This is a genomic window from Nocardioides luteus (assembly GCF_014648595.1).
Taxonomy (GTDB): Bacteria; Actinomycetota; Actinomycetes; order Propionibacteriales; family Nocardioidaceae; genus Nocardioides; species Nocardioides luteus.
In genome coordinates, this window is the sequence record NZ_BMRK01000012.1 from 98,361 (window position 1) to 154,209 (window position 55,849).

The 55,849-nt window shown below is 70.0% G+C and carries 53 protein-coding genes, 3 tRNA genes and 1 riboswitch (1 of these 57 running past the window's edge); of the genes, 19 read left to right on the forward strand and 37 right to left on the reverse strand.

Features of this window, described 5'->3' with window-relative positions:
* Positions 1-254 precede the first annotated feature (254 nt).
* Genes IEY81_RS15630 through IEY81_RS15645 form a run of 4 tightly spaced genes read left to right on the forward strand, consistent with a single transcriptional unit; the run spans position 255 to position 4,152 of the window.
* A complete protein-coding gene (locus IEY81_RS15630; protein ID WP_189119404.1) occupies positions 255-1,559 on the forward strand; it encodes a formimidoylglutamate deiminase in 1,305 nt (434 codons plus the stop codon).
* Positions 1,556-2,713 (forward strand): imidazolonepropionase, encoded by a 1,158-nt coding sequence (gene hutI, locus IEY81_RS15635; RefSeq protein ID WP_189119405.1) that lies wholly within the window; start codon positions 1,556-1,558, stop codon positions 2,711-2,713. The genes IEY81_RS15630 and hutI overlap by 4 nt, the downstream gene beginning before the upstream one ends.
* Before the next feature lie 9 nt (positions 2,714-2,722).
* Positions 2,723-3,637 (forward strand): fructosamine kinase family protein, encoded by a 915-nt coding sequence (locus IEY81_RS15640; protein ID WP_229787903.1) that lies wholly within the window; start codon positions 2,723-2,725, stop codon positions 3,635-3,637.
* Positions 3,634-4,152 (forward strand): arsinothricin resistance N-acetyltransferase ArsN1 family B, encoded by a 519-nt coding sequence (locus IEY81_RS15645; protein ID WP_189119406.1) that lies wholly within the window; start codon positions 3,634-3,636, stop codon positions 4,150-4,152. Before IEY81_RS15640 ends, IEY81_RS15645 begins: the two co-directional genes overlap by 4 nt.
* A gap of 21 nt (positions 4,153-4,173) precedes the next feature.
* On the opposite strand, the gene IEY81_RS15650 is transcribed toward IEY81_RS15645, so the two are convergent.
* The 6 genes from IEY81_RS15650 to IEY81_RS15675 all read right to left on the reverse strand — a co-directional run bounded on the left by IEY81_RS15650 (position 4,174) and on the right by IEY81_RS15675 (position 8,049).
* A tRNA-Glu gene (locus IEY81_RS15650) sits at positions 4,174-4,246 on the reverse strand.
* A 166-nt stretch (positions 4,247-4,412) separates the two neighbouring features.
* Positions 4,413-4,485 (reverse strand) — tRNA-Glu (locus tag IEY81_RS15655).
* 63 nt (positions 4,486-4,548) lie between these two features.
* Positions 4,549-4,620, reverse strand: a tRNA-Gln gene (locus IEY81_RS15660).
* A 134-nt stretch (positions 4,621-4,754) separates the two neighbouring features.
* Positions 4,755-5,693 carry a CPBP family intramembrane glutamic endopeptidase gene (locus IEY81_RS15665; protein ID WP_189119407.1) on the reverse strand — a complete coding sequence of 313 codons (939 nt, stop codon included), beginning with the start codon at positions 5,691-5,693 and terminating at the stop codon, positions 4,755-4,757.
* Between the two features lie 5 nt (positions 5,694-5,698).
* Entirely contained in the window at positions 5,699-7,186 is a 1,488-nt protein-coding gene (gene gltX / locus IEY81_RS15670; RefSeq protein WP_189119467.1) for a glutamate--tRNA ligase, read from the reverse strand.
* Between the two features lie 50 nt (positions 7,187-7,236).
* Positions 7,237-8,049 carry a fumarylacetoacetate hydrolase family protein gene (locus IEY81_RS15675; protein WP_189119408.1) on the reverse strand — a complete coding sequence of 271 codons (813 nt, stop codon included), beginning with the start codon at positions 8,047-8,049 and terminating at the stop codon, positions 7,237-7,239.
* A 137-nt stretch (positions 8,050-8,186) separates the two neighbouring features.
* Here IEY81_RS15675 and IEY81_RS15680 point away from each other — a divergent pair, with 137 nt between their 5' ends.
* The 3 genes from IEY81_RS15680 to IEY81_RS15690 are packed head-to-tail and all read left to right on the forward strand — an operon-like array spanning position 8,187 to position 10,862.
* Complete coding sequence (locus IEY81_RS15680; protein WP_229787911.1) at positions 8,187-9,095, forward strand: 3-methyladenine DNA glycosylase; 909 nt, start codon at positions 8,187-8,189, stop codon at positions 9,093-9,095.
* A 30-nt stretch (positions 9,096-9,125) separates the two neighbouring features.
* Positions 9,126-10,214: an alpha/beta fold hydrolase gene (locus IEY81_RS15685; RefSeq protein ID WP_189119409.1), complete on the forward strand. Its 1,089-nt coding sequence runs from the start codon at positions 9,126-9,128 to the stop codon at positions 10,212-10,214.
* A 39-nt stretch (positions 10,215-10,253) separates the two neighbouring features.
* Positions 10,254-10,862: a pentapeptide repeat-containing protein gene (locus IEY81_RS15690; protein WP_229787904.1), complete on the forward strand. Its 609-nt coding sequence runs from the start codon at positions 10,254-10,256 to the stop codon at positions 10,860-10,862.
* A 24-nt stretch (positions 10,863-10,886) separates the two neighbouring features.
* Here IEY81_RS15690 and IEY81_RS15695 read toward each other — a convergent pair whose 3' ends face one another.
* On the reverse strand, positions 10,887-11,456 hold the full coding sequence (locus IEY81_RS15695; RefSeq protein WP_189119411.1) for a TetR/AcrR family transcriptional regulator C-terminal domain-containing protein: 570 nt from the start codon (positions 11,454-11,456) through the stop codon (positions 10,887-10,889).
* 111 nt (positions 11,457-11,567) lie between these two features.
* Between IEY81_RS15695 and IEY81_RS15700 the strand changes: the two genes are divergently transcribed.
* The 3 genes from IEY81_RS15700 (at position 11,568) to IEY81_RS15710 (ending at position 13,595) form a co-directional block, all read left to right on the forward strand.
* Entirely contained in the window at positions 11,568-12,182 is a 615-nt protein-coding gene (locus IEY81_RS15700) for a biotin transporter BioY (RefSeq protein ID WP_189119412.1), read from the forward strand.
* Positions 12,179-12,868 carry an energy-coupling factor ABC transporter ATP-binding protein gene (locus IEY81_RS15705; RefSeq protein ID WP_189119413.1) on the forward strand — a complete coding sequence of 230 codons (690 nt, stop codon included), beginning with the start codon at positions 12,179-12,181 and terminating at the stop codon, positions 12,866-12,868. The genes IEY81_RS15700 and IEY81_RS15705 overlap by 4 nt, the downstream gene beginning before the upstream one ends.
* A gap of 124 nt (positions 12,869-12,992) precedes the next feature.
* Positions 12,993-13,595, forward strand: coding sequence for an energy-coupling factor transporter transmembrane component T family protein (locus IEY81_RS15710; protein ID WP_189119414.1), 603 nt, complete (start codon positions 12,993-12,995; stop codon positions 13,593-13,595).
* A 384-nt stretch (positions 13,596-13,979) separates the two neighbouring features.
* On the opposite strand, the gene IEY81_RS15715 is transcribed toward IEY81_RS15710, so the two are convergent.
* The 8 genes from IEY81_RS15715 to IEY81_RS15755 form a co-directional block, all read right to left on the reverse strand.
* Positions 13,980-15,389 (reverse strand): amidase, encoded by a 1,410-nt coding sequence (locus IEY81_RS15715; protein ID WP_189119415.1) that lies wholly within the window; start codon positions 15,387-15,389, stop codon positions 13,980-13,982.
* A gap of 9 nt (positions 15,390-15,398) precedes the next feature.
* The gene (locus IEY81_RS24250; RefSeq protein ID WP_229787905.1) at positions 15,399-16,349 is read right to left on the reverse strand and encodes a GNAT family N-acetyltransferase; all 951 of its coding nucleotides are present in this window, start codon (positions 16,347-16,349) and stop codon (positions 15,399-15,401) included.
* Between the two features lie 105 nt (positions 16,350-16,454).
* Positions 16,455-16,991: an NAD(P)H-dependent oxidoreductase gene (locus IEY81_RS15730; protein WP_189119416.1), complete on the reverse strand. Its 537-nt coding sequence runs from the start codon at positions 16,989-16,991 to the stop codon at positions 16,455-16,457.
* 63 nt (positions 16,992-17,054) lie between these two features.
* On the reverse strand, positions 17,055-18,680 hold the full coding sequence (gene cimA / locus IEY81_RS15735; protein ID WP_189119417.1) for a citramalate synthase: 1,626 nt from the start codon (positions 18,678-18,680) through the stop codon (positions 17,055-17,057).
* Between the two features lie 162 nt (positions 18,681-18,842).
* The gene (locus IEY81_RS15740; RefSeq protein WP_189119418.1) at positions 18,843-20,348 is read right to left on the reverse strand and encodes a serine/threonine-protein kinase; all 1,506 of its coding nucleotides are present in this window, start codon (positions 20,346-20,348) and stop codon (positions 18,843-18,845) included.
* A 63-nt stretch (positions 20,349-20,411) separates the two neighbouring features.
* Entirely contained in the window at positions 20,412-21,491 is a 1,080-nt protein-coding gene (locus IEY81_RS15745; protein ID WP_189119419.1) for a branched-chain amino acid aminotransferase, read from the reverse strand.
* A gap of 104 nt (positions 21,492-21,595) precedes the next feature.
* A complete protein-coding gene (locus IEY81_RS15750) occupies positions 21,596-22,651 on the reverse strand; it encodes a 3-isopropylmalate dehydrogenase (protein ID WP_189119420.1) in 1,056 nt (351 codons plus the stop codon).
* Between the two features lie 9 nt (positions 22,652-22,660).
* On the reverse strand, positions 22,661-22,831 hold the full coding sequence (locus tag IEY81_RS15755; protein ID WP_189119421.1) for a hypothetical protein: 171 nt from the start codon (positions 22,829-22,831) through the stop codon (positions 22,661-22,663).
* Positions 22,832-23,099: 268 nt separating this feature from the next.
* Between IEY81_RS15755 and IEY81_RS15760 the strand changes: the two genes are divergently transcribed.
* Entirely contained in the window at positions 23,100-23,669 is a 570-nt protein-coding gene (locus IEY81_RS15760; protein ID WP_189119422.1) for an O-methyltransferase, read from the forward strand.
* Positions 23,670-23,681: 12 nt separating this feature from the next.
* Here IEY81_RS15760 and IEY81_RS15765 read toward each other — a convergent pair whose 3' ends face one another.
* Positions 23,682-24,377 carry a DsbA family oxidoreductase gene (locus IEY81_RS15765; protein ID WP_189119423.1) on the reverse strand — a complete coding sequence of 232 codons (696 nt, stop codon included), beginning with the start codon at positions 24,375-24,377 and terminating at the stop codon, positions 23,682-23,684.
* A 160-nt stretch (positions 24,378-24,537) separates the two neighbouring features.
* On the opposite strand from IEY81_RS15765, the gene IEY81_RS15770 reads away from it, so the two are divergent.
* Complete coding sequence (locus tag IEY81_RS15770; RefSeq protein ID WP_189119424.1) at positions 24,538-25,455, forward strand: ABC transporter ATP-binding protein; 918 nt, start codon at positions 24,538-24,540, stop codon at positions 25,453-25,455.
* On the forward strand, positions 25,452-26,285 hold the full coding sequence (locus IEY81_RS15775) for an ABC-2 transporter permease (protein WP_189119425.1): 834 nt from the start codon (positions 25,452-25,454) through the stop codon (positions 26,283-26,285). The genes IEY81_RS15770 and IEY81_RS15775 overlap by 4 nt, the downstream gene beginning before the upstream one ends.
* 279 nt (positions 26,286-26,564) lie before the next feature.
* Here IEY81_RS15775 and ilvC read toward each other — a convergent pair whose 3' ends face one another.
* The 4 genes from ilvC to IEY81_RS15795 all read right to left on the reverse strand — a co-directional run bounded on the left by ilvC (position 26,565) and on the right by IEY81_RS15795 (position 32,421).
* On the reverse strand, positions 26,565-27,590 hold the full coding sequence (ilvC, locus tag IEY81_RS15780) for a ketol-acid reductoisomerase (protein ID WP_189119426.1): 1,026 nt from the start codon (positions 27,588-27,590) through the stop codon (positions 26,565-26,567).
* A gap of 82 nt (positions 27,591-27,672) precedes the next feature.
* Complete coding sequence (gene ilvN, locus IEY81_RS15785) at positions 27,673-28,236, reverse strand: acetolactate synthase small subunit (protein WP_189119427.1); 564 nt, start codon at positions 28,234-28,236, stop codon at positions 27,673-27,675.
* Complete coding sequence (locus IEY81_RS15790; protein WP_189119428.1) at positions 28,236-29,987, reverse strand: acetolactate synthase large subunit; 1,752 nt, start codon at positions 29,985-29,987, stop codon at positions 28,236-28,238. Before IEY81_RS15790 ends, ilvN begins: the two co-directional genes overlap by 1 nt.
* Positions 29,988-30,255: 268 nt before the next feature.
* Positions 30,256-32,421 (reverse strand): prolyl oligopeptidase family serine peptidase, encoded by a 2,166-nt coding sequence (locus tag IEY81_RS15795; RefSeq protein WP_189119429.1) that lies wholly within the window; start codon positions 32,419-32,421, stop codon positions 30,256-30,258.
* 54 nt (positions 32,422-32,475) lie between these two features.
* Between IEY81_RS15795 and IEY81_RS15800 the strand changes: the two genes are divergently transcribed.
* Positions 32,476-33,813: an ABC1 kinase family protein gene (locus tag IEY81_RS15800; RefSeq protein WP_189119430.1), complete on the forward strand. Its 1,338-nt coding sequence runs from the start codon at positions 32,476-32,478 to the stop codon at positions 33,811-33,813.
* 3 nt (positions 33,814-33,816) lie between these two features.
* On the opposite strand, the gene IEY81_RS15805 is transcribed toward IEY81_RS15800, so the two are convergent.
* The 7 genes from IEY81_RS15805 to IEY81_RS15835 form a co-directional block, all read right to left on the reverse strand.
* Positions 33,817-34,230 (reverse strand): VOC family protein, encoded by a 414-nt coding sequence (locus IEY81_RS15805; RefSeq protein WP_189119431.1) that lies wholly within the window; start codon positions 34,228-34,230, stop codon positions 33,817-33,819.
* Positions 34,231-34,262: 32 nt separating this feature from the next.
* Positions 34,263-34,580 (reverse strand): SHOCT domain-containing protein, encoded by a 318-nt coding sequence (locus IEY81_RS15810; protein WP_189119432.1) that lies wholly within the window; start codon positions 34,578-34,580, stop codon positions 34,263-34,265.
* Between the two features lie 71 nt (positions 34,581-34,651).
* Positions 34,652-35,371 carry a GNAT family N-acetyltransferase gene (locus tag IEY81_RS15815; protein WP_229787907.1) on the reverse strand — a complete coding sequence of 240 codons (720 nt, stop codon included), beginning with the start codon at positions 35,369-35,371 and terminating at the stop codon, positions 34,652-34,654.
* 34 nt (positions 35,372-35,405) lie between these two features.
* The gene (locus IEY81_RS15820) at positions 35,406-36,614 is read right to left on the reverse strand and encodes an MFS transporter (RefSeq protein ID WP_229787908.1); all 1,209 of its coding nucleotides are present in this window, start codon (positions 36,612-36,614) and stop codon (positions 35,406-35,408) included.
* Positions 36,615-36,749: 135 nt separating this feature from the next.
* Positions 36,750-37,313 (reverse strand): pyridoxamine 5'-phosphate oxidase family protein, encoded by a 564-nt coding sequence (locus IEY81_RS15825; protein WP_189119435.1) that lies wholly within the window; start codon positions 37,311-37,313, stop codon positions 36,750-36,752.
* A gap of 4 nt (positions 37,314-37,317) precedes the next feature.
* Positions 37,318-39,165 carry a dihydroxy-acid dehydratase gene (gene ilvD, locus IEY81_RS15830; RefSeq protein WP_189119436.1) on the reverse strand — a complete coding sequence of 616 codons (1,848 nt, stop codon included), beginning with the start codon at positions 39,163-39,165 and terminating at the stop codon, positions 37,318-37,320.
* A gap of 108 nt (positions 39,166-39,273) precedes the next feature.
* Positions 39,274-40,341: a WD40/YVTN/BNR-like repeat-containing protein gene (locus IEY81_RS15835; RefSeq protein WP_189119437.1), complete on the reverse strand. Its 1,068-nt coding sequence runs from the start codon at positions 40,339-40,341 to the stop codon at positions 39,274-39,276.
* A gap of 138 nt (positions 40,342-40,479) precedes the next feature.
* Between IEY81_RS15835 and IEY81_RS15840 the strand changes: the two genes are divergently transcribed.
* The 4 genes from IEY81_RS15840 (at position 40,480) to IEY81_RS15855 (ending at position 45,256) form a co-directional block, all read left to right on the forward strand.
* On the forward strand, positions 40,480-41,250 hold the full coding sequence (locus IEY81_RS15840) for an HAD family hydrolase (RefSeq protein ID WP_189119438.1): 771 nt from the start codon (positions 40,480-40,482) through the stop codon (positions 41,248-41,250).
* Positions 41,247-43,892 carry a glycoside hydrolase family 65 protein gene (locus IEY81_RS15845; RefSeq protein WP_189119439.1) on the forward strand — a complete coding sequence of 882 codons (2,646 nt, stop codon included), beginning with the start codon at positions 41,247-41,249 and terminating at the stop codon, positions 43,890-43,892. Before IEY81_RS15840 ends, IEY81_RS15845 begins: the two co-directional genes overlap by 4 nt.
* 29 nt (positions 43,893-43,921) lie before the next feature.
* Entirely contained in the window at positions 43,922-44,821 is a 900-nt protein-coding gene (locus tag IEY81_RS15850) for an EamA family transporter (protein ID WP_229787909.1), read from the forward strand.
* A gap of 168 nt (positions 44,822-44,989) precedes the next feature.
* On the forward strand, positions 44,990-45,256 hold the full coding sequence (locus tag IEY81_RS15855; RefSeq protein WP_189119440.1) for a hypothetical protein: 267 nt from the start codon (positions 44,990-44,992) through the stop codon (positions 45,254-45,256).
* 8 nt (positions 45,257-45,264) lie between these two features.
* Here IEY81_RS15855 and IEY81_RS15860 read toward each other — a convergent pair whose 3' ends face one another.
* The 5 genes from IEY81_RS15860 to IEY81_RS15880 are packed head-to-tail and all read right to left on the reverse strand — an operon-like array spanning position 45,265 to position 50,501.
* Positions 45,265-46,044: an ECF transporter S component gene (locus IEY81_RS15860; RefSeq protein WP_229787910.1), complete on the reverse strand. Its 780-nt coding sequence runs from the start codon at positions 46,042-46,044 to the stop codon at positions 45,265-45,267.
* A complete protein-coding gene (locus tag IEY81_RS15865; RefSeq protein WP_189119442.1) occupies positions 46,044-47,633 on the reverse strand; it encodes an ABC transporter ATP-binding protein in 1,590 nt (529 codons plus the stop codon). Before IEY81_RS15865 ends, IEY81_RS15860 begins: the two co-directional genes overlap by 1 nt.
* Entirely contained in the window at positions 47,630-48,778 is a 1,149-nt protein-coding gene (locus IEY81_RS15870; protein WP_189119443.1) for a CbiQ family ECF transporter T component, read from the reverse strand. Before IEY81_RS15870 ends, IEY81_RS15865 begins: the two co-directional genes overlap by 4 nt.
* Positions 48,775-49,434 (reverse strand): hypothetical protein, encoded by a 660-nt coding sequence (locus tag IEY81_RS15875; RefSeq protein WP_189119444.1) that lies wholly within the window; start codon positions 49,432-49,434, stop codon positions 48,775-48,777. Before IEY81_RS15875 ends, IEY81_RS15870 begins: the two co-directional genes overlap by 4 nt.
* Positions 49,428-50,501, reverse strand: a complete 1,074-nt coding sequence (locus IEY81_RS15880; RefSeq protein ID WP_189119445.1) for a prenyltransferase/squalene oxidase repeat-containing protein — start codon at positions 50,499-50,501, stop codon at positions 49,428-49,430. Before IEY81_RS15880 ends, IEY81_RS15875 begins: the two co-directional genes overlap by 7 nt.
* A 65-nt stretch (positions 50,502-50,566) precedes the next feature.
* Positions 50,567-50,688, reverse strand: a riboswitch (cobalamin riboswitch).
* Between the two features lie 66 nt (positions 50,689-50,754).
* Here IEY81_RS15880 and IEY81_RS15885 point away from each other — a divergent pair.
* On the forward strand, positions 50,755-51,405 hold the full coding sequence (locus IEY81_RS15885) for a glycoside hydrolase family 19 protein (RefSeq protein ID WP_189119446.1): 651 nt from the start codon (positions 50,755-50,757) through the stop codon (positions 51,403-51,405).
* A 1-nt stretch (position 51,406) separates the two neighbouring features.
* On the opposite strand, the gene IEY81_RS15890 is transcribed toward IEY81_RS15885, so the two are convergent.
* The 5 genes from IEY81_RS15890 to ligA all read right to left on the reverse strand — a co-directional run.
* Positions 51,407-52,168, reverse strand: coding sequence for an NYN domain-containing protein (locus IEY81_RS15890; RefSeq protein WP_189119447.1), 762 nt, complete (start codon positions 52,166-52,168; stop codon positions 51,407-51,409).
* Positions 52,168-53,664, reverse strand: coding sequence for an Asp-tRNA(Asn)/Glu-tRNA(Gln) amidotransferase subunit GatB (gatB, locus tag IEY81_RS15895; protein ID WP_189119448.1), 1,497 nt, complete (start codon positions 53,662-53,664; stop codon positions 52,168-52,170). The genes IEY81_RS15890 and gatB overlap by 1 nt, the downstream gene beginning before the upstream one ends.
* A complete protein-coding gene (gene gatA, locus IEY81_RS15900; protein ID WP_189119449.1) occupies positions 53,661-55,175 on the reverse strand; it encodes an Asp-tRNA(Asn)/Glu-tRNA(Gln) amidotransferase subunit GatA in 1,515 nt (504 codons plus the stop codon). Before gatA ends, gatB begins: the two co-directional genes overlap by 4 nt.
* Positions 55,172-55,471 carry an Asp-tRNA(Asn)/Glu-tRNA(Gln) amidotransferase subunit GatC gene (gene gatC, locus IEY81_RS15905; protein ID WP_189119450.1) on the reverse strand — a complete coding sequence of 100 codons (300 nt, stop codon included), beginning with the start codon at positions 55,469-55,471 and terminating at the stop codon, positions 55,172-55,174. The genes gatA and gatC overlap by 4 nt, the downstream gene beginning before the upstream one ends.
* Before the next feature lie 212 nt (positions 55,472-55,683).
* On the reverse strand, positions 55,684-55,849 hold the 3' end of the coding sequence (gene ligA / locus IEY81_RS15910; protein WP_373292240.1) for an NAD-dependent DNA ligase LigA. The gene runs 1,964 nt beyond the window's last position; the window shows 166 of its 2,130 coding nt (coding positions 1,965-2,130); the start codon falls outside the window, past its right edge; its stop codon occupies positions 55,684-55,686.

Genomic DNA, 55,849 nt, shown 5'->3' on the forward strand with positions numbered 1-55,849 from the left:
CCGCCGATGACCCACCCCACGCCGACCCGGCGCATCTGCCCCAAGATTTCACGCCCACTCGGCGCAACTGCCCCAGAAAATCACGCCCAGTCGGCGCATCTGCCCCGAGACCGGGCACGATCCGGTCCTCCAGATGCCCGCACTCGGGGCAGATACGCCAAGTGGGCGCTCGATCGTGAGGCAGATGCGCCGACTGGGCGTCGTGTCTCGGGGCAGATGCGCCGACTCGGCGGGGCGGGGGTGAGGGGCTCGTGATGCGGGTGTACGCGGAGCGGGGGCTCGTCGCGGGGCGGGAGGTGCGAGACCTGGCGATCGACATCGATGAGGCTGGCACGATCACCGCGCTGGTCGAAGGTGCGTCACCGGCCGGAGCCGACACCAGGCTCGGCGCCGTGCTGGCGGGATCGGGCAACGCTCATTCCCACGCGTTCCATCGCGCGCTGCGCGGGAGGACGCACGACCAGGGCGGGGACTTCTGGCGCTGGCGCGAGGAGATGTACGCCATCGCCGACCGCCTCACCCCCGACTCCTACGAGCGCCTGGCCGAGGCCGTCTTCGCCGAGATGCTGGTGACCGGCTGGACGTCGGTGGCGGAGTTTCACTACGTGCATCATCAGCCCGACGGGACACCCTACGAGGATTCCAACGCCTTCGGCGCCGCGCTCGCCCGGGCCGCCTGCAGCGTCGGCATCCGGCTGACCCTGCTCGACACCCTCTACCTCACCAGCGCCCCGGGCGAGCCGCTCCTGCAGGAGCAGCGCCGCTTCGGCGACGGCACCGCCGCGGCCTGGCTCGACCGGTGGCACCAGCTTGCCGAGTCCGCCACACAACACACGATCGGCGCCGCGATCCACTCGATCCGCGCCGTTGCCCCCGACGACATCGCGTTCGTCGCCGAGCATCTGCCCGCCGAGGCGCCGCTCCACGTCCACGTCTCCGAGCAGCCGGCGGAGAACGAGCAGTCGCTCGCGGCGTACGGCCGGACTCCGACGCAGGTCCTCGCTGACGCGGGCGCCCTCTCGCCGCGCACCTGGCTGGTCCACGCCACTCATCTGACCGAGACCGACATCGCGCTCATCGCCGACAGCGGCGCCGGCATCGTGATGTGCCCGACCACCGAGGCCGACCTCGGCGACGGGATCGGCCCGGCCCGCGAGCTCGCCGACGCCGGCGTCGGGGTCGCGCTCGGCTCCGACCAGAACGCGGTCGTCGACCCCTGGCTCGAGGTGCGCGGGCTCGAGGCCGGCGAACGGCTCCGCAGCCGCCAGCGCGGCCGCTTCTCCCCCACCGAGCTCGACACGGCCCGCGCGGACACCGGCTACGCCGCCGCCGGACTCTCCGGCGGCCTCCGGATCGGTGCCCCCGCCGACCTCGTGGAGCTCGACCCCGATTCCGTACGCACCACCGGCGCCGCCCTCGACCAGCTCGCCCTGGTGGCGACCGCCGGTGACGTGACCCGCGTCGTGGTCGGCGGCCGGGTGGTCGCCCACGACGGGCACCTCGCCGACGGCCGCGACCCGGCCCGGCTGCTGACCGACGCACTGAAGGAGCTGCGATGAGCCTGCTGCTGACCGACATCGGCGAGCTGACCACCCACACCGACGAGCACGGCACCCTGAACGACGCCGCGATCGTGATCGAGGACGGCCGGGTCGCCTGGATCGGCCCCGCCGACCGCGCCCCGGCAGCCGACGACCGAGAAGCCCTCGAAGGCCGAGCGGTCCTTCCCGGCTGGGTCGACTCCCACACCCACCTGGCCTCGATGGGCGACCGCGCCGAGGAGTTCGTCGACCGGATGGCCGGGCGGCCCTACCAGGCCGGCGGGATCGTGCGGACCGTCGAAGCAACCCGCGCAGCCGACGACCACGACCTCAGCACCCGCACGCGGGCGCTGCGCGAGGAGGCCTTCCGCGGCGGCACCACCACGATCGAGGCGAAGACCGGCTACGGCCTCGATGTCGAGACCGAGCAGCGATTGGCGCGGGTCAGCGCCGAGCACGCCGACATCGTGACCTACCTCGGCGCCCACGTGGTCCCGGCCGACGCCGACCGCCGCGACTACATCGACCTGGTCACCGGCGCGATGCTGGATGCGGTCGCACCTCACGCCACCTTCATCGACGTCTTCTGCGAGACCGGCGCCTTCGACGTCGAGGAGTCCCGCGAGATCCTCCTGGCCGGGCAGCGAGCCGGTCTCGGCCTCAAGGTCCACGGCAACCAGCTCGGCGAGTCCGGCGGCGTACGGCTCGCCGTCGAGCTCGGCGCCACCAGCGTCGACCACTGCAACCATCTGAGCCCCCAGGACATCGACGCGCTCGCCGGGTCGACCACCGTCGCCACGATCCTCCCCGCCTGCGACCTCTCCACCCGGGAGCCGTTCGCACCCGCACGAGAGCTGGTCGACGCCGGCGCCACGATCGCGATCGCCTCCAACTGCAACCCGGGCTCCTCCTTCACGACGTCGATGGCCTTCTGCGTCGCGACCGCGGTCCTCCAGCAGCGCCTCACCTTCGAGGAAGCGCTCTGGGCAGCGACGGTGGGCGGCGCCACCGCGCTCGGCCTCGACGACTCCGCCGGCCGGATCACCGAGGGCGGCCCCGCAGACCTGCACGCGCTCGACGCGCCGTCGGCCAAGCATCTCGCATACCGCCCCGGCGTACCTCTCACCCACAAGGTCTGGAAACGCGGCGCGAGCACGTCTCCCGCGCAGTAGCCTCAGCGAGTGGACTCGACCGGCCCGGACCTGCTGACCCGGCGACTCCAGCAGGCCGGGATGCGCGACGTCTGCACCGTCGAGCCGGCGAGCGGCGGTCTGGCAGCCGCCGCCGGGATCGCCCACCGCGCCGACGGCTCGCGGGTGTTCGTCAAGACGTTCGCCGACGCCGAGGCCACCGACGCCTTCGCCGCGGAGGCGGAGGGACTCCAGGCCCTGCGCGACCTCGGCGGGATGACGACGCCGGAGGTGCTCGCGGCCGACTCCAACGTGCTCGTCCTCGCGATGCTCGAGCCGAGACCCTCCAGCCAAGCCTTCTGGACCGACCTCGCCCACGACCTCGCCCGCCTCCACACCACCACGGCGCACGACCGTTTCGGCTGGCACCGCGACAACTGGCTCGGCCGCCGAAGACAGCGCAACCCGTGGGCGGACGACGGCCACGCCTTCTTCGCCGAGCACCGTCTGCTGCGCTGGCTCGAGGAGCCCGCGGTCGCTGGAGCGCTCGGCCCCGCCGACCGCGCTGCGCTCGAACGACTCTGCGACCGCCTCCCCGATCTGCTGCCCGACCGTCCGGCGTGCCTGACCCACGGCGACCTGTGGGCCCAGAACGTCCTGGCCACCCCCGGCGGACGACCGGCTCTGATCGACCCGGCCGTCTCCTACATGTGGGCCGAGGTCGATCTCGCCCACCTCTGGACCACCTCGCCGCCTCCCGAGTCCCGGAGCTTCTTCGACCTCTACGCCGAGCTCGTCGGGCTCGACCGCGACTGGCGCGACCGGATGCCGGTCCTCCAGCTCCGCCAGCACCTGGCCGTCATCGCTCAGTTCGACGACGACTGGGGTGCCGCCGACATGGTCCGCGCCACTCTCGCCCCTTTCCGCCGCAGCACCCCGACGAGCCCTGCCACCATGGAGACATGACCACCCGGACCATCCGCTCCGCCACCCCGGCCGACGGCGAGGCGTGCGCGAAGATCTACGAGCCGTACGTCCGTGACACCGTCATCTCCTTCGAGACCGAGCCACCGACCACCGAGGAGATGGCGCGTCGCATCGAGGCCGCGCTGACCGAGCACGCCTGGCTCGTGCTGGAGAGCGATGGCGAGGTCGTCGGCTATGCGTACGCCACCCAGCACCGCACCCGCGCCGCCTATCGCTACGCGTGCGACGTGAGCATCTACCTCGACCAGTCCCAGCGCGGCACCGGCGCCGGCAAGGCGCTCTATGCAGCCCTCTTCCCGCTCCTGGAGAAGCGCGGCTTCCACCGTGCGCTGGCCGGGATCGCCATCCCCAACGAGGCCAGCATCGGGATCCACCGCTCCTTCGGTTTCACCGAGGTCGGGACGTACCGCCGGATCGGGTGGAAGTTCGACGGCTGGCACGACGTGACCTGGATGCAGTTGGACTTGGGGATGCAAGAAGCCCCGAGTCAGTGACTCGGGGCTTCTCGTGCGTTGTACCCCCGACCGGATTTGAACCGGCGTTACCGCCGTGAGAGGGCGACGTCCTAGGCCGCTAGACGACGGGGGCTTGCACTGCTCGCTTCGGCCTTTCGGCCCCGCAAGCAGGAAGAACATTACCTGATGACCTGCCGATCCCCCACATCGGCACCCCCTTCCGAAACCGGCCCGTGACCAGCGCACACCGGAAATGACGAAGAGCCCCGAGTCAATGACTCGAGGCTCTTCCTGCGTTGTACCCCCGACCGGATTTGAACCGGCGTTACCGCCGTGAGAGGGCGACGTCCTAGGCCGCTAGACGACGGGGGCTTGCAGCGGGTGAAACCTTAGCGAACCGCTTCGGTGACTCCCAAATCCTCCGGAGAGGATCCGCTGGGCTACTAGGACTCGAACCTAGAATAACTGGACCAGAACCAGTCGTGTTGCCAATTACACCATAGCCCATCGTCTTTGTTGACTAACCTTGATGAGGTCGCCGACAAGATCGATTCGGGCCCTCGGGATCACTCCCTCGAACCGAGAGGAAACATTACCGGGGACGCCCCGGGCGACGAAATCGGCACGCCCGTTGCGCCCGATCATGGGCTCTTCGTGGTGGTCGAGACCCCGGCGGACCGGGCCGCCCACACCGTCAGACCGAGGAAGACGCCGGACTGGACCAGCGTGACCGGGATCCGCCACCACGACCCCTCGGTGGTGTTGAGCACCGTCGAGATGTCACCGAACGCCACCGCCATGCCGAGGCTGATGAAGTTGTTGAGCACGTGCATCGCGATGCCGGCCTCGATGCCGCCGGTGGCGATCACGCAGATGCCGGCGACGATGCCGAAGGCGAACCGGTCCAGGAACAGCGGCAGGTCCTGAGAGCCGTGGGCGAAGGCGAACAGGAGCGCGGTGATCGTCACCGAGACCGTCCGGGCGCCGAGCATGCCGCCGAAGAGCGAGCCGAAGGTCTGGAAGATGTAGCCGCGGAAGAGGTACTCCTCCCCTGCCGCCTGCAGCGGGGTGAGCAGCACGATCACGAGCACGAAGTCGCGCATCGTGGTCGTGTAGGGGTTGAGGGTGCTGGGCCCGAGGTCGTCGCCCGGGATCGGCAGCCGCGAGGCGACGATGATCGTGACCACCATGGTGACCGCGGCGATCCCGAGGCACTGCATCAGCCATGGCCAGCGGATCCGCCGCTCGACCGAGGCCAGCCAGCCCGGCCTCAGCCCGTGCAGCCCCCAGCACAGCACCATCGCCGCCGGGATCGCCCCGGCCAGCGAGAGCAGCAGGAACGCCAGCGATTCCGGCGTGACGTTCTCCACGTCGGCGACGGCGGCCATCGAGGTCGCGACGTCGTCACCGGTGAGCACGAAGAAGAGCTCGAACCCGGCCAGCACCACTGCCGGCGAGACGAAGAAGACGCACAGCCCGATCAGGATGATCCCGATCAGGGGCCGCCCCCAGCCGCTGCGCCCGCTGCGCTGCACCTGGTAGTACGCCAGTCCCGAGGGCGGCTCCATGACCGTGCTCATCCCGCCTACTTCCCGAGTGCCGCCTTGAGACGACCCAGCGTACGCTCCCGGCCGAGCAGCTCCATGGATTCGAACAGCGGCGGGCTGATCCGCTTGCCGGTGACCGCGACCCGCACCGGGCCGTACGCCTTGCGCGGCTTGAGCCCGAGGCCGTCGATCAGAGCGGCGGTGAGCGCGTCCTGGATCTCCGCGGTCGACCACGCGTGCAGCCTGTTGAGCGCGTCGTAGGAGGCCTGGACGACCTCGATGCCGGCCTCGTCGAGCAGCTTGGCGGCGTCCTCCTCGTCGAGAGTGAAGTCGGACTCCGGGACGAAGAGGAACCGCAGCATGTCGGCGGCCTCGCCGAGCTTGTTGATCCGCTCGGCGACCAGCGGCATCGCCTGCTCCAGCATCTGCGCGTCGGCGTCGGAGACCGGGTCGGAGACGATGCCGTCGGCCTTGAGATACGGGATCACCCGGTGGGTGATCTCCTCGACCGGCAGCAGCCGCATGTGGGAGGCGTTGATCGCCTCGGCCTTCTTGATGTCGAAGCGCGCCGGGTTCTTGACCACGTCGGAGATCTCGAAGGCCTCGACCATCTCCTCCATGGTGAAGATGTCGCGGTCGGCCGCGATCGCCCAGCCGAGCAGCGCCACGTAGTTGAGCAGCCCCTCGGGAAGGAAGCCCTCCTCGCGGTACTTCAGCGCGTGGGCCTCCGGGTCGCGCTTGGAGAGCTTCTTGTTGCCCTGGCCCATGACGTACGGGAGGTGGCCGAACTCCGGAGCACGCTCGGCGAGACCGATCTCGACGAACGCGTCGAAGAGCGCGACCTGGCGCGGGGTGCTCGAGAGGAGGTCCTCACCACGGAAGACATGGGTGATCTTCATGGTGGCGTCGTCGACCGGCGCGGTGAGCGTGTAGAGCGGGTCGCCGTTCGCGCGAGCGAGCGCGTAGTCGGGGACGTGCTTGGTCTCGAAGGTCACCTCGCCACGGACGAGGTCGTCGAAGGTGATCGAACCGTCGGGCATGCGGAAGCGCGGGACCGAGGTGCGGCCCTCCGCCTCGTACGCCTTGATCTGCTCCTCGCTCAGGTCGCGGCAGTGGTTGTCGTAACCCTGGGTCGGCGCCTCGAGCTTCTCGCCGGCGGCCTTCGCGGCCTTGTAGGCGGCCAGCCGCTCCTCGTAGCGGGCGGTGGTCTCCTCGCCGGTGCAGTAGCACTCGTAGACGTAGGAGGAGGCGCGCAGCCGGGCGAGCGCGTCGGCGTAGATCTCCGAGCGCTCGGACTGGCGGTAGGGGCCGTAGGGGCCGCCGACCTCGACGCCCTCGTCCCAGTCGAGGCCGAGCCAGCGCATCAGGTCGAGGAGGCCGTCGTAGGACTCCTGGGTGTTGCGGGCCTTGTCGGTGTCCTCGATGCGGAAGACGAAGGTGCCGCCGTGGTGGCGCGCGAAGGCCCAGTTGAACAGGGCGGTGCGGACCAGACCGACGTGGGGCGAACCCGTCGGCGAGGGTGCCATCCGGACGCGGTAGTCCTTGGGCTCGAGGGTGCCGGTCTTTCCAATGCCAGTCAACGCTGTGCCACCTTGTTCGTCAGAGCTCCGAGCCCCTCGACGAAGATCTCGATCTCGTCGCCGGGCTCCATGGGACCGACACCCTCGGGGGTGCCGGTGAGGATCACATCGCCCGGCAGCAGCGTCATCACGCTGCTGATGTGGGCGATCAGCTTCGGGATGTCGTGGACGAGGTCCTTCGTGGACCCGTCCTGGACGACATCGCCGTTGAGGAATGTCTGGATGCGTACGCCGGCGGCCAGCTGCTCCGTCTCGACGTCGGTCTCGATCCAGGGACCGAGCGGGCAGAAGGTGTCGTAGCCCTTCGCCTGCGAGAAGTGCTTGGTGCGGCGCTGGACGTCGCGCGCGGTCACGTCGTTGGCGACCGTCATGCCGTAGATGACGTCCTTCACCTTCTCCACCGGCACGTCGCGGCAGATCCGCCCGATCACGATCGCCAGCTCGCCCTCGAAGTGGAGGTCCTCGACACCGCTCGGCCGCTGGATCGCGTCGTCCGGGCCGCAGACCGCCGTGTTGGGCTTGATGAAGAAGAGCGGCTCCTCCGGGACCTCGTTGCCGAGCTCGGCGGCGTGCTTGGCGTAGTTGCGGGCGACCGCGACCACCTTGCTCCGCGGGATCACGGGCGCGAGCAGCTTGACGTCTTCGAACTTGTGGACCTGGTCGGTGATGTTGACACCCGAGAACAGCGGGTCGCCCTGGAGCGCGACGACGGTCGCGTCCTCGCTGAGCTGGCCGTAGCCGTCGAGGTCCCCCATGACGACGCCGAACTGGGGCTCGCCACCCTTGGTCGTGAATCTGGCGATACGCACATGGTGAGCCTATCCGGAGATCGCTCTCCTCCGGTGGTCGAGCCTGTCCCCGCCGGAGGTCGAGCCTGTCGAGACCCCGACCACCTCCCACCGGAGGTCGAGCCTGTCGAGACCCCCTCTACGCTGAACACGTGCCAATGTCTCGTGAGGAGTGGACCGCCCGCGCCGCAGCCCACCGCTCCCGCCTGGCGCCCTACGTCGAGCCCCACCTCGCCCGTCGCGGCGCCCGGGTCAAGCACCCGGTCAACGACTTCCTCTTCACCTACTACTCCTACCGACCCGCCCACCTCCTCCGCTGGCACCCCGGTTACGGCGTGCGGCTGGAGGACGCCGAGGAGTACGCCTCTTTGCGCGGCTACTCGGACGGCTCCGTCACCTCCGAGTTCCTCGCCGACAAGCGCCTGCTGATCGAGACCCTCCTCAAGCTGCTGCGAGCGACCGCCTCCCGCGAGGCCCACTTCGGCTGCTTCGGCCTCCACGAGTGGGCGATGGTCTACCGGCTGACCCCGGAGCAGGTACGCCACGCCGACTGGCCGCTCCGCCTCGGCACCACCGGCACCGACCGCGTGGTCGAGTCCCACCGGATCGCGTGCAGCCACTTCGACGCGTACCGCTTCTTCACCCCGCCCGCCGCCCCGCTCAACACCCTCTCCCCGCGCTCCGACGACCGCGCCGACTTCGAGCAGCCGGGCTGCCTCCACGGCAACATGGACCTCTACAAGCACGCCTTCCGGCTCTCGCCGCTGATCTCCTCCGACCTGGTGGCCGACTGCTTCGAGCTCGCCTGGGAGATCCGCACGATGGACATGAAGGCCGCCCCCTACGACCTCTCCGACCTCGGCCTCGACCCGATCCGCATCGAGACGGCTGCGGGGAAGCAGGAGTACGCCGCCGCCCAGCGCTCGTTCGCCGAGCGCGCCGCACCGCTGCGCGAGCGGCTGATCGGCGAGTGCGAGCGGCTGCTCGAGGAAGTCAGCCTCGTCCCGACCGCCTCGAGCGAACATGTGACAGACGTCATGTCCGCTCAGGGGATGTCGCCGCCGTGACTCAGCCGGCCGGGTTACGTTAGCCCCACCATGGCTCTCCTTCCCCGCCCCCGAAAGGCCGCCGCCTCGATCGCCACCACCGTTGGCGCGGCGGCGGGGAACGTCGCTCACTCGCTGCTCTACGGCGGGCTCGCCGACCTGCGGCCGATGCCGCGCACGCTGATCGACGACGGCAACCGGCGCGAGCTCTACCACTACCGGCCGCTGGCGGGGACGACGCCGGAGGGCGACCCGGTGCTGCTGGTGACGCCGCTGGCGGCACCGGCGCTCTGCTACGACCTGCGGCGCGACTGCTCGGTCGTGGAGCATCTGGTGGGGACGGGGCGGCCGACGTATCTGGTCGAGTACGGCGAGGTGAACTTCTCCGACCGCAGCCTCGGCATCGAGCACTGGATCAGCCATGTGGTCCCCGAGGCGATCCGGTCGGTCTCCGAGCACGCCGGTGGACGGTCGGTGCACGTCGTCGGCTGGTCGCTGGGCGGGATCTTCACGATGCTCACCGCCGCCGACTTCCCCGACCTGCCGATCGCGTCGCTGTCGGTGCTCGGGTCGCCCTGCGACGTACGTCAGGTGCCGATGATCGCGCCGCTGCGCCCGCTGCTCAACCTGCCGCCGGGCAACCTGGTGACGACGGCCTACCAGGCCTTCGGCGGCGCCCCGAAGCCGCTGGTCAGGTGGGCTTTCCAGATCTCGTCGGTGGACAAGATGTTCACCAAGCCGGTCGCGAAGCTGTCCAACCTGGCCGACCGCGAGTTCCTCGCCCAGCTCGAGGCGGTCGACCGGTTCACGGACAACATCATCGCCTACCCAGGGCGTACGTTCGGGCAGCTCTACCACCACTTCTTCCGCACCAACGCGCTGTTCAACGGGCAGATCGACCTGGGCGACCACCAGGTCTACCTCTGCGACATCAAGCAGCCGACGCTGGTGGTCGCAGGTGCCAATGACGGCATCGGACCGGTCGCGGCCGTGAAGCCGCTGATCGACCTGCTCACCGGCGCCGACGAGCTCCGGTTCGAGGTCGTGCCCGGTGGGCACCTCGGGCTGCTCACCGGCCGCGACGCGCGCACCACGACCTGGCCGCTGCTCGACGAGTGGTTCACCCAGCACGACGCCTGATCGGGGCGACTGTCGGTGGTCGGTGGCAGGCTGTGCGCCATGTCGAACCCACCCGCCGAGGCGACGGATGACCACTTCCGCGACGAGGACTGGTACGCCGCCGACCTCACCGGAGCGCGCTTCGTCGACTGCGTCTTCAGCGACGTCGACCTGACCGAGGGGACGACGTCTGGGGCGCTCTTCGAGCGGTGCACGTTCCACGGCGGCCGGTTCAACGCCTCGACCCACATCGGCTCGGCGTTCGTCGGCTGCGACTTCCGGCGGACCAGCTTCTTCGACGCGACCTTCGAGGGCTGCAAGCTCAGCGGCAGCGAGTTCTCCGGCTGCACCCTGCGGCCGATGAAGGTGACCGGCGGCGTGTGGCGCGGCGTCTCGCTGCGTGGCGCCGACCTCAGCCGGCTCGACCTGGCCGGGCTGGACCTGCGCGACTCCGACCTGTCGCTGGCCGACCTCACCGATGCCGTGCTGCGGGACGCTCAGCTCGACGGAGCCACGCTCGAGGAGACGAAGCTGCGCGGCACCGACCTCCGCGGCGCGAGCCTCGACCGCGTCGACCTGTCCGCGGCCTCGCTGCGCGGCACGCGGCTCGATCTCGCCGGAGCAGTGCTGCTCGCCGAGCTGCACGGGGCGGAGGTCGACACCGTCTGAGCTCTCCGCGCCTCGGCCCCGACCTCAGCGGTCGGGCGAGGCCTCGCGTACAGCCTTGGCCATCGAGATGCCCGCGGTGATCAGGCCGAGCCCCGCGACGAAGTCGTCGGTGTCGCGTACGTCGTCCTCGATCGCGCCTGCGGCGGCCGCCTGGAGGTGGGTCTGCTCGTCGACGGCGTGACCGTAGACGAAGTGGAGCAGGGTGCGGGCGGCGGTCGGAGCGAGGTCGCCGAGGCCGCCGTCGGTGAGCGCCTGAACGAGGTCGTCGTGGGGCTGGGACGCGCCGAGGCCGAAGGACCAGACGGTCGCCACGACCTCGGCGCCGTCGCGGTAGGCGAGCAGCGAGTCGCGCAGGTCGGTGCAGATGCCGGTGACGCGTACGTCCCAGGCTCCGGTCTGCTCGTGCCGGCCGCGGCGGAGGATCTCGTCGGCGACGGCGGCAAGCAGCGACTGCTTGTTGGCGAAGTGGTGGTAGAGCGCGCTGGGACGTACCCCTAGCTCGGTGCCGAGACGGCGCATCGTCAGGTCGGCGAGACCGTAGTCGTCGAGGACCTGCAGCGCGCGTGCGACGACGTCCTCACGGCGGTATCGCATGTTGCTCCCAGGGGCCGGGTGGTGGGACGAAGTGGACGAAGACGTACGACGACCTTAACCTGAACACCGTTCACCTGACCAAGGTTCAGGTCTGAGTACGCAGGAGCGAGTATGACCGAGTCCCCCACCAGCGCCGAGTCGACCCCGGAGGCCGACGACTCGAGGCCGGCCCGGTTCACGACCACCGACATCGCACTGATCGCCGCCTTCACCGGTCTGATCTGCGCTTCCACCCTGGTCGGCGACATCCCGACCGGCACCGCCGTGCCGATCACCCTGCAGACGTTCGCGATCGCGCTCTCGGGGGCGCTGCTCGGTCCCGTACGCGGCTTTCTCGCCGTCGCGCTCTACCTCCTCCTCGGCGGCATCGGGCTGCCGGTCTACGCCGACCACACCTCCGGCTTCGCGAAGTTCGCCGGCATCTCCGGCGGCTACCTGGTCTCGTTCCCGCTGATGGCCGCGCTGGTCGGTTACCTGGTCAAGTACGTCGCCGGGCCCGGCCGCACCCGTGCCGTGGTCATCTTCGCGTGCTCGATCGCCGGCTCGATCCTGATCGTGCACCCGCTCGGGATCGCCGGGATGATGATCTACTCGGGCGAGCCGCTGAGCACCGTGTGGAAGTGGGACCTGCCGTTCTGGTTCGGCGACCTGGTCAAGACCGGGCTCGTCGCGATCGTCGCCGCCGAGGTCCACCGCGCGTTCCCGAACCTGCTGCGCCGCCGATGATCGAGCTCGACGCCGCGTCGGTCGCGCTTCCCGAGGACGAGGGCGGCCGGGTGCTCCTGTCCCCCACCTCGCTGACGCTGGCCGAGCGCCGGGTCGCGATCATCGGCGGCAACGGCTCCGGCAAGTCCACCCTCGCGCGGCTGCTGAACGGGCTGGTGACCGCGACCTCGGGGCGGGTCGTCGTCGACGGGCTCGACGTCGCGCGCAAGGGCAAGGAGGTACGCCGCCGGGTCGGGTTCTGCTTCACCGACCCCGCCGCGCAGCTGGTCATGCCGACCTGCGTCGAAGACGTCGAGCTGTCCCTGCGGCGCACCGTGCGCTCTGCCTCCGAACGGCACGCGCGAGCGATGGAGGTGCTGGCGCGGTTCGGGCTGGAGGGTCTGGCATCGCAGTCGGTGCACACGCTCTCGGGCGGGCAGCGGCAGCTGCTGGCGCTGGCCGGCGTGCTGGCCGCCGAGCCGTCGATCGTCGTCGCCGACGAGCCCACCACGCTGCTCGACCTGGCCAACACCCGGCTCGTCGCCGACGCGCTCTTCGGCCTCTCCCAGCAGCTCGTGCTCGTCACCCACGACCTCACGCTCGCCGCGCAGTGCGACCGCGCGCTGGTCGTCGCCGACGGCGCGGTCACCTTCGACGGACCGGCACCTGATGCGGTCGCGCACTACACGCAGTCGGTGGGGGCATGAGCGGGGCGGGGGTCTGGGGCGAAATTCCCGCCATGGCGGGGTTATTCGGGCCTCTGCCCGCGCGGGGGGTCGCAGATTCCCGCCATGGCGGGAATCTCCCCGACCCCAGGCGCGAGGACCGCCGATGAGCTACCTCCTCGGCGCCTACATCCCCGGCCGCAGCCTGCTGCACCGCACCCCCGCCGGCGTGAAGCTCCTGGTGCTGCTGGTCTTCAGCACCCTGTTGGTCGTCCTCCACGGCTTGATCGCGACCGGCGTGCTCTTCGCGATCGCGGTGGTCTTCACGGTCATCGCCCGGCTGCCGATGCGGCAGGTGGGGCGGGCGGCCCGCGGCGTACTCCTGGTCGCGCTCGTCCTCTCCGCCCTGCAGGGGTACGCCCACGGCTGGCCGCGTGCGGTCGAGGCCGGCGTCGACCTGATCTCCCTCGCCCTCGGCGGCCTCATCCTGACCGCGACCACCGAGGTCAACGCGATGCTGGACCTGTTCACCCGGCTCATCACGCCGCTGCGCCCGATCGGTGTCAACCCCGACGGCGTCGCCCTGGTGATCGGCCTGGCCATCACCAGCATCCCCGCCAGCATCGCCCTCCTCCTCGAGACCCGCGACGCCGCCCGCGCCCGCGGCATCCGCCACCCCCGCGCGTACCTCTCCCCCTTCGTCATCCGCCTCGTCGCCCGCGCCCACGAGACCGGCGACGCCCTCAAGGCCCGCGGCCTCGGCGACTGACACCGCCCGCCGAAGCGGCGCCTCCGTCGGCCGAAGCGTCACCCAGGTCGGGCGAAGCGTCACCCTCGCCGACCGAGACGTCATCGCCGTAGGCCGAGGCGTCGCCACGGTCGAACGAGTTGGCAGTACGTGACGTCTCGACCGCCCTAAGTGACGTTTCGGCCTCCTTCCTGAGATCTCAGCCGACCGCACCGACGCTTCGGTCGAAACGTCGCTGGCGTCGGCCGAGACGTCGCTACCGTCGTCCGAGACGTCGCTACCGTCGGACGAGGCGTCGCTACCGTCGGACGAGTTGGCAGTACGTGACGTCTCGACCGGCCTAACTGACGCCTCGACCGGCCTAACTGACCTCTCGGCCGACCCAGCTGACGTCTCGGTGGGAAGTCACCAACCAGGAGGTACGCGGCCGGCCCAGGGGGCGGCGGCCTCGATCTGGGCGGCGAGGGAGAGGAGGAGGGGTTCCTCGGCGGGCCGGGCGGCGAGCATGACGCCGACGGGGAGGCCGGTGGGGGTCTGGTGGAGGGGTAGGGAGATGGCGGGCATGCCGGTGACGTTCCAGGCCGACGTCCAAGGGGTGAACTCCTTCTGGGCCTGGAAGTCGGCGGCAGGGTCGGCGTCGTTGCGGATGGCACCGACCGGGGGTGGCGGGGTGGCGAGGGTGGGGGTGAGGACGGCGTCATAACCGGCGAGCGCCTCCAGTGCGCCAGCGGCGAAACGGCGCAGCTCGGCGAGCGCGAGACCGAAGGCCGGTCCGCTGACCGCCTCGCCGCGCTCGGTGAGCCATGCAGTGAGAGGCCGGATCTTCGACCGCTGGGACGGGTCGAGCGGGACGACCGACATCGCGGTGCCGACGGCCCAGACGGTCTCGAAGACGGCGACCGCCTCCTCGGGCAGCGGCCGCGGGATGTCGACGATCTCGTGGCCCAGCGACTCCAGCAGCGCGGAGGCGTTCTCCCACGCCGCGACGCACTCGGCGTCGACCGCGGCATCAGGGGCGATCAGCGGTTCGATGAAACGGGCGATCCGTAGCCGCCCCGGCGGCCGCTCGCACGCGTCCAGGAACGGCAGCGGCTCCTCGGGCGCCCAGAACGGGTCCCCGGTGCGCCGCCCGGCCAGTACATCGAGAAAGGCCGCAGCATCGCGCACCGACCGTGCGATCGGGCCGGCGGTAGCGAGCCCGGCCGCGTCGCCGTACATCGGCGAGGGCGAGATCCGCCCGCGGGTCGGCTTCAGGCCGACCAGGCCGCAGCAGGAGGCCGGGATGCGGATCGACCCGCCGCCGTCGGAACCCTGCGCGACCGGCACCAGCCCGGCGGCGACCGCCGCGGCGGCGCCTCCGGAGGAGCCGCCGGCGATCCGCGTACGGTCCCAGGGGGTGACGGCGGGCGGCGCGACGTCGGGCTCGGTGTAACAGGGTGAGCCGAACTCGGGGGTGTTGGTCTTCCCGAGCGAGATCATCCCGGCCGCCTCGATCGACAGCGTCACGTTGTCGGAGACGTCGGGTACGTACGACGCGTAGGCCGCCGACCCGAAGGTCGTGCGCACCCCGCGGGTGAGGTTGAGGTCCTTGATGGCGGTGGGTACGCCCCACAGCGGCGAGGCGCCGACAGGCTTGACCACGAGCTCCCGCGCACAGGTCGAGATGTGCTCCTCGGCCACGGTGACGAACGCGCCCACGTCGTCGAGCCGGTCGATCCGGTCGAGATAGTGCTCGGCGAGCTCACCCGGCGAGACCTCGCACCGGTGAAGCAGCTCTCCCTGTTCCAGGGCGGTCAGATCATGCAGCTCGGCCACCCATGCAGGCTATCCCCACTCGCTCTCGAGCATCGCGTAGTGCACCAGTGTCGTCCACTCCCCTTTGAACCAGTCGGCCTCCCGCGCGACCGCCTCCTTCCGCATCCCGAGCCGCTCGACCACCCGTGCTGACGCCGTGTTGCGCTCATCGACCCTGGCCGTGACCCGGTGCAGACCGAGCCCGTCGAAGGCCAGCCCGAGCAGCGCCCGCGCCGTCTCGGTGGCGAAGCCACGGCCGTGGAACTCCGGGTTGATCACATACCCGATCTCCCCCGAGCGCTGCTCCTCGCTGTGCCAGAAGAGCACGGCGTCACCGATGAGGCGGCCCTCGTGCTCGACTCCGAGGCTGATCACCTCGCCCTCGCGACGCAGGACGGACGGGCGGCGCGAGGGTGCGTACGCCTCGCGCAGCTGCTCGCGGTCGCGCGGGACGGGCGGGATGTAGCGGCAGACCTCCTCGAGCGAGAGGTAGGCATGGAGGTCGTCGAGGTCACGCTCGAGGTCGATCGGGCGCAGGGACAGCCGCTCGGTGGTGATCGGGTAGTCCGGCGCGAAGACCGGCTCGCCGAGCTCCTGGAAGAGGCTCAGGTGGAGGCCGGCAGGGCCGTCGAGACGCGCGTTGAGCGACTCCCACGGCGTCCGGGTGGGCGGCGCGACCAGCCTCGCCCCGGCAGCGACGAGCCGGTCGGCCGCACCAGCGGAGTCCTCCACCTCGAAGGCCACTCGTACGTGCCCGGCGGTCGGGCGCCCGACCTCGACCTCGTCGATGTAGCCGTGCTGGGCGGGGTTGGCGAGCTCCAGCGTCGCCCGGCCGGCGTCGAGGATGGTCACGTGAGCCTCCCCCGGCCCGGAGAAGGCGGCCTCCTCGGGGAGCCCGAGGGTGTCGCGGTAGAACGCCACCGCCTCGTCGTAGTCCTCGGCCTCGACCACCAGGCGCAGCTGCTTCACGGGTCCGCTCATGACCGCAACGTACGGCCGAACCGCCTCGCGCGCACGCGATAAAACGACGAAGGTCAGGTCTCCCCCCGCAGAGACCTGACCTTCGTGGTGTCGCCCGAGAAGGGCTCAGACAGCGGGCGTGAAGCTCGCGAGCTTGGCGACGGCCTCGCGGAAGCGGGCCTGGGCGTCGGCGTCGGTGAAGACGTCGATCTCGTGGACCGGCTGGGAGACGATGGCGTCCTCGACGACGATCGCGCCGCCGATGCCGGCCGAGCGAGCGGCGTCTGCGTGGGACCACTTGGCGCCGTAGGGGGTCGGCGCGACGCCGACGACCGAGAGGATCTTGCCCTTGAGCACGCCCGCGGCGTAGGGACGCGAGAGCCAGTCGATCGCGTTGTTGATCACGGCCGGCATGGTGCCGTTGTACTCCGGCGTCACGATCAGCACGCGGTCCGCCTCGTCGATCACCTTGCGGAGCTGGGTCACGCCCTCGCCCGGGTCCGCCTCGAGGTCCTCGTTGAAGAACGGCAGCTCGCCGAGCCCCTCGACGATCTCCAGGACCACACCCTCAGGCGCCTCCGCAGCGAGCTTCTCGGCGAGCTTGCGGTTGAGGGAGTCGGCGCGCAGGCTGCCAACGAGTACGGCGATGCGGGTGTCGGTCACAGGTTCTCCTCGAGAGAAGCGGAAAGTTCAATGTTGAAGCCTGAACGTACGCTCCTCCGCGATTCATTCCGCGACGGTGGCCTCCAGGGGTGTGGTCTCCCCCACACGCCCCTCGCCCAGGTGTCGGTGGAGCCCGAAGGTGAGCCCGTCGACCAGCGCCTCCCAGGACGCCTCGATCACGTTCGAACCGACCCCCACCGTCGTCCACGACGTCGACCCGTCGGAGGTCTCGATCAGCACCCGCGTACGCGCGTCGGTGCCGTGACCCTGGTCGAAGAGCCGCACCTTGAAGTCGATCAGGTCGAAGTCGGCGACCACCGGGAACGCACGCGTGATAGCGGCCCGCAGCGCCTGGTCGAGGGCGTTGACCGGACCATTTCCCTCGCCCGTCTCGACGTGACGTACGCCGCCGGCGTGGATCTTCACGATCGCCTCGGTCGACAACGCTGCCCCGGAGCCGCCACCGCGTGCCTCCGAGATGACCCGCCACGACTCGACCTCGAAGAAGGAGGGACGCGCGCCCTCGACCTCCTCGATGAGCAGCAGCTCGAAGGAGGCGTCGGCGGCCTCGAAGGTGTAGCCGCGCTGCTCGGCCGCCTTGACCCGCTCGGTCACCCGAGTCACCAGGTCGCGGTCCTCGGAGAGGTCGTAGCCGAGCTCGCGGCCCTTGAGCTCGATCGAGGCCCGCCCTGCCATGTCCGAGACCAGCAGCCGCATGTCGTTGCCGACACCGGCCGGGTCCATGTGCTGGTAGAGGTCGGGGTCGACCTTGATCGCGGAGGCGTGCAGACCGGCCTTGTGGGTGAAGGCCGAGGCCCCGACGTAGGGCTGACGGCCGGCGGGCGGCACGTTGGTCACCTCGGCCACCGCGTGCGCGACGCGGGTCGCCTCGCCCAGCAACCCCGTGGGCAGTACGTCGCGGCCCATCTTCAGCTGCAGGTTGGCGACCACGGAGACGAGGTCGGCGTTGCCCGTACGCTCCCCGTAGCCGTTGATGCAGCCCTGGACGTGCATGGCGCCGGCGTCGACGGCGGCCAGCGAGTTGGCGACCGCGCACCCGGTGTCGTTGTGGCAGTGGATCCCCACCGCGCCGTGGGTCTGCTCGCGCACGTCGTGGACGACCTCGGAGACCCAGGTCGGCAGCATCCCGCCGTTGGTGTCGCACAGCGCGACCACCTCCGCGCCGGCCTCGTAGGCGGTCTTGAGGACCTCCAGCGCGTAGTCGCGGTTGGCCCGGTAGCCGTCGAAGAAGTGCTCGGCGTCGAGGAAGACCTGCTGGCCCTCCTCGCGCAGGTGGGAGACGGTGTCGCGGACCATCGCGAGGTTCTCCTCGAGCGTGGTGCGCAGCGCGAGCTCGACGTGGCGGTCGTGGGACTTGGCCACGAGGGTGACGACACCGGCTCCGGAGTCACGCAGCGCTGCGACCTGCGGGTCGTCGGCCGCCCGTACCCCCGCGCGCCGGGTCGAGCCGAAGGCCGCCAGCCGGGCATGCTTCAGGTCGAGCTCGTCGACCGCGCGGCGGAAGAACTCGGTGTCCTTGGGGTTGGCTCCGGGCCAGCCACCCTCGATGAACCCGACGCCCAGCTCGTCGAGGTGACGCGCGATCGCGAGCTTGTCGGCGACGCTGAGATTGAGGCCCTCCTGCTGCGCACCGTCGCGCAGGGTGGTGTCGTAGACGTGGAATTCCATGGCTCTGTGTCCTCGGGGTCCTCGGGCTGGGCAACAAAAAACCCTCTCGGGAACGAGAGGGTGGCGCGTCGGGCAGGTGCTCGACGCGCTAGCGAATGATGATGACTGTGGTCGTCATGGCCTTGATACTGCCACGAAATCTCCGTCTGTGGGACGGCTGTCTCACCAGCCGAGGAGCTCGACCCACCAGGGCTCGTCGCCCCCGGAGAACTGCGAACCCTCCTCCGAGACGGTCTGCAGCGGGAAGAGCGCGAGCGTCAGCGCCACGGCGAACCCGAGGATCCAGGGCACCCAGCGCACCGAGATCCGGCGCACCGCGCTGGTCACCGGATCCCGCAGCCGGTCGCGCCCGGAGCCGGTCCACAGCGCCAGCACGAAGGCCAGTCCGGAGAGCCCGAGCGTCGCCTCGAGCGAGAGCTGCAGCGCGAACCCGATCAGCACCGCGGCCACCACGAACCCGAAGCCCCACACGCCGACCACGAAGGTCTTCGGCAGCGAGCGGACCAGCCGCCAGGGCGCACCGATGAGGAGGCGGGGCGCGTCGTGCCACTTACGGCCGCGATACCACCGCCAGCGGCGCAGGTCACCGGCGGCGAGGGTGCCGGCGCGGATCAGCCAGGCAGCACCCAGCACGACCCAGAAGCCGGTGCTCGGGAACGCCGCGATCACACCCACGGCGAAGGCGAGCAGCGCGAGCCATAGGGCTGCGCGGCGCAGCTTCTCCAGGCCGCCGACCGACCGCGGCCCGGCCGGGGCCACCGGCATCACCGGGGCGACCGGGGTGGTGGCCTTCTCCCGCTCGGCCCGGTCGCTCAGCGAGAGCTGCTCGACCGGCTTGTGCACGAACAGCTTTCGCGGCGTACGCAGCCACTCGCGCAGCTCGTCCAGGGTCGGGCGATCAGCAGGGTCGGGCGAGAGCGCCTGAGCCAGCACGCCGCGCAGCGGTTGCGGCACTCCCTCCAGGTCGTGATCGCCGCGCCGGGCGCGGTCCATCAGCTTCATCGGGTTGCCCTCGCCAAAGGGCGGACGGCCGGTGGCTGCGTACGTGACCACGGCTGCCCACGAGTGCACGTCGGAGGCGGGGGTGGCGGGGTCGCCCACCGCGATCTCGGGCGGCAGATAGCCGGGCGTGCCGATCAGCAGGCCGGTGACGGTGATCTTCGGGTCGTCGGTGACCCGGGCCAGCCCGAAGTCGATCAGGATCGGGGTGCCGTGGTCGAGGATGATGTTGGCGGGCTTGATGTCGCGATGGAGCACACCGACCGCATGGCAGTCGGCGATGCCCTCGGCCAGGTCGCTGGCCAGCTGCTCGGCCTTGCCGCGCGCGAGCGGGCCGTCGTTGACGATCTTGTCGTGCAGCGTCGGCCCTTGGACGTAGCGGGTCGCCAGCCACGGCACCTGGCCCCACGGGTCGGCGTCGACCACGCCGGCTACCCACCTGCTGCGCACGCGCTGCAGCGAGGAGACCTCGCGCGCGAGCCGCTGCCGGCCCTCCTGGTCGCCCACGAACTGGGTGCGCAGCACCTTCAGCGCGACCTGCTCACCGCTCGTGCGGTGGCGGGCCAGATGGACCCGGCCCATGCCGCCCTCACCGAGCAGCGAGAGCAGGTCGTAGCCACCAACGGTGTCCCGATGGTCGGCCAGGGGACGGCGTGGGGCTGTCGTCACACGACAAACCTTATCCGCCGGCGCCGTCCCCGATCCGTTGCCGACACTCGAACAGAGCCCGAGTCAGACGATCTTGCGCATCCAGCCGTAGGTGTCCTCGGCGCGGCCGAACTGGATGTCGACCAGCTGCTTGCGGATCGTGCGCCAGACCTCACCGTCACCGGCGGAGGCGATGGAGCCCTCCTTGTGGACGAGCTCGCCGACGGGGGTGACCACGGCGGCGGTGCCGCAGGCGAAGACCTCGGTGATCTCACCGGACTCGACGCCGGACTTCCACTCGTCGATCGCGAACTTGCGCTCCTCGACGGTGTAGCCGAGCTTGCCCGCGAGCTCGATGATCGAGGAGCGGGTGATGCCCTCGAGGATGGTGCCGGTCTCGGGGGTGACGATGCGGCCGTCGGCGTAGACGAAGTAGAGGTTCATGCCGCCGAGCTCCTCGACGTACTTGCCCTCCTGCGCGTCCAGGAAGACGACCTGGTCGCAGCCCTGCGAGGAGGCCTCGGCCTGGGCGACCAGCGAGGAGGCGTAGTTGCCGCCGGTCTTGGCCGCGCCCATGCCGCCGCGCCCGGCGCGGGTGTAGTCCTCGGTGAGCCAGATCCGCACCGGCTTCACGCCGCCCTTGAAGTAGGAGCCGGCCGGCGAGGCGATGACCATGTAGGTCACGTGCTGGGCCGGGCGGACGCCGAGGAACGACTCCGAGGCGAACATGAACGGCCGCAGGTAGAGGCTCTTCTCGTCACCTTCGGTGGCCTCGGGCACCCAGCGCTGGTCGACCTTCACCAGGTCGAAGACGGTCTGCACGAAGTCCTCGACCTCGAGGACGGGCAGCGCGAGCCGCTCGCTGGAGCGGACCATCCGGGCGGCGTTCGCCTCGGGGCGGAAGGACCAGATCGAGCCGTCGGCGTGACGGTAGGCCTTCATCCCCTCGAAGATCTCCTGGGCGTAGTGCAGCACTGCTGCCGACGGGTCCAGGCTGATCGGTGCGTACGCCTCGATGCGACCGTTGTGCCAGCCCTGTTCGGGCGTCCACTCGACGGTCAGCATGTGGTCGGTGAAATGGTTGCCGAAGCCTGGGTTCGCCAGGACCTCCGCGAGGTGCTTGTCGGTGGCCGGTTGGGTCGACAATGTGGTGCTGATCTCCATGACCATGAGATTAGTCCTGTTCTTCGATTCAGACGTAAGTGATGAGGACAGACGAAGGGCCGGGCGCAGATTCTTCTGCGCCCGGCCCTGTCGAGGATGAGCGTCTAGCCGGCTACGCGGGCGGCGATCGCGTCGCCGACCTCGGAGGTCGTACGAGGCGAGGTGCCGCGCTCGGAGAGGTCGGCGAGCACGGCGGCGTCGATGGCGGCGGCAGCCTCGAGGTGGCCGAGGTGCTCGAGCAGAAGGGCCCCGGACAGGATGGCTGCGGTGGGGTCGGCCTTCTGCTGGCCGGCGATGTCGGGGGCCGAGCCGTGGACGGGCTCGAACATCGAGGGGAACTCGCGCGAGGAGTTGATGTTGCCGGAGGCGGCCAGGCCGATGCCGCCGGTGATGGCAGCGGCGAGGTCGGTGATGATGTCGCCGAAGATGTTGTCGGTGACGATCACGTCGAAGCGGGAGGGGTCGGTGGCGAGGAAGATCATCACCGCGTCGATGTGGAGGTAGTCCACGGTGACGTCGGGGAACTCCTCGGCGACCTGCTGGGTGATCCGCCACCACAGCGACCCGGCGTTGACGAGCACGTTGGTCTTGTGGACCAGGGTCAGCTTCTTCCGCGGGCGCGCCTGGGCGCGGGCGAAGGCGTCGCGCACGACCCGCTCCACGCCGTACGCGGTGTTGACGGAGGTCTCGGTGGCGACCTCGTGCGGGGTGCCGACGCGCATCGCGCCACCGTTGCCGGTGTAGAGGCCCTCGGTGCCCTCGCGGACGACGACGAAGTCGATCTCACCCTTGTCGAGCACAGCCTGCGACAGCGGGGAGGTCGCCCCCGGGAAGAGTCGCGAGGGGCGCAGGTTGACGTAGTGGTCGAGCTCGAAGCGGAGCTTCAGCAGGAGCCCGCGCTCGAGGATGCCCGGAGGCAGGTTGGGGTCGTTGGGCTTGCCGCCGACCGCGCCGAGCAGGATCGCGTCCTGCTCCTTGATCTCGGCGAGGACGGACTCGGGAAGCACCTCACCGGTGGCGAGGTAGCGCTCGGCGCCGAGGTCGTAGCGGGTCTGCTCGAACTTGACGGGCGCGGCGACCTCGAGCACCTTCAGCGCCTCGGCGGTCACCTCCGGTCCGATGCCGTCGCCGGGGATCACTGCGAGGTTGGTCGTAGACATACGGCGAGACTAGTTGTCGTCGGGACGCTGGCCGCCGTTGTCCCGCAGGTCGAGCGCCTGCTGGACCGCGGCGATGGTGTTCTCGACGCTGTGCGGGTTCTCGGGGTCGTGGCTGGCCGGCCCCCACTCGCGGCTCCAACCGCTGAATTCGGCAGGGCTCTCGGGGTACATCGCGTACATGGCTTCTTCCTTACACACTTCGGGAATCAAAGGGGTGTGGGAGAGAAGCCGGGGGTCTATGAGAGACGGAAGCCACCGCGACGAGGTGGCTTCTCCTGCGGTCGTTACCGCCGGGCCCCGTCGCGGCACTCGAGTACGAGAAAAATGCTCCGCATGGTGATTCGACGGTAACCCGAGGAACGCCTCGAACGCGTCATTTTGGACGAATGGTCCGCGATTCGAGACACCAGTGCGCGCGCTCACACCGGATATCGGGAAGACTGTTCCTGTGAGCGCACCCCCAGAGCTGCCAGACATCGTGACTCGTGCCTTCGACGTCTCCCGTCGCGCGGGCTATGTGTCGTTCTGCCGCAACGAGACCGGACGTCTGCTGGCGACTCTGGCGGCCACCCGCAGCGGCACCATGGCGGAGTTCGGCACCGGCTGCGGCGTCGGCACCGCCTGGCTGCGCAGCGGCGTACGCGGCGAGGCCGCCCAGATCGTCTCCGCCGAGCTCGACGAGCACCTGGCCAAGGAGGCCGCGGAGATCTTCGCCGACGACCACCTGGTCGAGGTGATCGCCGCCGACTGGGGGATCCTCCGCGACCGCGGTCCGTTCGCGCTGCTCTTCCTCGACGCCGAGACCCCCGGCGGGGTCTCCCCCGACCAGCTCGCCGACCTCGTCGAGGAGGGCGGCGTCGTGGTCATCGACGACCTCATCCCCACTGACCTGTGGCCGCCGATCGTCTACGGCCGCGTCGACACCCTGCGTGAGTCCTGGCTCACCGACGAGCGCTTCACCACCGTCGAGGTCATGGTCGCCCCCGACACCAGCGTGCTGCTCGCCACCAAGCGCTGAGACTCAGATTGCTCAGATCGCGCAGCCGTCGGGGCCGCAGGCGTCCCCGTCACCGACGATGGTGAGCGCCGGCTTGGTCTCCGCGTACACCTTCTCCAGGAGCTGGCTGAACAGCTCGGTCGGCTGGGCGCCGGAGACGCCGTACTTCTTCTCCACGACGTAGAACGGCACCCCGGTCGCGCCGTAGGCGCGGGCCTGGTCGATGTCGGCCTGTACGTCACCGGCGAACTCCTCGCTCGCCAGCACCTCGTCGACGCGGCCGGCGTCGAGGCCGACCGCGACGGCGGACTTCCTCAGCACGGCGTGGTCGCCCATGGACTCCCCTCGGGTGAAGTACGCAGCGAGCAGCTCCTCCTTGAGCGCGGCCTGCTTGCCCTCGGCCTTGGCCAGGTGGAGCAGCCGGTGGGCGTCGATGGTGCGCGCGTGCGGGGTGTCCTCGTGGCGGAACTCGAGACCGGCCGCGGCGGCAGGCACGTTGGCCTGCTTCATCATCTCGCGGGCCTGGTCGACGGAGGTGCCGAACTTCTTCGCCAGAGCCTCGACGGTCGTCTCGACCGGCCCCTCGGGCGCGGTCGGGTCGAGCTCAAAGGAGTGGTAGACGATCTCCACCTCGTCGCTGTGCTCGAAGCCGTCCAGGGCCTCCTCGAGGTGGCGCTTGCCGATGTAGCACCAGGGGCAGACGACGTCGGACCACACATCAATACGCATGTGGTGGGAACGTCTCGTTCGCTGCGAAACATTCCGCGACGGACCGTTGCGCGTAGGAGAGAACCCCCGAGCCGGGCTCAGGGGTGATCAGGGGGCGTTCCAGGAACCGGCCAGGGATCTGCCGGAAGCGCGCGAGGCCGCCAGCGGCGAGGCTCGATGCATGATCCAGATCGATGCCCTCACCAAGAGGTACGGCAGGTTCACGGCCGTCGACAACGTGACACTCAACGCCGAGCCCGGCCGGGTCACCGGCTTCCTCGGCCCCAACGGCGCCGGCAAGTCCACGACCATGCGCATCCTGGTCGGGCTCACCGATCCGTCCTCCGGGAGCGCGCACCTCCTCGGTCGCCACTACTCCCAGCTGCCCAACCCCGGCCGAGAGGTCGGCGTTCTCCTGGACGCCTCCGCCCAGCACGGCGGGCGCACCGGCCGCGAGATCCTCACCCTGGCGGCCCGCACGATGGGGCTGCCGAAGTCGCGGGTGGCGGAGACCCTCGAGCGGGTCAGCCTCACCGAAGCGGAGGCCGGCCGCCGCGTACGCAACTACTCCCTGGGCATGCGACAGCGGCTCGGGATCGCGACCGCCCTGATCGGCGACCCCGAGGTGCTGATCCTCGACGAGCCGGCCAACGGGCTCGACCCCGCCGGCATCCGCTGGATGCGCGACCTGCTGCGCGGCTTCGCCGACGACGGCGGCACCGTGCTGCTCTCCTCCCACCTGCTCCACGAGATCGAGGTCATCGCCGACGACATCGTGGTCATCGGCAACGGCCGGATCGTCGCCCAGGGCACCAAGCAGGAGCTGCTCGCCAGCGGCGAGACGTACGCCCGGGCCGGCGACCCCACCGCCCTCGGCCGCGCGCTCCAGCGGGCCGGCCACACCGCCGAGATCACCACCGAGGGCGCCGTACGCAGCGACGCCGACCTCGCCACTGTCGGCCAGGTCGCCTTCGACGCCGGGCTCGTGCTGAGCGAGCTCCGCGCCGCCGACGGTGCCGGCCTGGAGGAGATGTTCCTCCAGCTCACCGCAGAGACCCAGCGTGACCACCTCGAGTCCCCGGAAGGGAAGGCAGCATGAGCACCGCGACCATCGCCCCGGAGCCGGTCGACCCGGGCGGGCGGCACCCAGAAGCATCCCGGCGTGATCGTGTCGTGCCGGCTCCCATCCCGTTCGCCCGGCTCCTCGATGTGGAGCTGCGCAAGATGTTCGACACCCGCTCCGGCTTCTGGCTGGTCGCGAGCATCGGCATCCTCGCGGCGGTCGCCAGCGCCGCCGTCATCATCTTCACCCCCGGCGAGCAGCTCTCCTACGAAGCCTTCGCGACCGCGGTCGGCATCCCGATGGCCGTCATCCTGCCGATGATCGCGGTGCTCGCGGTCTCCAGCGAGTGGAGCCAGCGGACGGCGCTGACGACGTTCACCCTGGTGCCCGGCCGCGGCCGGGTGATCGCCGCGAAGGGGTTGCTGACCGTCGTCCTGGGCGCCGTCTCGATGCTCCTCGCGCTGGGTGTCGGCGCGCTCGGCAACCTGCTCGGCACCGCGATCGCCGGCGTCGACCCGGTCTGGGGGCTCACCCCGGCCGTCCTGGCCCAGACCGTGCTCGCCCAGGTGATCGGCATGCTGATGGGCTTCACCCTCGGCACGCTCTTCCGCAGCTCCCCGACCGCGATCGTCGGCTACTTCGTCTACGCGATGGTCCTGCCGACCATCTCGAACACCCTCGTCATGGTCAACGACTGGTGGCGCGAGAACGGCGACTGGCTCGACCTCAACTGGACGAGCACCCGCCTCTTCGACAGCGGCATGACCGGCGAGGCCTGGGCACAGCTCGGCGTCACCAGCCTCATCTGGCTGATCGTCCCGCTGCTCATCGGCCTCCGCCTGACGATGCGGTCGGAGATCAAGTAGCCCGCCGAGTCGGCGCATCTGCCCCACCCACAACCGCCGAGTCGGCGTATCTGCCCCAGATTCTTGGGGCAGATACGCCGACTCGGGCGTTTATCTTGAAGCAGATGCGCCGACTCGGGCATTCATCTTGAGACAGATGCGCCGACTCGGGCGTTTATTCTGGGGCAGTTGCGCCGAGTCGGCGTCGGGTCAGCGGGCGGCCGACCCTGAGCGCCCCTTCGGGACGCTGGGTCGCTTGCTCGGCGAACGAGCCAACGCTCGCTGGCGCTCGCGAGCTCGTTACCTCGCTGCGCTCCCCTCGGTGTAGTCGTCGTCGGACTGGCTCCAGGAGAAGTGCGAGCGGAGGGTCTTGCCGGTGGCCTCGATCGGGTGGCCGGCCTCCTCCTCGCGCAGCTTCTGGAACTCGACGGCGCCGTTGTCCTGGTCGGCGATGAAGCGCTCGGCGAAGGAGCCGTCCTGGATCTCGGCGAGGACCTGCTTCATGGTCTCCTTGACCTGCGGGCCGACGACGCGCGGGCCGGAGACGTAGTCGCCGTACTCGGCGGTGTCGGAGATCGACCAGCGCTGCTTGGCGATGCCACCCTCCCACATCAGGTCGACGATGAGCTTGAGCTCGTGGAGCACCTCGAAGTAGGCGATCTCGGGCTGGTAGCCGGCCTCGGTGAGGGTCTCGAACCCGGCCTGGACCAGGTGGGACATGCCGCCGCAGAGGACGGCCTGCTCGCCGAAGAGGTCGGTCTCGGTCTCCTCGGTGAAGGTCGTCTTGATGACGCCGGCGCGGGTGCCACCGATGCCCTTGGCGTACGCCTTGGCGAGGTCCCACGCGGAGCCGGAGGCGTCCTGCTCGACGGCGATGATGTCCGGGATGCCGCGGCCGGCGACGTACTCACGACGGACCGTGTGGCCCGGCGCCTTCGGGGCGACCAGGATGACGTCGACGCCCTCGGGCGCCTTGATGTAGCCGAAGCGCACGTTGAAGCCGTGGCCGAAGACCAGGGTCTTGCCGGCGGTCACGTGCGGCGCGAGCTGGTCGTTGTAGAGACCGCGCTGATGCTGGTCGGGGGCGAGGATGACGATCACGTCCGCCTCGGCGGCGGCGTCGGCCGGGGTGAGGACCTTGAAGCCCTCCTCCTCGGCCTTGGGGGTCGACTTCGAACCGGGCTGCAGGCCGATGCGCACGTCCACACCGGAGTCACGCAGGTTGAGCGCGTGGGCGTGGCCCTGGCTGCCGTAGCCGATGACCGCGACCTTCTTCGCCTGGATGAGCGAGAGGTCGGCGTCGTCGTCGTAGAAAATCTCAGCCACGGGGGCTTCTCCTTTTCGTCGGTGGTCGAGCTCGTCGAACCACCTGTAGTAATTGATGTGGGTTTGGTTCAGACCGCGTTGTTCAGACCGCGGAGGGCGGGGCCGGCACGGCCACGGAGCGCAGGCTCCGCTCGGAGATCGACCGGGAGCCACGCCCCATGCCGACCATGCCGGACTGGGAGAGCTCACGGATGCCGAAGGGCTCGATCACCCGGAGGAAGTCGTTGAGCTTGCCGGTGTTGCCGGCGAGCTGGACGACGACGGTGTCGGTGGACACGTCGACGACCTTGGCCCGGAAGAGCTGGATGGTGTCGAGCACCTGGCTGCGGGTCTCCGTGGTGGCGGTGATCTTGACCAGCATGAGGGCGCGCTGGACGCGCGACTCGGGCTCGAGCTCGACGATCTTGATCACCTCGACCAGCTTGTTGAGCTGCTTGGTGACCTGCTCGAGAGGGGTGTTCTCGAGATTGACGACGACCGTCATGCGGGAGACCTCGTCGTGCTCGGTCGGCCCCACCGCGAGGGACTCGATGTTGAAGCCGCGGCGCGAGAAGAGTGCGGCCACCCGGGCGAGGACACCGGGCTTGTTCTCGACCAGGACGCTCAGCGTGTGCTTGCCGCCGGTCTTCACGGGCTGGATGCTCATCACAGGTCGTCCTCGTCGAACTCGGGCGCGAGGTCGCGCGCGTACTGGATCTCGTCGTTGGAGGCGCCGGCCGGGACCATCGGCCAGACCATGGCGTCCTTGTTGACCCGGAAGTCGACGACGACGGGCATGTCGTTGATCTCCATGGCCTTCTCGATGGTCGAGTCGACGTCCTCGGCCGAGTCGCAGGCCAGGCCGACGCAACCCATGGACTCGGCGAGCTTCGGGAAGTCGGGGATCCGCTTCGGCTGGCCGTGGGACTGCAGGTTGGTGTTGGAGTAGCGCTCCTCGTAGAAGAGGGTCTGCCACTGGCGCACCATGCCGAGGTTGTCGTTGTTGATGATGGCGACCTTGACCGGGATGCCCTCGATCGCGCAGGTGGCCAGCTCCTGGTTGGTCATCTGGAAGCAGCCGTCGCCGTCGATCGACCAGACCGTGGAGTCGGGGCAGCCGACCTTGGCGCCCATCGCGGCCGGCACGGAGAAGCCCATGGTGCCGAGGCCGCCGGAGTTGATCCAGGTGTTGGGGTGCTCGTAGCCGATGAACTGCGCGGCCCACATCTGGTGCTGACCGACGCCGGCGGTGAAGATCGTGTCCTCGCCGGAGATCTTGCCGAGCCGCTCGATGACGTACTGCGGCGAGAGACCCTCGACGGGAGTCTCGTAGCCCAGCGGGTAGGCCTTCTTGATCCCGGCCACGAAGGCGACCCAGCCCTCGTAGTCGCCCTCCTTGCCGGCCTCCTTCTCGGCGGTGAGCACCGCGATCAGGTCGGTGAGGACCTCGCGGACGTCGCCCACGATCGGGACGTCGGCGTAGCGGTTCTTGCCGATCTCGGCCGGGTCGATGTCGGCGTGGATCACCTTGGCGTTGGGCGCGAAGGAGTCCAGGTTGCCGGTGACGCGGTCGTCGAAGCGGGCGCCGAGGCTGATCAGCAGGTCGGACTTCTGCAGACCGGCGTTGGCCGCGACCGTGCCGTGCATGCCCGGCATGCCGAGGTGCTGCGGGTGGGAGTCGGGGAAGGCGCCGCGGGCCATCAGGGTGGTCACGACCGGGATCCCGGTGAGCGTGGCCAGCTGCAGCAGCTCGCGGTGGGCGCGGGAGCGGATGGTGCCGCCGCCGACGTACAGGACAGGCTTCTTGGCCTCCAGCATCAGGCGCGCCGCCTCGCGGATCTGCTTGGCGTGCGGCCTGGTCACCGGGCGGTAGCCCGGCAGGTGGAGCTCGGACGGCCACCGGTAGGTGGTGGTGGCCTGCAACGCCGACTTGGTGACGTCGACGAGGACCGGACCCGGCCTCCCGGAGGAGGCGAGGTGGAAGGCCTCAGCGACCCGCAGCGGGATCTCCGCGGGATCGGTGATGAGGAAGCTGTGCTTGGTGACCGGCATCGTGATGCCGCGGATGTCCGCCTCCTGGAAGGCGTCGGTGCCGATCATCGCCGCGCCGACCTGGCCGGTGATGGCCACCATCGGCACGGAGTCCATGTTGGCGTCGGCGAGCGGGGTGACCAGGTTGGTCGCGCCCGGACCGGAGGTGGCCATGCAGACCCCGACCTTGCCGGTGGCGGCCGCATACCCCTGGGCGGCGTGGCCGGCCCCCTGCTCGTGACGTACGAGGATGTGGCGGATCTTCGAGTCCATCAGCGGGTCGTACGCCGGAAGGATCGCCCCTCCCGGAATGCCGAAGATGTCCTCGGCTCCCGCTGCTTCCAGCGATTTGACCAGGCTCTGGGCGCCTGTCATCTGCTCGCTCATGTCCGCCGTCCTACTCCTCGGAGCTGTCTACTCATGGGATCTCGTGGGTGTGTCGACCGGCAGTCACGCTGCCAGTGCAACAAAAAACCCTCCGGCCCGGCGGGCAACGGAGGGAGACGCGTCGTCTGGGGCCAGTGGCTCCTAGGCGACGCGCCTGATAAGTACGAGAATGCTGTGCAGCATGCCCACACGTTAACCCCAGGTGTCGCGCCGTGTCACCACACCCTATCGTCCGTCCCATGATCTGAGATCACCGTCCCAGTATCTGTCACTCGATCAGCCCCAGGCGGTCGCGCAGGAAGGTCCAGGCGAACGCGGAGAGGTGGGCCGCCTGGGCGTTGTTGGCGGCGCCGCCGTGGCCACCCTCGATGTTCTCGTAGTAGGTGACGTCCTTGCCGGTCGCGGCCAGCAGCGCGGCCATCTTGCGGGCATGGCCGGGGTGGACGCGGTCGTCCTTGGTGGAGGTGGTGAGCAGCACCGGCGGGTAGCTCTTCTCGGCGTCGAGCAGGTGGTAGGGCGAGAACGTCCGGATGAACTCCCACTCCTCGGGGACGTCCGGATCGCCGTACTCCGCCATCCAGCTCGCGCCCGCGAGCAGGTGGGAGTAGCGCTTCATGTCCAGCAGCGGCACCTGGATCACGACCGCGCCGAAGAGCTCGGGGTAGCGGGTGAGCATGTTGCCGGTCAGCAGCCCGCCGTTGGAGCCGCCCTGGACGCCGAGGTGCCGCGCGTCGGTCACGCCGGTCTCGGCGAGGTGACGCGCGACCGCGGCGAAGTCCTCGTAGGCCTTGTGCCGGTTCTCCTTGAGCGCCGCCTGGTGCCACGCCGGGCCGTACTCCCCTCCTCCGCGGATGTTGGCCACCACGTAGACGCCGCCCTCGCTGAGCCAGGACCGGCCCACACCAGCGGAGTAGCCCGGCGTCATCGGGATCTCGAAACCGCCGTAGCCGTAAAGCAGCGTCGGCACCGGACCCTGGCCGGCGAGCGCCGACTCGGGACCGACGATGAAGTAGGGCACCCGGGTGCCGTCCGCCGAGGTCGCGAAGCGCTGCTCGGCACTGAGTCCGTCGGTGTCGAACCAGGCCGGCGCCGACTTCAGCGGCTCGATGGTCTCCTCGCCGATCGTGGTCAGGCCGTACGTCGTGGGTGTCAGGTAGCCGCTGGTGACGACCCAGACCTCGTCGGACTCGACCGCGTCGACGGCGCGCGTGCCGACCGCGGCCACCGGGTCGGTCGCCGGGAACTCCGAGCGGGTCCACGTTCCGGAGGTCGATCCTGTCGAGACCTCTGAGCCCGTCACGTCCGGCGGCGTCAGCACATGGAGCCGGTTCTTGACGTCCTCGAAGACGTTGAGGACGAGATGGTTGCGGGTCCAGGTCGCCCCGGCGAGCGAGGTCTTCTCGGTCGGCTCGAAGAGCACGGTCAGATCGCGCTCACCGGCCAGGAAGCGGTCGGCCTCGATCGCGAGCAGCGAGCCCGCGACGTACGTCCTCTGCTCCTGGCCCGACCCCAGGCTCCAGTCCTCGCGCAGGTCGATGACCAGCCACTCCCGGTGGAAGCCGGCCTCGGCGGAGTCGGGGATGTCGAGCTTGGTGAGGGTCTGCTCGGGCGTGCCGGGGTCGGTGGCGACGTAGGTCTCCGACTTGTAGAACGCGATCGAGCGGCTGACCAGGTCGCGCTCGAAGCCCGGCGTGTGGAGGTGGCGGGCGGAGATGTACATGTCCTCGTCGGTGCCCTCGTAGACCACCGGCGCGTCGGCGAGCGGGGTGCCACGGCGCCACAGCTTCACGATGCGCGGGTAGCCGCTGGGGGTCAGCGAGCCGGGGCCGAAGTCGGTGAAGACGTAGACCGCGTCGGGACCGCACCAGGAGAGCCCGCCCTTGGCGCCGCCCTGCTCGACGGCGCGGGTGAAGCCGCCGTCCTCGGGACGTACGAACGTCTTCGTGACCAGGTCGAACTCCCTGGTCACGTCGGCGTCGGAGCCGCCCGGGGAGAGGTCGACGAGCGCCTTGCGCCACGGCTCGCCGGGCGCCGGGCGGAGCATGGAGGCGCCGTGCCAGACCCAGCTCTCGTCCTCCTCCGCGGCGAGCGCGTCGAGGTCGAGCAGGATCTCCCACTCGGGCGAGTCGGTGCGGTAGGACTCCGGCGTGGTGCGGCGCCAGACGCCGCGCTCGTGGTCGGCGTCGCGCCAGAAGTTGTAGAGGTGGTCGCCGAGGCGGGAGACCTCCGGGACCCGGTCGTCGGAGTCGAGCACCTCGAGGATCTGCGCCTCGATCTTCGCGAAGACCGGGTCGGACCCGACGCCGGCGTGGGCCTCGTCGTTGCGTGCCCGCACCCAAGCCAGCGCGTCGGCGCCCTCGACCTCCTCCAGCCAGCCGAACGGATCGTTCGCACTCGGGTCCAGCGGGGTCGTGATGCTCGGCTCGGAGGTCATGCCGGAAGGCTACTTCGGCACGTGTGAGTTGCAGCCGACAGGCACAATTGCCGCATGAGTGACGCGGAGGGGTCGTCGAAGGGGCTACCGCGGCGAGCGGCGACACGGACGGCCAAGCTGGCCGCGCTGCCGATGGGCTACGCCGGACGCAAGGCGCTCGGGCTCGGCAAGCGGATCGGGGGCAAGCCCGCCGAGGCGGTGCTGGCCGGCGTCCACCAGCGCACGGCCGACCAGCTCTTCCGCACCCTGGGTGAGCTCAAGGGCGGCGCGATGAAGGTCGGGCAGATGCTCTCGATCATGGAGGCCGCCATGCCCGAGTCGCAGGCGGCCCACTACCGCGCCCAGCTGACCCGGCTCCAGGACTCCGCTCCCCCGATGCCGACCGGGATCGTACGCGGCCTGCTGGCCCGGGATCTCGGCACCGACTGGACCGAGCGGCTGGTCGAGCTCTCCGAGGAGCCGGCCGCCTCGGCCTCGATCGGGCAGGTCCACCGGGGCCGGTGGACCGACGGTCGCGAGGTCGCGGTGAAGGTGCAGTACCCCGGGGCCGACGAGGCGCTGCGCGCCGACCTGCGCCAGATCGGCCGGGTCGCGACGATCGGCAACGCGGTCGTGCCCGGGATGGACATCAAGGCGCTGGTCGCCGAGCTGCAGGAGCGGGTCGTCGAGGAGCTCGACTACCCGAAGGAGGCGGAGGCGCAGCGGGTCTTCGCCGAGGCGTACCGGGACGACCCGCTGATCCACGTCCCCGACGTCGTCGCCGTGGGGCCGTCGGTGCTGGTCACCGAGTGGGTCGAGTCGGAGGGCTCGATGGCGAAGGTGATCTCCGAGGGCAACCCTGAGGAGCGCGACCACTACGGCGAGCTGCTGGCCCGGTTCTGGTTCTCCGCGCCCGAGCTGACCGGGATGCTCCACGCCGACCCCCACCCGGGCAACTTCCGGGTGCTCGGCGAGGGCCGCATGGCCGTCCTCGACTTCGGCCTCGCGGCACGGCTGCCGGAGCGTGGCTTCCCCGAGCCGATGGGCCGGCTGATCCGGATCGCGGCGACCGGTGACGCCGACGCGCTCGTCGCCGGTCTGCGCGCCGAGGGTTTCATCCGCGATGGCATCAAGGTCGAGCCGCAGCACGTGCTCGACTACCTGGCGCCGTTCGTGACGCCGGCGCTGGAGGAGCGGTTCCGGTTCACCCGGGAGTGGCTGCGGGAGGAGTTCAAGCGGATCAACGACCCCAAGGACCCTGCCTACACGGTCGGTCTCAAGCTCAACCTGCCGCCGTCCTACCTGCTCATCCACCGGGTCTGGCTCGGTGGGCTCGGGGTGCTGGCGCAGCTCAACGCGGAGGCGCCGTTCCGGGCGATCCTCGAGGAGCACCTGCCCGGCTTCGCGGGCTGAGGTTCAGCCCGGGAGCACGCTCTGGCCCACCGGCCCGGGGTTGTAGGCGACCTCCCAGCGGACCCCGTCCGGGTCGGAGAAGTAGCCGGTGTAACCGCCCCAGACCCGTTCCTGGCCCTCGGAGGCCTCGCGGCCGAGCGACCGGGCGAGCTCCAAGACGCTGTCGACCTCCTCGCGGGTGGCGACGTTGTGGGCGAGGGTGAACGGCGCGACCCCGTCGCCGGTGGCGATCGGGCCGACCTCCTCCTCGAACTCGGCACGGTCCCACAGCGAGAGGATGACGTGCTCGCCGACGGGGATCATGACGACGCCGTCGGCCTCCATCTCAGGTGTCCAGCCGAGGCCGTCGACGTAGAACGATCGGCTCGCCGACAGGTCGGCGACGGCGAGCGTGACGAAGCTGATGCGCTGGTCCATGGCGGACACCCTGCCACGGACCAGCGCAGGTGTCAGGCGTCTCGGGAACGGTTCGGCTTCTCGCGCAGGACGTCGCGGCGGGCGCGGTACTCGTTCTCGTCGATCTCGCCCGCTGCGTACCGCTCGGCCAGCCGGGCCTCGCCCGCACGCCGCGGTCCCTCGGCCACCCGCTTGCGGCCGAGCAGCACGACCGCGGTGATGATCGCCGCGATCACCAGGAACCACAGGATCGGAAAGATCGGCCAGAAGGCGGGCGGGCCGCCGCCGTCGTGCCAGGGTCCGTTGTCGCGCCACGGACCCCAGTCGTCACTGGCCACCGCGATGGTCGCCATCGTCTCGTTGATGCTCATTGCTCGTGTCCTATCTGTCGGGCTTGGCTATGCCCTCAAGACTGCGGCGCGCGAGCGGTCCGCACATCGGCTCAGGAGCGGGGCCCGTCTACGCAATCGTGCGTACGCAACCGGCTGAGCTGGCGGCCCTGCTCGTCGAAGTTCGCCGGGTCGAGCCAGCGCTCGTGGCTCGCGCTGACAGCCGGCCACTCCTCGGCGGTCACCGAGAACCAGTCGGTGTCACGGTTGCGGCCCTTGACGACCATGTGGTTGCGGAACCGCCCCTCGTAGGTGAAACCCAGGCGCTGCGCCGCCTTCCGCGACGGCTCGTTGAGGGCGTCGAGCTTCCACTCGAACCGGCGGTACCCGAGCGTGTCGAAGGCGTGGCGCATCAGCAGGTGGATCGCCTCGGTCGCTGCCCGGGTGCGAGCCAGGGCGGGCCCGAAGAGCACCCCGCCGACCTCGACGCGACCGTTCTTCGGATCGATCGCCTGGAGACCCGCGACGCCGCTCGCCCGACCGGCCCGCTCCCCCTCCTTCGGGACGAACGTGAAGGGGACGACGTCGGCTGCGTCGACGAGTCCCGCCAGGTGCATCCAGAGGTCCTGCAGCGAGGTCGGCATCGGGATCGGCCGGTAGGTCCACAGGTCGGCGTCGCCGGGGCCGCAGACGGCGGCGTAGAGATCGGAGTACTGCGCCGAGGAGAGCGGCGCGACCCGGACGTAGCGACCCTCGAGCGTCACCGGCTCGGGCCACGGCCGCGGCTCCCACGCCTCGACGACGTCGCCCACGGGATAAGAGAAGTCGGTCACGGCGGTCATTGTCTCCGACCGCCGTGACCGACCCTCAGGCGGCAGCGAGATCCGCTGCGACATCCGCGCCGGCGTCCGCCGTGGCCAGCGAGCGGCGGGCGCCGGCGAGGGTGAGCACCCCGAGCAGGCAGACCAGCAGCAGAATCCCGGCCAGGATCATCACCGACTCGACCGTGAACCGGTCCGCGAGCGGCCCGAAGACGATCATCGACACCGGCATCGAGACCGAGATGACGATGCCGTAGAAACCGAAGACCCGGCCGCGCATCGCGTCCTCGACCTGCTCCTGCAGCAGGGTCGCCGCGGGCACCAGCAGCGTCTGGAAGAGGATGCAGATCACCAGGCCGGCGACCGAGAAGACCCAGAAGCTCGTGGAGACACCCAGACCGACGACGAGCAGACCGACCCCGACCGCGGCGGCGACCATCAGCCGCACCCGCCGCTTCACCTTCGGCCCGACGACGGCCATCATCGCGCCGCCCACCAGCATGCCCACGCTCCAGAACAGCTCGTTGACGCTCAGCATCCAGACCTCGTCGCCGAAGCTGCGGGTGATCATCAGCGGCGTCAGGTGAGCCGGCGCGCCGGCCATGAACATCACGATCGCCACCAGACCCATCACCCACCGCACCGAGGCGTTGCCCCGGACGTACCGCACACCGGCGAGGAGGTCGCCGAAGTAGCTGGCCGGCTCGTCGGCGCGGACCATCCGGGCCACCGGGATCGTGAGCAGCAGGAGCACCCCGATCGCGGCCGTGACCACGTCGATGAAGAAGACCGTGACGATGCCGGTGCTCGCGTAGATCGCCGCGGCCAGCGCCGGGGCGAAGAGCATCATCCCCGAGGAGATCGCCTGCTGGATGCCGTTGACCCGCATCAGATGCTCGGCCGGCACGATCTGCGGGAGCATCGCATTGACCGCCGGCCCCTGGATCCCGGACAGCGCCGAGCGGATGGCCATCGCGACGAAGATCATCCACAGGTCGCCGGCGCCGCTCAGCATCAGCAGCGCCAGCACCAGCGTGGCGACCGCGATGGTCGTGTCCGCCCCGATGATCAGCATCTTGCGCGAGTGCCGGTCGGCCCAGACGCCGCCGAAGACCGACACCAGCGCCTGCGGCAGCATCCCCGCCGCGACGCTCATGGTCAGCACGGCCGCCGACCCGGTCTCGACGGTGAGGTGCCACATCACCGCGTACCCGACGATCATCGAGCCCAACGACGACACCGTCTGGCCGCCCATGAAGACGAGCAGATTCCGCTTCCAGCGATTCGACAGATCCGACATTGCCACCACTCCCGCATCAGGTGGGCCGCTGTGCCGGCCCCTCACTGATGCCACGAACGGCGATCGCCGGTTTCGACAACCGTGCGCCGACTAGTCCGGGAGCGGGTCGAAGTCGAAAGCCGGCAGGCCGTCGAGGCTGGTGCGGTTCTTCTTCCGCCGGTAGCCGGCCGACCCCTCGACCCCCTTGCGCTCGAAGTACGGAGGGAGCAGGTCCCGCTCGCCGACGTACGACATCAGCGGGACGGAGAAGCCGCAGGAGTCGGAGACGCGCTCGATGTCGACCACGATGACCGCGCGGGCGCCCGGGAGGTCGTCGAAGTTGCCGGCGAGGTCGGCGTACTCCTCGTCGTAGCGGGTGACGACCCGGCCGCGGCCGTGGAAGCGGACGATGTTCGGCGCCCCGTCGAAGGCGCAGAACATCACCGTGATCCGGCCGTTCTCACGCAGATGGGCGACCGTCTCGCTGCCGCTCCCGGTGCCGTCGACCCACGCGAAGGTGAGCTCGTCGAGCATCCCGAACGTGCCCGGCATGCCGCGCGGCGAGACGTTGACGTGCCCGTCCCCGGAGAGCGGCGCGGTGGCGACGAAGAAGACGACCTGGCGATCGATGAACGCGCGCAGCCGACCGTCGACCCGGGCGTGGACCTTTCCCACGCCGTTACTCGGGCACGTTGCGATAGGCGCCGTCGGAGGCCGAGGTGGCCATCGAGGCGTACGCCCGCAGCGCGGCCGAGACCTTCCGGTCGCGGTCGGCCGGGGTGTAGGGCTTGTCCCGCTTCTCCTGGGCCACGCGGCGCTCGTCGAGGACCATGTCGTCGACGTCGAGCGAGATCGAGCGGTTGGGGATGTCGATGGAGATCTGGTCGCCGTCCTCGATCAGCGCGATCATGCCGCCGCCGGCCGCCTCCGGGGAGACGTGGCCGATCGAGAGGCCGCTGGTGCCGCCGGAGAAGCGGCCGTCGGTGATCAGGGCGCACTTCTGACCGAGACCCCGGCCCTTGAGGAACGAGGTCGGGTAGAGCATCTCCTGCATGCCCGGACCGCCCTTGGGACCCTCGTAGCGGATGACGACGACGTGGCCCTCCTGGACCTTCTTGGAGAGGATGCCGTCCACCGCGGCGTCCTGTGACTCGAAGACGATCGCCGTGCCGGTGAAGGTCAGGCACTCCTCGGGCACACCGGCGGTCTTCACGACGCAGCCGTCGGGCGCGACGTTGCCGGACAGGATCGCCAGCCCGCCGTCCTCGGAGTAGGCGTGCTCGAAGTCGCGGATGCAGCCCTCGGCGGCGTCGGTGTCGAGGCTGGCCCAGAGGTTCTCGGTCGAGAACGCCTCGGTCGTACGCACTCCTCCCGGAGCCGCGAGGAAGAGGTCGAGCGCCTCCTGGCTGGGGTTCTCGGCGCGGATGTCCCAGCTGTCCAGCCACTCCTCGACGGAGTCGGAGTGGATGGTGTGGACGTCCTCGTTGAGCGCGCCACCGCGGCGCAGCTCGCCGAGCAGGGCGGGGATGCCGCCGGCCCGGTGGACGTCCTCCATGTGGTACTTCGGGCTGTTGGGGGCGACCTTGCTCAGGCACGGGACCCGCCGCGAGATCGCGTCGATGTCGTGGACGTTGAAGTCGAGCTCGGCTTCGCGCGCGGCGGCCAGCAGGTGCAGGACCGTGTTGGTCGAGCCGCCCATGGCCACGTCGAGCGCGACCGCGTTCTCGAAGGCGCTGCGGTTGGCGATGCTGCGGGGCAGGACGGACTCGTCGCCCTCCTGGTAGTAGCGGCGGCACAGCTCCACGACCGTACGCCCCGCCTCTTCGAAGAGCGCGCGGCGCTTGGCGTGGGTGGCCAGCGTCGAGCCGTTGCCGGGCAGGCTCAGGCCGATGGCCTCGGTGAGGCAGTTCATCGAGTTGGCGGTGAACATCCCGCTGCAGGAGCCGCAGGTCGGACAGGCGGCGCGCTCGATGACGTCGAGCTGCTCGTCGCTGACCGCCTCGTTGACCGAGAGCACCATCGCGTCGACCAGGTCGAGCTTGTCGTGGACGATGCCCTCGATGGCCGTCGTCTTGCCGGCCTCCATCGGGCCGCCGGAGACGAAGACGACGGGGATGTTGAGGCGCAGGCTCGCCAGCAGCATGCCGGGGGTGATCTTGTCGCAGTTGGAGATGCACACGATCGCGTCGGCCCGGTGCGCCTCGACCATGTATTCGACCGCGTCCGCGATCAGCTCGCGGCTCGGCAGCGAGTAGAGCATCCCGGCGTGGCCCATCGCGATGCCGTCGTCGACGGCGATCGTGTTGAACTCCTTGGCCACTCCCCCGGCCTCCTGGATCGTCTCGGCGACGATCTTGCCGAGGTCGCGGAGGTGCACGTGGCCGGGCACGAACTCGGTGAACGAGTTGGCGATCGCGATGATCGGCTTGCCGAAGTCGTCATCAGTCATGCCGGTCGCGCGCCAGAGCGCGCGAGCACCCGCCATGTTGCGGCCCGAGGTCGAGGTTGCGGAGCGAAGAGTGGGCATGCGAGAAGGCTAAACCCGCTGGCGTACGTCTTCGCACGCAGCGCCACGCGGTGGACGGTGACAGGATGACTCGGCGGCTGGCGCAACCGCGGACGACCGAGCGAAGCCTCACACCTTCGCGGCTCTGACCACCATCACGTCAGGGATGTCGCGGAGGATCTCGCGCCAGGTCTCGCCGGCGTCGGCGGAGGCCCACACGGAGCCGTTGCGGGCGCCGAAGTAGACACCGGCCGTCTCGTGGTCGTCGGCGCACATGGCGTCGCGCATGACCCCGACGTAGAAGTGGTCCGGGAGACCGCTGGAGAGGGCCTCCCAGTGGTCGCCGGCGTCGCGGGAGCGCCACACGATCGGCTTGGCCTCCGGTGGGTAGCGGGACTCGCCGGCGCCGATCGGGAAGGTGTAGATCGTGTCGGGCTCCTGCGGGTGGACGACCATCGCGAAGCCGAAGTCGGTGGGCAGGCCGTCGGCGATCGACTTCCAGGAGCCGCCCTCGTCGTCGGAGCGGTAGACGCCGCCGTGGTTCTGCAGGTAGAGCCGCTCGGGACGGGAGGCGTGGCGGGCGACCTTGTGGACGCACTGCCCGAACTCCGGGTACTGCTGCCCCTCGGGCAGGAAGACCGCGATGATGCCGTTGTTGCGCGCCTCCCAGGTCTCGCCGCCGTCGCGGGTCTGGTAGACGCCGCCGGTCGAGATCGCGGCGGTCACCGAGTCGGGGTCGGTGGGGTGCGGCAGGATCGTGTGGAACGCCTGGCCGCCGAAACCTTCGTTCCACTCGGTGCGGTGCGGGTGGTTCCACAGGCCCCGGACGAGCTCGAAGGACGCGCCACCGTCGGTCGACCTGAAGATCGCGCCGGGCTCGACACCGGCCCAGATCGTGCCGTCGGGCAGCCCGGGCTGGAGCTGCCAGACCCGGGCCAGGCTCGCGTCGACGTCCTCGGGGAAGGACATCGAGGTCTCGGTCCACGTCTCGCCGCCGTCGTCGGAGGCGCGCACCAGCGCACCCAGCCACAGCGAGGAGCAACCGGCAAGGACCCGCCCGGTCCTGGGCTCGATCATGGCGGAGTAGATCTCCTCCATGTCATGGTGCGGACCGGTGAATTCCCAGTCCTGACGGGCGTCGTCGGAGCGCCCCATCCACAGACCCTTCCGGGTCCCGACCAGCAGCTGCGTACCCATGTCGTCCAGCATCCACCCGCTCGCCGGCGGTGACCAGGGGATTTCGGTGAAACCACGTCGGTCGAAATCATGTTGCGTCGACAACATCTCTCGGTGCGGGTTCTAGGGCCGAGGCCGCCCAGGACCTAGCCTGAGGACATGACCAGACCTGTTGCCTGGGAGACCTACACTGCGATCCTCTTCGACCTCGACGGCGTGATCACGCCGACGGCCGTCGTGCACATGCAGGCGTGGGAGGAGATGTTCAACGCCTACCTGCAGGAGAAGACGCCAGGCGCGCCCGCCTACACCGACCAGGACTACTTCGCGTACGTCGACGGCAAACCGCGCTACGACGGCGTGCGCGACTTCCTCGCCTCCCGGGACATCCAGATCCCCGAGGGCACCCCGGAGGACGCCCCCGAGCTCGAGACCGTCTGCGGCCTCGGCAACAGGAAGAACAACGCCTTCAACGAGGTTCTCGAGCGCGACGGCGTAAAGGCCTACCCCGGTTCGGTGAAATTCCTCGACTACCTCACGACCCTCGACGTCCGGCTCGGGGTGGTGTCGTCGTCGGTCAACGCCCCCAACGTGCTGAAGGCCGCGGGGTTGCTGGACCGCTTCGAGACGGTCGTCTCGGGAGCCGTCGCAGATGAGCAGGGACTGCCCGGCAAGCCTGCTCCGGACACATTTGTCTACGCCGGTAAGGTCCTCGGAGCCACCCCGAGCGGGGCCGTCGTCCTCGAGGACGCGGTGTCCGGGGTGCGCGCCGGCAAGGCAGGAGAATTCGCGCTCGTCGTCGGGGTGGATCGTGGCGCCGGCCACGACGTCCTCACGGCTGCCGGCGCAAGCCTTGTCGTTTCCGACCTCGCTGAACTCATCCCTGACGGACACAGTCCTGAATCACCTGCTCGAGGAGCACAGCAGTGAAGACCAACGTCGGCCCGAACCCCCTGGACCGGGCCCGTTATCCCATCGACCCGTGGCGGCTGGTGGAGACCAACTACTCCCCTGACGACCTCGGCCTGACCGAGACCCTCTTCAGCGTCGCCAACGGCTATCTCGGTATGCGCGGCACCCCTGAGGAGGGCCGGCCGACCTATGCCCACGGCACCTTCATCAACGGGTTCCACGAGACCTGGCCGATCCGCCACGCCGAGAACGCCTACGGCTTCGCCAAGACCGGCCAGACCATCGTCAACGCCCCCGACGCCAAGATCATGAAGATCTACGTCGACGACGAGCCGCTGACCTTCGGCACCTCCGACCTGGAGGAGTACGAGCGGGTGCTCGACTTCCGCGAGGGTGTGCTGCGCCGCCACCTGGTGTGGCGTACGCCCTCGGGCAAGCGGGTCGCGATCAAGTCGACCCGGATGGTGTCGATGTCGCAGCGTCACCTCTCGATCCAGACCCTCGAGATCACCATGCTGAGCGGCTCGGCGCCGATCGTGATCTCCTCCCAGCTGCTCAACCGGCAGGACGGCAAGGACGAGTACCACGTGCCGTCGGCCGCGCTCGGCGAGGGCATGGACCCGCGCAAGTCGACCGCCTTCGACACCCGCGTCCTGCTCCCGCAGATGTCGCACGCCGACGAGGACCAGATGACCCTCGGCTACCGGTGCGCGAACTCCGGGATGACCATCGCGGTCAGCGCCGCCCACCAGATCGACACCCCGGACCCGGTCGAGACGCTCGTCCGCGCCGAGGAGGACCTCGCCAAGGCGGTCTTCCGGGTCGACGCCACCGAGGGCAGCACGCTCCGGATGGTGAAGACCGTGGCGTACCACACCTCGCGCGGGGTGCCGGTCCGTGAGCTGGCCGACCGCTGCGAGCGCACTCTCGACCGGGCGATCCGGCTGGGCGTCGAGCACTTCGAGCGCGACCAGCGCAACTGGTACGACGAGTTCTGGGCCGCCGCCGACGTGGAGATCTCCGCAGCGACCGCCGAGGACGAGCGCGACATCGCCGCGGCCCAGCAGGCGATCCGGTTCAACCTCTTCTCGCTCGCCCAGGCGACCGCCCGCACCGACGGGCTCGGCGTCCCCGCGAAGGGCGTCACCGGCTCGGGCTACGAGGGGCACTACTTCTGGGACACGGAGTGCTACGTCGTCCCGTTCCTCTGCTACACCCAGCCCGAGGTCGCCCGCAACGTGATGCACGCCCGCTCGGTGATGCTCCCGGCGGCGCGGCAGCGGGCCAAGGAGATGGCGGCGAAGGGCGCGCTGTTCGCCTGGCGCACCATCAACGGCCAGGAGGCCTCGGCCTACTACGCGGCCGGCACCGCGCAGGTGCACATCGACGCCGACATCGCCTTCGCGCTGATGAAGTACGTCTACGCGACCGGTGACACCGGCTACCTGATCCGCGAGGGCGTCGACATCCTGGTCGAGACCTCGCGGATGTGGGCCGACCTCGGCTTCTGGCGCCACAACGGGGTGCCTTCCTTCCACATCCACGGCGTGACCGGGCCGGACGAGTACACGACGGTGGTCAACAACAACCTGTTCACCAACGTGATGGCCCGCTACAACCTGGAGAAGGCCGTCGAGACCATGGAGCTGCTCCGCACGGAGTACCCGCGCGAGTACGACCAGGTGATAGGCCGCCTCGACGTCTCTCCCGACGAGATCGAGGAGTGGGCTCGCTGCGCCGCGGCGATGCACATCCCCTTCGACGAGGGCCTCGGGATCCACCCGCAGGACGACAACTTCCTCGACCGCGAGGTGTGGGACCTGCCCAACACCCCCGACGACGTACGACCCCTGCTGCTGCACTACCACCCGCTGGTGATCTACCGGTTCCAGGTGCTCAAGCAGACCGACGTGGTGCTCGCGCTCTTCCAGCAGGGCAACCGGTTCACGCCGGAGCAGAAGCGGGCCGACTTCGAGTACTACGACCCGATCACCACCGGTGACTCGACGCTGTCCGCGGTCGTGCAGTCGATCGTGGCGGCCGAGGTCGGCTACCAGGACGACGCGCTGCGCTACTTCTACGACGCGCTCTACGTCGACCTGTTCAACATGCACGGCAACACCGTGGACGGGATGCACATCGCCTCCACCGGTGGCGTGTGGGGCGGGCTCGCGTTCGGCTTCGGCGGGATGCGCGACTACGACGGCAAGCTCTCCTTCGATCCGCGGCTGCCCGCCGAATGGGGCTCGCTGACCTTCCGGGTCCAGTGGCACTCGACGCGGATGCAGGTCGCGCTGTCCACCGACGAGATCGCCTTCACGGTGGAGGACACCGCGGGCGAGGAGTTCGACGTGCCGGTGACGGTCCGTGGTGAGGAGTTCGTGGTCTCCAAGGGCTCGCCGGTGGTCGTGCCGCTGGCCGACCAGGGTCCGCGGATCGGCACCCACCTCGACGAGGAGCCGCACGGCGGCATCCGGCCCGACGGGTCGCGGATCACCGCGACCGTGCCGACGCCGATCCCGCCGGAGGTCTACGAGCAGGAGCACACCGAGCACGCGATGGTCCCGCACGAGGACACTCGCGGGTCGGAGCGGCTGGCCGAGGAGGCCAACCTGGCGCCCAACCTCTCCAACGTCTCGCAGACGGACTCGGCTCAGTAGTCCCTCTCGGCCATCCCTAGACTGACCGGGTGGTCCAGCGCATCTCAACCGGCAGCTCGTCGCTCCGGACGAGGCTGGCCCACCCGGTCGTCCTGGTCCTGATCGGCATCGCCTCGGTGCAGGTCGGCGCGACCTTCGCCAAGTCGCTCTTCGACGAGGTCACCCCCACCGCGATGGTGTGGCTGCGGCTCTCGCTGTCCGCGCTGATCCTGCTGGCCATCGCCCGGCCACGGGTCCGGGGCTTCCGGCGGCACGACTGGCTGGTCGTGGTCGCCTTCGGCGCCTCGCTCGGGATGATGAACTGGGCGATCTACCAGGCCTTCGCCCGGCTCCCGATCGGCATCGCGGTCACCATCGAGTTCATCGGCCCGCTCACGATCGCGCTGGTCACCTCCCGACGGGCGCGCGACCTGGTCTGGGTCGCGCTGGCGGCCGTCGGGGTGGTCCTGCTCGGTCTCGAGCCCGGCCGGATCTCCGTCGTGGGCGTGCTGTTCGCGCTGCTCGCGGGCGTCTGCTGGGCTGCGTACATCGTGCTGTCGAAGGCGACCGGTGCCCGTTGGGAAGGCATCGACGGACTCGCCCTGGCCTCGACCGTCGCGGCGGTCGCGCTGACGCCTGCGGCTCTTGCGGTCGCCGACGGGCTCGGGTCGGCCCACGTCTGGGCGATCGGCCTGATGGTCGGCCTGATGTCCTCGGTGGTTCCCTACTCCCTCGACCTGGTCGCGCTGCGCTCGATCAAGCCGTCGCTCTACGCGATCCTGATGTCGCTCGAGCCGGCCGCGGGTGCGCTGGCCGCGATCCTGATCCTCCGCGAGGGCCTCTCGGTCCTGCAGTGGCTGGCCATCGCCTGCGTCGTGGTGGCCTCCGCGGGCGCCACCCGCACCGGCTCCTCGGAGCCGCACGTGCCCGCGGAGTCGACTCCGGTGTGACGTACGCGACCATTCGGTGCCTTTAACGTCGGGTAGTGGGGCGTTTCACACGAACGACATCGGAACGTCACTGAAACCGCACGTTCGCATCACTAGGATTTGGAGACGTCTCCCCCGTCGCCCCGCTCATCTTCTGGAGTCGCTCCGTTGTCGACCACGCTCGCGCCCGTGCACACCACGACCCAGGCGGCCGCGCTTCTCGCTGCGCGCACCGCCGGTCGGATGATGGGCCCGTTCCTGCGACCGATCCAGCTGCTGATCGCCTGGCCGGTGGCCTCGCAGCTCGTCGCCCGCAACAACGCCGAGGCCGCCCAGCAGACGCTCCTGCTGCGGCGCGCCGAGCGCGAGGAGGTCGCCCACTACCTCCAGCTGCTCGCCTCCGAGCGGATCGCCGACCGGATCCCGGAGCGGCTTCCGGAGCGCGTGCATTCCTGATCTCTTGATCAGCCGGTCGAGACCACTCCGGTGACGGTTGCCCGCCGGGCGACACGGCGCAGCGTGGCGAGCACGGCCGGCCCCAGCAGGCCGAGAGCGATCGCGGTGGTGATCGCGCGCATCGTGTCCCAGCTGCTGGTGGAGGTGACCAGTGTGTAACGCAGGAACGTCAGCAGGTTCTCCCCCGCCCCGGCGGTGGGGTCGTAGGACAGATTGCCGCTGGCACCCGGCACGGTCACGCCGGTGAGCAGCGGCCAGCCCTGCAGGTTGAGGAGCAGGCCGTAGGCGTAGGACGCGAAGACGCCGTACGCAGCCAGCAGCGCGATCTCCCGGCGGCCGCTCGCACGGGGCAGGAGCCCGGCTCCCGCGGCCACCCAGGCGGCGCCGAGCATCTGGTAGGGCAGCCACGGGCCGACGCCCGCGGTGACCAGCGCGGCGACGAACAGGCTGGTGCAGCCGAGGACGAACCCGAACGCCGGGCCGAAGACCCGGCCGCCGAGGATGAGCATGAAGAAGACCAGCTCGACGCCGCCGGTGCCGGAGGAGACGGCACGCAGGACGGCCTCGATCGCGCTGAGCACGCCGAGGATCGCGATCATCCGGGTGTCGATGCCGCCGGTGGAGAGCTCGCTCAGCAGCACGACGATCATCAGCGGGAGCAGCGCGAGGAAGATGAACGGTGGCTGCACGCGCTCGTAGCCGTGCAGCAGCAGCGGCCACGCGAACATCATCAGCCCGGCCAGGGAGATGATCGCGACCAGGAGGGCCGTGCGGGGCGAGAATCTCATCATCGTTCCCGCACCGCCTCGACGACCTCGCGCACCGCGAGCCAGCCGGGGCCGAAGACCTTGCTCACCTGCGGCGCGAACGCAGGCGACTCGGCGGTCACGCTGCGTACGTCACCGGAGGAGACGACCTCGCCGTCGGCCAGCACGATCACGTCGTCGGCCACCTCGGCGACGAACTCGACGTCGTGGGTCGCGACCAACACCGCCTTGCCGGCCACGGTCAGGCCGCGAAGGATCTCGGCCAGGGCGTGCTTGGCGGCGTAGTCGAGTCCACGGGTGGGCTCGTCGAGGAGCACCACCGGCGGGTCTGCGCTCAGGATCAGCGCGAGCGCGAGGGCGAGCCGCTGACCCTCGGAGAGGTCGCGCGGGTGCTGGTCGTCGGGGATGCCGGGGACGAGGCTGTCCAGGATCTCGCGGGTGCGGGGTCCGCCGGCGTCGCACTCCTCGGCGACGGTCTCCAGGTAGAGCAGGTCGGCCGCGGTCTGCGGCAGCAGCCCGACCAGGGCACGGCGGCCCTCGGGGTCGAGGGCAGCAGGGTCCTTCCCGGCCACCTCGACCGATCCGGCCAGCCGCTTCTGGGTGCCCTGCAGCGTCCAGAGCAGCGTCGACTTCCCGGCGCCGTTGCGTCCCATCAGCGCCGTCACCCGGCCGGCGGGCAGCTCGATCGAGACGTCGTGGAGGACCGGCGTACGGGCTCGGGTGACGGTGAGGCCGGAACTGGACAGGCACTTCATGGACTTGTCGGGCGTTTCAGTGCCCGTCAAGTCCAGGGATACCCGGTCGACCGGGTATCCCACACCCTTGGCCCGCCGCTTCGCCTCCCGCACCGTCAGCGGCAGCGGCGACCAGCCGAGCTGGCGCCCGAGCTCGACGAGGGGCGGCACGACGGGTGAGTCGGTGAGGATGTCGGTGGGCTCGCCGACGGTGAGCGAGCCGTCGCCGACGAGCAGGGCGATCCGGTCGGCGAAGGGCACCACACGCTCGAGCCGGTGCTCGGCGAGGACGACCGAGGTGCCGAGGTCGTGGACCAGCCGGGTGATGGTGGCCAGCACGTCCTCGGCCGCGGTCGGGTCGAGCGCGGAGGTCGGCTCGTCGAGGACGACCACACGCGGGTGGGTGGTGAGCACGGAGCCGATCGCGACGCGCTGCTGCTGTCCGCCCGAGAGCGTACGCAGCGACCGGTGCCGCAGCCCGGCGATGCCGAGCAGGTCGAGGGTCTCCTCGACCCGGCGCCGCATGGTCGCGGGCGGGAGGCCGAGCTGCTCCATCCCGTAGGCCAGCTCCTCCTCGACCGTGTCGGTGACGAAGCCGGCGACCGGGTCCTGCCCGACGTAGCCGATGATCCCGGCGCGCTCGCGTGGCGGCGTACGGATGATGGAGGTGCCGTCCAGCAGGAGGTCGCCCTCCAGGGCGCCTCCGGTGAAGCGCGGCACCAGGCCGGCGAGCACGCCGAGCAGCGTCGACTTACCGGAGCCGGTGGGGCCGGAGACGAGCAGCAGCTCGCCCTCCTCGATGGTCAGGTCGACGTCCTTGAGCACGTGCTCGGAGGAGTCGGGCGGGGTGAAGGTGATCCCACGCAGCTCGATCATGCGACTGCCTCCTTGGAGATGGCTTCGGAGACGGTCTCGGAGACGGGCTCGAAGAGGGGTGATGCCGGGGCGGGAGCGGCGAGCGCGGGGGCGAGCCCGACGAGCACGCCCGCCATGGCGACCAGCGTGACCTGCGGGGCGGTGCTGACGGCGGGGAAGGCGATCGGGACCTGGTCGCGGGCGATCCACCAGCCGGCCGCCGCGACGACGACGCCGCTCAGCGCGACCACGACCTCGGGCCAGCGCCATCGGTCGGGTCGGTAGACGGTCCGCGTCACCCGGCGGCCGGCGAGGGTCAGCCCGCCGGCGGCGGCCACGGCGCCGAGCCCGAGCATCGTGGCGGCCAGCCAGCCGGGGGTGGTGCCGTCGAGGATCGCGTACACGCCGACGCAGAGGCCGACCAGCGAGACCAGCATCAGCGTCGAGGTGACCCGCCTGGTCGCGGCCGGCAGCCCGGCCGTACGCCCGTAGCCGCGGGTGTCCATCCCGGCTGCCAGCGCCATCGAGCGCTCCAGGGCGTCCTCGAGCACCGGCACCAGGAACCTGCGCAGCCGCCGGACCTTGCCGGTCGCGCCGGCCCGCAGCCTTTGCGCGGCGCGCACCCGCTGCACCGACTCGGCGAGCTGGGGAAGCACGGTCACGGCGACGACGACGGCGGTGCCGATCTCGTAGAGGGCCGGCGGCAGGGAGCGGAGCAGCCGCTTCGGGTTCGCCAGCGCGTTGGCGGCGCCGACGCAGAGCACGATGGCGCCCAGCCGCATGCCGTCGTAGAGGCCGGCCAGCAGAGCCTCCCGGGTGAGCGGCCCGAGCAGCCGGATCCCCAGCACCCACTCCGGGAGCGGGATCTCGGGCAGATCGAGGATGACGTGGCCGGGCACGGCGCCCAGCAGCACCCGGAAGAGCACCCGGGTCACCACGATGAACAGGGCGAGGCCGGCGTAGAGCCGGAACGCCTTCGCCCACAGCTGCTCACCGCGGCACGCGGCGACGACGACGGACACCACACCCACCAGGAGCAGGAGCAGCAACGGGTTCGTCGTGAAGGAGGCGTACGCGGCCAGCCCGATCGCCCACACCCACCAGGCGACGGGGTGCAGGTCGCGGGGCAGGCGCGCGACCGCGGCCGTACGCAGCAGGCTGCTCATCGGCGGAACCACCACACGGCACCGGCGGCGGTGAAGAGCGCGAGGATCCCGGTCGGGGCGGCCCAGACCGGCAGCGGCTCCGGTCCGGAGTCAGCGCGCGCGGAGGGCTCGTTCGGAGATGACTCCGGCGACGGGCTCGAGGGCGCCCCCACAGCATCCCCAAGCACCGTCGCCGGAGCGGTAACGACATTGTCGTCTATCCACGTGAACGCAACACCCTGCCCGGAGGTCACGCTGATTTCGGTAACATTTCTGGCGGAGTAGCTCCAGGCTCCCGATTCGTCGGTGATCCACAGCGACCAGTAGGCGTCGGCGGGCGGCATCTGGGCGCAACCGGCCTCCTTCGGGCGCTCGTCCACGCGACACACGACGCTCGGCATCGTGCTCACGAACGTGAGCGGATGTCCGGCCTTCTCGAAGAGATCGGCGCCGGTGTCGCCCTCCTCGGCCTGCACGCAGGCGACCTCGGGAGCGCCGCCGAGGGCGTTGGGCTCGACGACGACGGTGACGCCCTCGCAGCTCTGCGCCGACGACTCCGAGGACGCCGACGACGCGGCAGGCGCGGCCGAGGCGGGCGAGGCGGCCGGAGCGAGCACGGCAGCGGTGGCCCCGACGAGGAACGCCGGGACCACCAGGACAGCACGCACGATCAGCACGAGCTCTTCTCGGTCGCGTCCTTGGGCAGGTAGACCAGCGACGGGAGCGCCTGGGCGGCCGCGAGCCGGTACATGCCCTCGGTCTCCTTGGTCAGGCCCTTGTCCTCGGCCTCGGTCAGGGCGGCGTCGTCGTAGGCGACCGCTCCGGCGTCGTCACCGCAGGCGACGACGTGCTCGGCGACCCAGCTCGCAGCCTTCTCCGCGGCCTCGGTCTCGCCTGCGCGGCCGAACGCCCACCCGGCCAGGCCGGTGGTGTTGGAGTTCGGCACGTTGCCGGTCGCGGACTTCAGGGAGCCGTCCTTCGCCTGGGACTCCTTCAGCCACTCGATGCCCGCATCGACGGCCTTCTTCGTCTCCGGCGTACCCACCGCGGAGAGGGCGATCAGCGCGTACGCCGTCGCGTCGGCGTCGGGGGCGGCCTTCGGGTCGGCGTCGCAGGTCTGGTCGGCAGCGGCCGCGTCAGGCGTGAACGTGACCCGGAACCAGCCCTCCTCGCACTGCTGTCCGGCCAGGAACTCGGTCGCGGCCGCGGCCTCCTCGCTCTCGGCGTTGGTCAGCGCCCACACGGCGTAGGACTGCCCGATGGTGTTGGAGTAGTCGGCGGCCTTCTTGTTCTCGGGGTCGAGCACGTCGGCGATCCGGCCGTTCTCGGCGACGGTGTCCTCGAGCTGCTTCAGCAGGCCGGGGTCGGAGGCGTCGACGTTCTGCTGGAGGACGAGGGCCTTCGCGGTGGCGCCGGCGGAGGTGATCGTGCCGAAGCCGGGCGAGGTGTACTCCTTCTTGTGCTTCATCACGGCCTCGGCGATCGTGGCGATCTCCTCGTCGTAGCCGCCGATCTCGGCCAGGGCGATCCCGATCTCGGCGCTGAGGCCGAAGTCGTCGGTGCCGTACTGCGCGTTGTGGACCACGCCCTTCGGCGCCTGGTCGACGAGCCAGTCACCGACCGAGGTGGAGACGTTGGCGTCGTAGGTGCTCTTCTCCCCCTCCTCGACGGCTTCGTCGCCGCAGCCGGCGAGCGAGGTGAGGGCGAGGGCGGCGGCGATGCCACCGAGGACGGTCTTCTTCATGGTTCCTTCCGCGCTGCTCGTCGGGAAGGCACAGGGCCGACCCGCTGCTTTCCACGACAGCGTCAGGTCAGTACGCGTCCGTGGCAGGTGCTCCGGCTCGTCCGCGGCACTCGGTGTCGTGGACCTACGGTTGCGGGTCAGCGCCGGACTTGGACCGGCTTCCCCCACCATGGGCGTGTGTTGATTGAGGTGGCCATCCTATGCCGGGCCCGTCCTGCTTGCGGGATCGCCGTCCACCAGCCACTCTGTCCACATGCGCCACAGGATTCTCGGCCTTGTCGCAGTCTCGGTATCGGCCGCCCTTCTCAGCCTCTCCCCGACCACGCCGACCGCTCCAGCGGCCGCGGACGCACGGCCTGCGATCACGTACGCCGACCTGGTCGCGATGTTCGGAGACCGGGTCGGCGACCGGCAGAAGGTCGAGGCCGGTCTACCCGGCCTCAACCGCGCGATGACCGACGGTCGGATCACCACCGCCTATCGGCAGGCGGCCTACCTGACCACGCTCGCCAACGAGAGCTCGTTCCGGCATGACGCCAAGGGCCGCGACGGCCGGAAGTTCACGGGGCGCGGCTACATCCAGCTGACCGGCGAGGCCAACTACGCCGACGCCGGCCGCTATTTCGGCATCGATCTCCGCCGCCGCCCCGAGCTGGCCAGGTCGCTGGACCACAGCGCGCCGATCTCGCGCTGGTATTGGACCGTGGCGCGCGACATCAACCCGCACGCCGACGCTCTCGACATGGGCCGGGTCAACGCGGCGATCGGCTATCCCTACGACAAGTCCGAGGACGCCGAGCGCTGCCGCGACTTCAAGGCGGCGCTGAAGCACCTCCACGGGTCGGTGCCGAAGGGAGTCAGGTGCGCTCGCCCCGCGGTCGCCGAGGAACCTCGGCGCAGCTAGCTCATTTCCTGCCGTTGCGTCGGTCGCTGACCTGGATCGCCGAGGTGCCCTCGTCCTTGAGCTCGAAGAGGTCGATCGCCTTCAGGAGCTTGGTCCACGAGGAGTAGCCGTAGTTGCGCGGGTCCTCGGAGGACTGGTTGTGGATGCGGGCGACGACCGAGCCGACCAGCGCCCAGCCGTCGTCGTCGGCAGCCGCTGCGATCGAGTTGCGCAGCAGCTGGATCAGCCGTGCGTTGCGCTTCAACGCGTGGCCGGAGGTCGCCGCCGGCTTGCGGGGGTGGGATGTCCCGTTGTCCGCTGCGGTGTCGGTGGTCTCCTCTGAGGTGGCGTCGCCGAGCTTCTCCACCACGGTGAAGCGGGTGCAGGCGCTCTTGAACGGCGCCGGCGTCTTCTCCCGGCCGTAGCCGTAGACGGCCCGTCCCTTCTCCCGCAGGTAGTGAACCAGCGGCGTGAAGTCGGAGTCGGAGGAGACCAGCGCGAACGCATCCGGGACGGCCGAGTGCAACAGCTCCACCGCGTCGATCGCGAGCGCCATGTCGGAGGCGTTCTTGTGAGCGGTGAGGTCGAACTGCTGCATCGGCCGGATGGCGGCGTCGTGCAGCTCCTGGATCCAGCTCTTCAGCTCGGGCTTGGTCCAGTTGCCGTAGGCACGGCGGATGGTGACCTCGCCGTACTCGGCGAGGTCGTTCAGGATCGCGTCGATCCTCGAGGCTGGGGCATTGTCCGCGTCGATGAGCAACGCGATCCTGAACGTGTCGGTCATCAGGCGAGCTTCTCCAGGATGAGCTCACGGACGCGCTTGGCGTCCGCCTTCCCGCCGGTGGCCTTCATGACCGCACCGATGAGCGCACCGGCCGCGGCCTGGTTGCCGCCGCGGATCTTCTCCGCGACCGCAGGCTGGGCGGCGATGGCGTCGTCGACGGCGGCACCGAGGGCGCCGTCGTCGGAGACCACGGCGAGACCGCGGGCGTCGATGATCTCGGCGACCGTGCCTTCACCGGCGACAAGACCTTCGAAGACCTGGCGGGCCAGCTTGTCGGTCAGCGTCTTGGCGTCGACCAGCTTCTGCACCTCGGCGACCTGCACCGGGGTGACACCGACCTCGGCGAGCTCCACACCGCGGTCGTTGGCGGCCCGGGACAGCTCGGCCATCCACCACTTGCGCGCGGCCTGGGCCGAGGCACCGGCGGCGACCGTCTCCTCGATCAGCACCATCGCACCCGCGGCCCAGACGTCGCGCATCTCCAGGTCGGAGTAGCCCCACTCGGCCTGCAACCGCGCGCGCTTCTCGGCCGGCGGCTCCGGCAGCGTGCCGCGCAGCTCCTCGACCCACTCGCGGCTGGGCGCGACGGGGACGAGATCCGGCTCGGGGAAGTAGCGGTAGTCGTCGGCGTCCGACTTCGGCCGCCCGGCCGAGGTGGTGCCGGTGTCCTCGTGGAAGTGGCGGGTCTCCTGGAAGATCGCCTCCCCCGCGTCGAGGATCCCGGCGTGGCGCGACATCTCGAAGCGTACGGCCCGCTCGACCGAGCGCAGCGAGTTGACGTTCTTCGTCTCGGTGCGGGTGCCGAGCTCGCCGGAACCCTTCGGGGACAGCGACAGGTTCACGTCGCAGCGCATCGAGCCCTGGTCCATGCGTACGTCGGAGACGCCCAGGCCCAGCAGGATCTCGCGCAGCGCGGCGACGTAGGCCTTGGCCACCAGCGGAGCCTTCTCCCCGGCACCCAGGATCGGACGGGTGACGATCTCGATCAGCGGGATGCCGGCGCGGTTGTAGTCGACCAGCGAGTAGTCGGCACCGTGGATGCGGCCGGTGGCGCCACCGATGTGGGTGGTCTTGCCGGTATCCTCCTCCATGTGGGCGCGCTCGATCTCGACCCGGAAGGTCTCGCCCTCGACCTCGACGTCGAGGTAGCCGTCGTAGACGATCGGCTCGTCGTACTGCGAGGTCTGGAAGTTCTTCGGCATGTCCGGGTAGAAGTAGTTCTTCCGGGCGAACCGGCACCACTCCGCGATCGAGCCGTTGAGCGCCAGACCGATCCGGATCGCGCTCTCCACGGCCTTGGCGTTCACGACCGGCATCGAGCCGGGCAGGCCCAGGCAGGTCGGGCAGACCTGGGTGTTGGGCTCGCCGCCGAAGGTCGCGGGGCAGCCGCAGAACATCTTCGTGTTGGTGTTGAGCTCGACGTGGACCTCCAGGCCCATGGCCGGGTCGTAGCGCTCCAGCACCTCGTCGAAGGGAACGAGAGTCTCGGTCGTCATGCGGCACCTCCAGCAGCCAGTCGGTCGTCGAGCTTGTCGAGGCCCAGCACCGGGCCGATGGCGGCCTCGAGCGCGGCACCGACGCGGTAGAGGCGGGCGTCCTCCAGGACCGGGGCCAGCAGCTGTACGCCGACGGGCAGCCCGTCCTGGTCGGAGACGCCGGCCGGGATCGAGATGCCGGGCGTGCCGGCCAGGTTGGCCGGGATGGTGGCCAGGTCCTGCATGTACATCGCGAGCGGGTCGTCGAGCTTCGCGCCCAGCTTGAACGCGGTCGAGGGCGAGGTCGGCGAGACAAGCACGTCGACCTGCTCGAAGGCCTTCTTGAAGTCCTCGATGATCAGCGTGCGGATCTTCTGCGCCTGGCCGTAGTAGGCGTCGTAGTAGCCGCTGCTCAGCGCGTAGGTGCCGAGGATAATGCGGCGCTTGACCTCGTCGCCGAAGCCGGCGTCGCGGCTGGCCTTCATGACGTCCTCGGCGCTCGGGTCGCCGTCGGGGGTGACCCGCAGGCCGTAGCGCATCGCGTCGAACTTGGCCAGGTTGGAGGAGCACTCCGCCGGCAGGATCAGGTAGTAGGCAGCCATCGCGTGCTCGAAGCTCGGCGTGGAGACCTCCACGACGTCGGCTCCCAGCTTGGTGAGCAGGTCGACCGACTCGTTGAACTTGGCCATCACGTCCGGGGCCCAGCCCTCGCCCGCGAGCTCCTTGATGACGCCGACCTTGACGCCCTTCAGGTCGCCGGTCGCGCCCGCGCGGGCCGCGTCGACGAGACCGGTCACCGGGGTGGTGGTCGAGGTGGAGTCGAGCGGGTCGTGGCCGCCGATCAGCTCGTGCAGCAGGGCGCTGTCGAGCACGGTGCGGGTCACCGGGCCGACCTGGTCCAGCGAGTTGGCCAGGGCGACCAGGCCGTAGCGGGAGACCGAGCCGTAGGTCGGCTTCACGCCGACGGTGCCGGTGACCGCGCCGGGCTGGCGGATCGAGCCACCGGTGTCGGTGCCGAGCGCCAGCGGCGCTTCGAAGGCCGCCACGGCCGCAGCCGAGCCACCGCCGGAGCCGCCGGGGATCCGGTCGAGCTTCCACGGGTTCTTGGTCGGGCCGTAGGCCGAGTGCTCGGTGGAGGAGCCCATCGCGAACTCGTCCATGTTGGTCTTGCCGAGGATCGGCAGACCGGCGTCCTTGATCTTCTTGACCACCGTCGCGTCGTAGGGCGGCACCCAGCCCTCGAGCATCTTCGAGCCGCAGGTGGTCGGCAGACCGATGGTGGTCAGCACGTCCTTGACCGCGATCGGCACGCCGTCGAGGGCGTGCAGCGCGTCGCCGTTGGCCCGGCGCGCGTCGGAGGCGGCAGCCTGCTCGAGCGCACCCTCGGCATCGATGTGCAAGAACGCGTGCACCTCACCGTCGACCGCGGCGATCCGGTCGAGGTAGAGCTGGGTCAGCTCCACCGAGGTGGTCTCGCCCGCGGCCAGTGCATCGGCCAGCTCGGCGGCGGACTTCTGGATCAGCTCACTCACTGCTCATCCCCCAGAATCCTCGGCACCGCGAAGCGCTGCTCCTCGACGCTCGGCGCGCCGGAGAGCGCCTGCTCCGGCGTCAGGCTCGGAGTCACGATGTCCTCACGGAAGACGTTGGTCAGCGGGAGCGGGTGGGAGGTGGCAGGCACGTCGTCGCCGGCAAGCCCCTGGATCGAGGCGACGGACTCAAGGATCACCTGCAGCTGCGGGGCAAGGTGATCGAGCTCGGCGTCGCTGAGGTCGATGCGGGCGAGGTCGGCCAGGTGCGCGACCTCGTCGCGGGTGATTTCTGGCATGAGGCACATCCTAGGCAAGAGGACCCACAACTCTCACCTCGGAGCACCCCACTCCCCCGAGAAGTCAGATATTGAGCGCGAGACGTCGAAAATCGACGCCGAGACGTCAGTTTTCGACGCCGAGGGGTCAGGCTTCCGTACGCCGAGGGTGCAGGACCCTCGGACGTTGACGCCTCGCGCTCGATTTTCGACGTCTCGGCGTCAGGAATCGACTACTCGGCGTCAGATTCTGACTTCTCGGGGCCGGACTCGAGGAGGCGCTTGAAGCCGGCCTCGTCGAGGATCGGGAGGCCGAGGTCTTCGGCCTTGGCGGCCTTGGAGCCGGCGTTGTCACCGACCACGACGTAGTCGGTCTTCTTGGAGACCGAGCCGGCCGCC

Bases quoted from the DNA above. Each gene is read 5' to 3' on its own strand.
- IEY81_RS15645 (WP_189119406.1), top strand. From the start codon at position 3,634: ATGACCACCCGGACCATCCGCTCCGCCACCCCGGCCGACGGCGAGGCG.
- IEY81_RS15665 (WP_189119407.1), bottom strand. From the start codon at position 5,693: ATGAGCACGGTCATGGAGCCGCCCTCGGGACTGGCGTACTACCAGGTG.
- IEY81_RS15765 (WP_189119423.1), bottom strand. From the start codon at position 24,377: ATGCGTATTGATGTGTGGTCCGACGTCGTCTGCCCCTGGTGCTACATC.
- IEY81_RS15710 (WP_189119414.1), top strand. From the start codon at position 12,993: ATGAGCTACCTCCTCGGCGCCTACATCCCCGGCCGCAGCCTGCTGCAC.
- IEY81_RS15885 (WP_189119446.1), top strand. From the start codon at position 50,755: ATGCGCCACAGGATTCTCGGCCTTGTCGCAGTCTCGGTATCGGCCGCC.
- IEY81_RS24250 (WP_229787905.1), bottom strand. From the start codon at position 16,349: ATGAGCGGACCCGTGAAGCAGCTGCGCCTGGTGGTCGAGGCCGAGGAC.
- IEY81_RS15795 (WP_189119429.1), bottom strand. From the start codon at position 32,421: ATGACCTCCGAGCCGAGCATCACGACCCCGCTGGACCCGAGTGCGAAC.
- gltX (WP_189119467.1), bottom strand. From the start codon at position 7,186: ATGGCACCCTCGCCGACGGGTTCGCCCCACGTCGGTCTGGTCCGCACC.
- IEY81_RS15775 (WP_189119425.1), top strand. From the start codon at position 25,452: ATGAGCACCGCGACCATCGCCCCGGAGCCGGTCGACCCGGGCGGGCGG.
- IEY81_RS15890 (WP_189119447.1), bottom strand. From the start codon at position 52,168: ATGACCGACACGTTCAGGATCGCGTTGCTCATCGACGCGGACAATGCC.
- IEY81_RS15790 (WP_189119428.1), bottom strand. From the start codon at position 29,987: ATGAGCGAGCAGATGACAGGCGCCCAGAGCCTGGTCAAATCGCTGGAA.
- gatB (WP_189119448.1), bottom strand. From the start codon at position 53,664: ATGACGACCGAGACTCTCGTTCCCTTCGACGAGGTGCTGGAGCGCTAC.
- IEY81_RS15695 (WP_189119411.1), bottom strand. From the start codon at position 11,456: ATGCGATACCGCCGTGAGGACGTCGTCGCACGCGCGCTGCAGGTCCTC.
- IEY81_RS15770 (WP_189119424.1), top strand. From the start codon at position 24,538: ATGATCCAGATCGATGCCCTCACCAAGAGGTACGGCAGGTTCACGGCC.
- gatC (WP_189119450.1), bottom strand. From the start codon at position 55,471: ATGCCAGAAATCACCCGCGACGAGGTCGCGCACCTGGCCGACCTCGCC.
- ilvN (WP_189119427.1), bottom strand. From the start codon at position 28,236: ATGAGCATCCAGCCCGTGAAGACCGGCGGCAAGCACACGCTGAGCGTC.
- IEY81_RS15805 (WP_189119431.1), bottom strand. From the start codon at position 34,230: ATGGACCAGCGCATCAGCTTCGTCACGCTCGCCGTCGCCGACCTGTCG.
- IEY81_RS15860 (WP_229787910.1), bottom strand. From the start codon at position 46,044: ATGAGATTCTCGCCCCGCACGGCCCTCCTGGTCGCGATCATCTCCCTG.
- IEY81_RS15685 (WP_189119409.1), top strand. From the start codon at position 9,126: ATGGCTCTCCTTCCCCGCCCCCGAAAGGCCGCCGCCTCGATCGCCACC.
- IEY81_RS15840 (WP_189119438.1), top strand. From the start codon at position 40,480: ATGACCAGACCTGTTGCCTGGGAGACCTACACTGCGATCCTCTTCGAC.
- cimA (WP_189119417.1), bottom strand. From the start codon at position 18,680: ATGGAATTCCACGTCTACGACACCACCCTGCGCGACGGTGCGCAGCAG.
- IEY81_RS15820 (WP_229787908.1), bottom strand. From the start codon at position 36,614: ATGGGCGGCCAGACGGTGTCGTCGTTGGGCTCGATGATCGTCGGGTAC.
- IEY81_RS15835 (WP_189119437.1), bottom strand. From the start codon at position 40,341: ATGGGTACGCAGCTGCTGGTCGGGACCCGGAAGGGTCTGTGGATGGGG.
- IEY81_RS15705 (WP_189119413.1), top strand. From the start codon at position 12,179: ATGATCGAGCTCGACGCCGCGTCGGTCGCGCTTCCCGAGGACGAGGGC.
- ilvD (WP_189119436.1), bottom strand. From the start codon at position 39,165: ATGCCCACTCTTCGCTCCGCAACCTCGACCTCGGGCCGCAACATGGCG.
- IEY81_RS15870 (WP_189119443.1), bottom strand. From the start codon at position 48,778: ATGAGCAGCCTGCTGCGTACGGCCGCGGTCGCGCGCCTGCCCCGCGAC.
- hutI (WP_189119405.1), top strand. From the start codon at position 1,556: ATGAGCCTGCTGCTGACCGACATCGGCGAGCTGACCACCCACACCGAC.
- IEY81_RS15865 (WP_189119442.1), bottom strand. From the start codon at position 47,633: ATGATCGAGCTGCGTGGGATCACCTTCACCCCGCCCGACTCCTCCGAG.
- IEY81_RS15755 (WP_189119421.1), bottom strand. From the start codon at position 22,831: ATGTACGCGATGTACCCCGAGAGCCCTGCCGAATTCAGCGGTTGGAGC.
- IEY81_RS15700 (WP_189119412.1), top strand. From the start codon at position 11,568: ATGACCGAGTCCCCCACCAGCGCCGAGTCGACCCCGGAGGCCGACGAC.
- IEY81_RS15750 (WP_189119420.1), bottom strand. From the start codon at position 22,651: ATGTCTACGACCAACCTCGCAGTGATCCCCGGCGACGGCATCGGACCG.
- IEY81_RS15680 (WP_229787911.1), top strand. From the start codon at position 8,187: ATGTCTCGTGAGGAGTGGACCGCCCGCGCCGCAGCCCACCGCTCCCGC.
- IEY81_RS15745 (WP_189119419.1), bottom strand. From the start codon at position 21,491: ATGGAGATCAGCACCACATTGTCGACCCAACCGGCCACCGACAAGCAC.
- IEY81_RS15880 (WP_189119445.1), bottom strand. From the start codon at position 50,501: ATGAAGAAGACCGTCCTCGGTGGCATCGCCGCCGCCCTCGCCCTCACC.
- IEY81_RS15690 (WP_229787904.1), top strand. From the start codon at position 10,254: ATGTCGAACCCACCCGCCGAGGCGACGGATGACCACTTCCGCGACGAG.
- IEY81_RS15800 (WP_189119430.1), top strand. From the start codon at position 32,476: ATGAGTGACGCGGAGGGGTCGTCGAAGGGGCTACCGCGGCGAGCGGCG.
- IEY81_RS15810 (WP_189119432.1), bottom strand. From the start codon at position 34,580: ATGAGCATCAACGAGACGATGGCGACCATCGCGGTGGCCAGTGACGAC.
- IEY81_RS15630 (WP_189119404.1), top strand. From the start codon at position 255: ATGCGGGTGTACGCGGAGCGGGGGCTCGTCGCGGGGCGGGAGGTGCGA.